The organism is Brevundimonas sp. (assembly GCF_041648055.1).
Lineage (GTDB): Bacteria > Pseudomonadota > Alphaproteobacteria > Caulobacterales > Caulobacteraceae > Brevundimonas.
The window spans coordinates 109452-165508 of sequence record NZ_JBAZPS010000005.1 but is presented as its reverse complement, the minus strand read 5'-3'; the positions used below and the strand labels follow the sequence as shown (position 1 = coordinate 165508).

The following is a 56057-nucleotide window of genomic DNA, read 5'->3' as shown; positions in this document are numbered from 1 at the left end:
GTGCCGACATAGGTCATGTTCTCGACATTGGCCGACAGGCGATAGCGGTCGAGGTTGGTCTGGACCAGTTCGGTGCCTTCGCCCGCCTGTTCCACAATGGTGTCGCCGACGGCCTCGACGACATAGGTGTCGTCACCCAGACCGCCGTACATCTCGTTGGCCGCACCGGTGCCGCCGTGGATCACATCGTTCCCGGCCAGGCCGATCAGCACATCGTAACCGGCTTCGCCGCGCAGGACATTGCCCCCGCCGTCGCCCAGCAGCACGTCGTTGAACGCCGAACCGGTCAGGTTCTCGATCCCGCTGAAGGTATCGGTCCCGCCGTCACCGTCGTTGCTGGCCGAACCAATGTTCAGCTGCGCCGTCACGCCAGCCGCCGCCGACGAATAGTCCGCCGTGTCGATCCCGGCTCCGCCGTTCAGCGTATCATTGCCCGCCCCGCCGATCAGACGGTCGTCACCGTCGTTGCCTGACAAGATGTCCGAACCAGCTCCGCCATCAAGGACGTCGCTCTCTATCGTACCGTCCAGGATATCGCCGGTTGCCGTGCCATTGATGATGTTGGGGCCCAGGGGGGCACCAGCTATATCGAATAAGCCATCATTGAACCGCAGCCGTTCGATGTTTGTAAGTGTGTCTGTCCCGTCTGGGCCCGTCACCGTTGTGACGCCATCGACGGTGGATAGGGTATATGCTGATCTCGGGCCATTGAAGACGGCGACATCAGCACTGCCAGTACCGCCGTCTAGCCGATCGTTGCCTGCCCCTCCGATCAGAATGTCATTGGCCGCGCCGCCGTTAAGCACATTTGCTGCATTATTGCCTGTCAAGTGATCCGCAAAAGACGAGCCGGTCAGGTTCTCGATATCGAAAAAGACGTCCGTGCCACCGTCCCCATCATCGGTTGCACGGTTACTGGTCAGGCTGGCCGTCACGCCGGCATAGGCCAGTGCGTAGTCGGCGGTATCGGAACCAAGACCGCCTTCCAGCCTGTCGTTTCCGACACCCCCAACCAGCACATCGTTTGCGCGCCCGCCGATCAGAACATCATCACCGCCAAAGCCTTCGAACTTTGCGCCCGCGCCTCCGTCGTCACCCGCGCCCACGGAGATGCGGTTCGCGCCGTTGTCGCCCTGAATGAACCGCTGGCCGGCCCCCGTGATCTCGATGACTACGTCTTCGACGGTGCGTACCGCGATTTGTGTGTCCGAGACATAGCCGAAACTGGTCGACAATCGCAGCATGACCCGGCTTCCGGACAGCACGAGGCTGTCGTGGCCCGCATCACCATCGACGATGATGTTATTGTTGCTGTAGACGGAGCTAGGCAAGCCGGCCGCGACAATCATCCGGTCGTCGCCGTTTCCGCCAGACAGTCGATCGCCACGCCAGCCGTAAAGCTGATCCGAACCGTCGCCGCCCTGCAGAAAATCAGTCCCCGTGCCGCCGCGCAAGAAGTCGTTACCGGAACCCCCGCTTATCTCGGTCGCCAGTTCCATCGCCGACAAGTCGATGCGATCGTTTCCAGAACCCGAGATGACGCCATAAATGTTCTTAAAGGTGTCCTGTCCGATCGTGAATCGGCTCCTCAGCACGGTGCCATCAATAGTCAGATCGACAGTCGCTGCGCTGTAGTCGAGAGTGTCGAACCCCAAATAGCCGTCGTAAATGGAGCCCGTGGTGCCAATCTCGGCACTGCCGATGAATGTATCGTCTCCCAGACCTCCGAAGACCGTGACCCGCCCGCTCCCGGCGCTGATCCAGTCGTCACCGCCGCCAGCATAGATGGTATCGCCACCACCCATCCCGTAAATCACGTCTGCGCCATCGCCGCCTCGCAGAATTTCGCGCGCTGCCGTTCCGACGAGAACGTCAACCACCGGAGTGCCCTCCAAACTGGAGGGCAGCGGGACGCCATCGATGCCCGTGATCATGTCGGCGAACCGAAGATGCTCGATACCAGTCAGTGTATCCACACCGTCCGGCCCGGTTACCGTGGTTACGCCCGCGGCGTTTGTCACGATCGTGTACGCCGAGCGGGCGGCGGAAAAAACAGCCGTGTCGGTGTCGTAATCGCCGTTCAAGCGGTCGTTCCCAGCCCCGCCGATCAGGATGTCGTCGCCGCCGGAACCCCAGAGCTCGTCGTTGCCTTCGCCCCCGTCGAAGCGGTCGTCATATTGATCCCTACCTGAAATGTAGTCGTCGCCACCCAGGCCAAAAATTACGCCGGATGCAGGCGGGGACAACTGATCACGTCCTTCAGTCGCGTAGACGATGATGCTTCCGTTCATGTCTCGCCCAATCAGCAAGTCGAGGAAGAGGCTGACAGATTGTTGAGACGATCCGGTGTAGTTATAGAAAAAGAAGCCATCCGAAGTCGGACTGTAGCCTGTAACTCCACGCACGACGATCGTATCGCCTTCGGCCGGGTTGAAGTCGAAGATGCGATCATAGGTGACGCTGGACACATCGATTTCGAAACGATCAGCGCCGGCTCCGCCGACCATGTAGTCGTCACCGGCCCCTCCGCTCAGAATGTCATTACCGGACCCACCATGAAGCTGGTCATCACCTGCATCGCCATTCAGACGGTCTGATTCCGCACCACCTTCCAGAATGTCGTTGCCGTCAGCGCCTGACAGGACGTCGGCACCGTCAAGGCCGCGCAGCATGTCGTTCAGTATTCCGCCTGTCAGGTTGTCGCTGCCTGCATTCCCGGACTGTATCAGGGGCGCAACCGGTGGCTGGCCAGACACGATCGGCGTGGCTGATGCTGTCGGTGCCTGCGAGCGTCCGGTGACCTCGCTCGGCAGGTTTGCTGAAAACTGCAGCACTCCCGGGTTGAGATTAGCAACCAGAGCATTAAGCACCAACAGGCTATCCGTAGCGGAGAAGACGATCAGGACGTCCGAGCCCTGCTGCTGGATCGACTGCCATGCGCTGTGGCCTGCAACCCGAATGCGGTCGCCCGCCGCGGCGCTGAAATCGGTGATGACGTCCGCCCCGGACCCGGCGTAAAAGATGTCGGCACCCGCGCCGCCCGTCAGAGTATCATTATCTGCTCCGCCGCTGAGGTGATCCGCGCCTGCGCCACCGCTGATGACGTCGGCACCCCGGCCTGTGTAGATGCGATCATCCCCGTCTCCTCCGTCTATCCCGCCGCTCTGAAGGCCGAGACGCCCCTCATAGACGTCGTCGGAGCCACCCAGATCGATGTGACCTGTGATAAGCCCGTCGTTGAACAGCGTGGATTGCTCTTCGCCCAGATCGACCAGGCCGCGAAGTTCACCCGTATTGACGATGATGGACTTCTGGTTCTCGGGCGTTGTCACCGCCGGTACGTTGCGCAACGCGTAGTCGGCTTGCACGATGCCGCTATTGAAAATTCTGCCGACGAACAGGGACCCAAAGGCCATGCCGATACTGTCCATCGCGGCGGTTGAGTCACTGACAATGATGCTGCCGCTGTTCACGAAGGCATTGGGTGAGGGGTGATCATCCAGTTTGACGCTTACGCCGATACTCGCCTGGCCACCCACCACGACGATTTCGCCGGAGTTCCAGACGTCCTGGCTTCCGATGCGGGCCTCAACACCTGTCGCGCTGAGGCCTGCGTTGATCTCTATACGTCCGGAGTTGCTGAACTGCTGCAAGGGCTGGATGCCCAGAACATGGCCTTGCCCGGTGACGCGGATTAGCCCTGCATTGAAGACCTCTTCGATCTGATAGATGCCGAAAACGTTCGTGCTACCACCTGCTGTAACCTCGAGCCTGCCGCCGGCCCGGTTCACAAAAGGATCAAACAGGACGTTCTCGTCGTTCCCTAAAATGCCATACAGATTAGCCTGGTCCGACAGCCCCTGAACCACGATATGGCCACTGTTGAACAGGGCCGGCTGGGGGCGGGCATCGACGGCTTCGAGCACGATGCCGGCGTCATAAAGGGTTGGCCGCGCGATGATGACGGTTTCGTCATCGCCGATCTCCAGTAGCTGATTGACGTTTAGAGTTGACGTGGGGGTTGGCGTTGGCTGTTGCGGCAGTGCGTCATTCGCAAAGACGATCGAGTCGTTCAGCGCGACCGCCGTCACATTGCGTACCAGGATGGAATCCGTAGCGGACAGGACGATCAGTACGTCTGCCCCGACCTGCTGGATCGACTGGGCGGCGGAATAACCATGAATCGACAACTGGTCACCCGAAGGACCTGTCTCGAAATCGGTAATGATGTCGCCGCCGTCATTGAGGTTGAACACAAAGGTGTCCCGACCGGTCCCGCCCGTCAGGACATCGTTGCCCTGGTCTCCGAACAGAATGTCGTCCCCCTTGCCGCCCGACAGGATGTCTGCACCGGAGTTGCCCTCCAGGACATTGTCGCCGGCGTCTCCTGTCAGGGTGTCGGCGAAGACGCTGCCTTGAACCGCCTCGAAGTTGCGAATGGCATCGTTGCCGGCGGATTGAGCCGTCCCGGCGGAAAGATCCGCGATTACGCCCGCGCTGGATGTCAGATACGACAACACATCGTGGCCTTCGCCACCGTCGAGGGCGTCGCTGCCGCGACCGCCGTCGATGAAATCGTCGCCCGCGCCACCAAAGATGGCGTCGGCCCCCTCTTCGCCGAACAGATAGTCGGACAGGTTTCCGCCGATCAACCGATCGTTGTCGTTGCCACCGAAAACGCCGCCGGTTGCGACACTGTTGCCGGTGCCGTCGTAGATGTCGGCGTCGGAGCCTAGGTCGACGTAGCCATCTATGGTGCCGCTGTTGCGCACCTCGTCGAGACCGGCACCCAGGATGATGCCCCCCCGTATGATGCCGGAGTTCAGCACGTGCTCGCGCGACAGCTGCATGGCCGTGTCGTCGATCAAGATGGCGATGTCGGCCTCGATCAGACCGCTATTGACATAGGTCTGGAGGCCATTGCCGCGCGCGAAAGGCGAAGCGGTGTTTACGGCGGTAAAGGCGATGCTCAGCGCCCCTTCACCTGTTGCGATCGCCCGGATTGTGCCGCTGTTCGTGAAGCTGCCGTTTGCATCCAGGACGACCCCGATAGCCCCCTGAGTCCCGCGTGCTTCGATCAGGCCGCTGTTCGCAAGGGTGGCATTCAGAGCGCTGTTGATGCCGAAAGCGAACGCGCCGTCGGCAAGGATTTCGCCGCTATTGGAAATCGTGACAGCGGCGCGTTGTGGAGCCGACGTCAAGATCGGAGTGTTTGCGACGTGTACGCCTTGCGCCAGATTGCCGGCAGTGACGCGGATCGTGCCCGAGTTGTCGAGATCCCAATTCGTGGATCGGGGAGCGGCACCAGTCGCGTCATACTCCGATGAAACGTCAATCAGCCCCTGGTTCGTCAGATCGGCGCTGCCTCGCGTTCCGATCGCGCCTGCAGCACCGTCATTGATGACCCGCAACACCCCTGTGCTACCGTTGAGGAAGCGACCATATTCCTGAAACACGCCGAAGTTCAGTGCGCTGTCATCCGGCGGGCCCTGAACGATGAGGGTCCCGAAGTTCGACAGGCCGCCGTTTGTCCCACCGATGGAATAGGCGGCGTCCTGAGTAAACACGTGGGTGGTTCCAGCCTCAACCAGGAACGGACCCAATCCAACCACTGGCCCGCCCGCTGGAACAGGCGCTGGCGTTGGAGCGGGTCCCGGCATCAGGCGGATGGCCTGCGGGAAGGCCGCCACGGTCGCAGTGTCCAGGTATTCGAGAATGATTTCTGACCCGTCGGGGAAGACCAGCGTCGCCCAACCCTGAGCACCGACATCGAGGCGGGGCATGGTCGTGAAGCCATACAGTTCAATCACATCACCTGCGGCGGGATTGAAGTCGGAGATACGATCCGGATTTCCACCTATCCCGCCCGTTTGGGGTGCCACCGTATCGCCGGGTGTGAAGATGAATCGGTCTGCCCCACCGCCGCTGCGGATATAGTCTGCGCCCGTTCCGCCCCATATGATGTCGTTCCCGGCGCCCCCATCCAGGAAATCGTCTCCGCCTCCCCCTTCGAGCCATGCGCCCAAGGGATCGGCAATGAGCCGGTCGTTACCATTCAGGCCAAAGACCGCGCCTCCGTTGAGGCTGTACAAGGTTTCAGAGCGCCAGCTCCCTCTCGTGACGGTGCGATCGCCCGGCGATGGCGGCACGTACATTGGGTCCGCGAATGGTTCGGTGGACAGCGTCTGACGCCACGACAGTGTCGTTTCCACGGATCGAAACGCCGAAGGTGAAGCCTCCGGCAACAGCCGATCAACCAGACCCAGATAGCGCATTTCAGCCCCCAAATCGCAGGCCTGTTGGATACCGTGGTTCCGCTAGGCTTTGCAATCAGAAGGAAAGTCTTACCGCCCGAACTTCTGGAACTTGATCCGGTGCGGGATCAGGCTTTCGACGCCCAGGCGACGCTTCTTGTCTTCCTCATAGGCTTCGAAGTTGCCCTCGAACCATTCGACGTGGCTGTCGCCCTCGAAGGCCAGGATGTGGGTGGCCAGGCGGTCCAGGAACCAGCGGTCGTGGGAGATGACCACGGCGCAGCCGGCGAAGCCTTCGAGGGCTTCTTCGAGGTTCTGGAGCGTCTCGATGTCCAGGTCGTTGGTCGGTTCGTCGAGCAGCAGCAGGTTGCCGCCGGTGGCCAGGGTCTTGGCCAGGTGCACGCGGTTGCGCTCACCGCCCGACAGTTGGCCGACCTTCTTCTGCTGGTCGCCGCCCTTGAAGTTGAAGCTACCGACATAGGCGCGGGTGTTGATCTCGCGCTTGCCGACCATCATCACGTCGGTGCCGCCGCTGATCGCCTGCCAGATGGTCTCGTCCGGCTTCAGGTCGTCGCGCGACTGGTCGACATAGGCCAGCTTGACCGTCTCGCCGACCTTGATGGAGCCGGCGTCGGGCTGTTCCTGGCCCGTGATCAGGCGGAACAGGGTCGACTTACCCGCACCGTTGGGGCCGATGACGCCGACGATGCCGTTGGGCGGAAGCTTGAACGACAGGTCTTTGAACAGCAGCTTGTCGCCATAGGATTTCTGCAGGCCCTCAGCCTCCAGCACCACATTGCCCAGGCGCGGGCCGGGCGGGATCTGGATGACGGCGTGGGTCTGGGCCCCGCGCATGCTTTCCTGCTCGTCCACCATCCGTTCATAGGCGGCCAGACGGGCCTTGGACTTGGCCTGACGGGCCTTGGCACCGGAGCGGACCCACTCCAGTTCGCGGGTCAGGGCGCGCTGGCGGGCTTCGGATTCCGACTGCTCCTGCACGACGCGCTTGGTCTTGGCTTCCAGCCAGCTAGAGTAGTTGCCCTCGTGCGGGTGGCCCTTGCCGCGGTCCAGCTCCAGCGTCCACTTGGTCACCAGGTCCAGGAAGTAGCGATCGTGGGTCACCAGGATCACGCAGCCGGGGAAGGCCTCCAGGTGATGCTGCAGCCAGGCGACGCTTTCGGCGTCGAGGTGGTTGGTCGGTTCATCCAGCAGCAGCATGTCGGGCTTGCTGAGCAGCAGGCGGGCGAGCGCGACGCGACGCTTCTCACCCCCGGACAGATTGGTCACCGCCCAGTCGTCGGGCGGGCATCGCAGGGCGTCCATGGCCATTTCGATGCGGCTGTCGATGTCCCAGACATCGCCGGCGTCGATCTTTTCCTGAAGGGCGGTCATCTCCTCCATCAGCTCGTCGGAATAGTTCTCGGCCATTTCCATGGCGATGGCGTTGAAGCGGTTGACCCACTGCTTCTCTTCACACCAGGCCTCGACGTTCTCGCGGACGTTCAGGCTGTCGTCGAGCTGGGGTTCCTGCTCCAGATAGCCGCGCTTGATCCCGTCGGCGGCACGGGCCTCGCCGTTGAACTCGGTGTCCAGGCCGGCCATGATCTTCAGCAAGGTGGACTTGCCCGAGCCGTTGACGCCGACCACGCCGATCTTGGCGTCGTTGTAGAAGCTCAGCCAGATGTTCTCGAAGATCTTCTTGCCGCCGGGAAAGGTCTTGGTCAGACCCTGCATCTGGAAAATATATTGCTGCGCCATGAGGTGCGTCGCGCCCTGTCGTTCGATCGGATGGGGAGATAGGCGCGGGATGTAGCGACCCCAGCGCCGGGTGGCAAACGTCTAGCGGCCGGGCAGGGCGGTTTGAAGGCGCGATCGCCTACCAGCGAAAGACCAGTTTGCCGATCAAGGCTCCGATGGCCACGGCGATCGCCATGCCCAGAGTGTACCAGACCGCTACAAAGGACGCCGTATGCTCCGGGCAATGCAGGCCGTACAGCGTCGTGGCTAGCGCGGCAGTCAGCAACCCTGCGGCAGCCCCGGCCAGCATGGGCCGGGTCGGAGCGAATGCGCGCGCGGCCCAGAAGACGAAGGGGGCCGCGATCAGGCTGAGCAGGACGATGTTTGGAGCACAGACGCGGGCGCTGTCACCCATGACGGCGGGCATACGATCCGGCATGGGCATAGCGACCAGCTCATAGGCGGCCAGTCCCAGAACACCGGCCAGGATCAGGCCTAGCACGAGAAGAGGCGCTCGCGCACTGACGCCGGGGCGACCGAGACGGTCCAGCAGCCAGAATCCAGCTATGGCCAAGGCGATTGTGTAGGCCGCCTTGGCCCAGAAGGTCGGTCCCCGCATAGCCAGCATCAGGTCGGCGCGAAAGCCTAGCCACAGTCCCACGGCGATCAGAACAAGCACGGCGGCGGGAACCAGCCACAGCAGCAGACGGCGCTCCGGCCGTCGCGCAGGGGGCAGGTCGGCCGACAGGGCGGTGATCAGGTCGTCAGTCTTCATCGGAAATCCCTTCGCTCACTGCAGAGGGCGCAAATCGGGCGGTGAGGGTCTTCAGGCTGCGGTGCACGCTGACCTTGGCGGCCGCAATAGAATAGCCGTGGCGTTCTGCGGCCTCGGCAACCGACAGGCCCTGAATGCGGATGTCCTCGATCAGGTGCCGCTGGCGCACCGGCAGCAGAGCCAATACCCGGGTCAAATCGTGTCTTGCAGCGCCATCCTCGACGGTGTGATCGGCGAACAGGTCGCCTGCGTCGTCCAGCGGTGCGGTCGGACGGCGTCCCTGGCGTCGCAGGTGATCGATCAGCTTGTGGCGGGCGATCGAGAAGGCCCAGGCAGTAAAGGGCTGGCTCGTATCCCAGGTCGCACGCTTGGCGTGGATGGCGATCAATGTCTCCTGCACCAGGTCCTCGGCGTCAGCCGCTCCGTCGTAAAGGCGTCGTGTGAAGAACGGCCTCAGATGGCCGCCCATATCCGTCAACAGCACGCGCCAGGCCCCCGCGTCACCCGCAAGGCCACGCAGCATCAAGGCTTTCAAATGGGTTTCGCGATCTGTCACGTCTTGGGGTCCATACGCGCGCGATAAGCAAAGGGTTACAGCCTGTTTGTCGAAAAGCCGACGCGATTTTTTCCAGCGTGGCTGTAACCGCCCGGTGAGCTCAGGCGAATGGGGAGGTGTGACCGGACGACCGGCCACCACCCTTTCAATGGAGCCTTCTGATGAATGCCAAGACCCTGACCTCCACCGGCCTGGTCGCCGTCGCCCTGGCCGCCGGTGCCAGCGCCGCCTACGCCCAGTCGACCCAGAACAACAACCGCCAGGCCCCGGCCCCGGCCGTCGAGAAATGCTATGGCGTCGCCATGGCGGGCAAGAACGACTGTGCCGCCGGCCCCGGCACGACCTGCGCCGGCACCTCGGTGCGCAACTATCAGGGCAACGCCTGGAAGAACGTCCCGCGCGGCACCTGCACCTCCATCCGCACGCCGGCGGGCAATGGTTCGCTGACCCCGATCAACCGCTGATCGGATCAGGCGAATGACCCACAGGCCGGCTGCGGTTCCCCCTTCTGCCCCCACGGCGGGGCTTGGGCTGAAATCCGTGCATTACGAAGAAGCCCTGGCCGCGTCGGCGGCCGGTCTGTGGTTCGAGGTCCATGCGGAAAACTATATGGTCGACGGCGGGCCCCGGCTCGCCTGGCTGAATGCCATCCGTCAGGACAAGCCGCTGTCCCTGCACGGGGTCGGCCTGTCGCTGGCGGGCGACCAGCCGCCGGATGAGGATCATCTGGCGCGGTTGAAGGCCCTGACCGACCGATTCGAGCCGTTCGTCGTGTCCGAACATCTGGCCTGGTCGCGGCGGGGCGAGGTCTATCATCCCGATCTGCTGCCCTTCGTGCGCAGTCGCGCCATGCTGGACCAGATCTGCGCCAACGTCTCGCGCACCCAGGACGTGCTGGGGCGGCAGATTCTGATCGAAAATCCCTCCCACTATCTGGACCTGCTCGGCCACGAGATGTCGGAGCCGGAGCTGCTGGGCGAGATGGTCCGGCGCACGGGCTGCGGCCTGTTGCTGGACATCAACAACGTTCATGTCAGCGCCAACAATCTGGGCACCTCGGCCCTCGACTATCTGAATGCCCTGCCGGTCGAGGCGATCGGCGAAATCCATCTGGCCGGTCATGACCCCGACCCGGAGCACGGCGAGCGACTGCTGATCGACAGCCATGCCGCCCCGGTCTCCCAGCCGGTCTGGGCGCTCTATGCCCGCACCATCGCCCGTATCGGGCCGCGGCCGACGCTGATCGAGCGCGACGACAACCTTCCCGCCTTTGGCGATCTCATGATCGAGCGGGACCGCGCCGATGCCGTGCTGGTCGCCGTTGAGGAGGCGCTGCGTGCCTGAGGATTTCCACCGCGCGCTTGACGCCGCGATTATCGGATCGGATCAAACGCTTATGCCCTGGCTGGCAGGCGAGGATGCCGGATTGGCCATCTATCGCAACACGGTCGCCAAGGGGCGAGCCGATGCCCTGGCAGGTCTGTTCCCCACGGTCCAGCGGCTGGTCGGGGAGGACTGGTTTCGTGACGCCGCCCTGATGTTCGCCGCCGAACATCCACCGACCAGCCCAGTTCTGGACGACTATGGGCAGGCGTTTCCGGCCTGGCTGACCCGGTTTGAACCTGCGCAATCCCTGTCTTATTTGCCGCCTGTCGCGCGGATGGATCTGGCCTGGAGCCGGGCCCATCGGTCAGCCGATGCGCCTGTAGCGACAGCCGAAGGCTTGGCCGGGCGCGATCTGTTTGGCTCCCGCGCAACGCTGCATCCCTCGGTCCAGCTGTTCTGGTTCGACTGGACCGCACCGTCGATCTGGCTCGCCAATCGACCGGATGCGAACCCGGATGATGTCGTCGACTGGACAGACAGCCCAGAAGGCCTGGTCATCCATCGCCCCGATCTGACGGTGCTTCATCGCCGGCTATCGCGCGCGGAATGGCTGTTCCTCGACGGCTGCCGCCGCGACCTGCCGCTGGGCCGGGTGGCTCTGGAGGTCCAGGGGCAGGCCCTCGACACCGACATCGCCCGCCTTTTCTCCGGCCTGCTGAGCGCAGGCCTGTTCACCCACCTGATCTGAAAGTCCGCCCATGACCGACACCGCCGCCCATACTGCCGTGCGTCCCCAACTGGCCTTCGTTCCCGACCTGATCACGCGCCTGCTTCCGGCCTCCGTCATCAGCCTGATCATCCGGGTCGCCATCGCCGCGGTCTTCTTCCTGTCCGGCCGCACCAAGGTCGAGGGGCTGCTCGATATCACCGACGGCACCTACAGCCTGTTCGCCACCGAGTATCAGCTGCCGCTGATCCCGAGCGACATCGCCGCGCATCTGGCCACCTATTCGGAGCATCTTTTTCCCATCCTGATCGTGCTGGGACTGATGACGCGGTTTTCGGCCCTGGCCCTGCTGGGCATGACGCTGGTGATCCAGGTCTTCGTCTATCCGCTCGGCTGGCCGACCCACCTGCTGTGGGGCGCGCTGCTGCTCTATCTGGTCCGTTTCGGCGCGGGCCCGCTCAGCTTGGACCGGGTACTGAAATGGCCTTGAAATTGGGTAGCTGGCGCAATCAGATTGCCTGCGCGGCTAAGGCCTGGCCGGAAGGACCGCCTTCAGCGCTCGGGTGAAGCCGCTCGGCGCGACGGTCAGGTGGTCTTCGTCGTCCAGCACTTCGCTGGTCAAGGTCAGGCTCCGGTAATTGCGCGACCGGAGGCGCTGCTCGAAACGCACATTGTCTCCGACCATGTCGTAGCGCGTGTTAAGGCGACCCGATCCCGGAAACTCGTGCTCGCCGATATACATGTGGACCCGCGCCGGAAGGTCCGTGTGGGCGCGGGCATATTCAGTTTCAGTCCGCATCATCGCGTAGTCGCCGAACCAGAAGGACGGACTGCCCAGAATGTAGCCATCGAACAGCTCCGGCTCGCTGAACAGGATCTGCGCCCCCAGCAGCCCGCCATAGGAGTGGCCCAAGAGGATGCGGCGCGCTGGGTCCGCCCGGAAGCGGTCCTCAATGAAGGGGAGGGCCTGAGTTTTCAGATAGGCCTGATAGGCCACGCCGCCGCCCGTGCGGTCGTTGATACGGACGGGCGTGTAGTCGCGAGTGCGGCTGCTCATGCCGCTTTCGCCCGCAGCGTAGGACAGGCCGACCAGGATGAACTCCTCGATCACCGGTCCATCCAGATTCACCCGTCGGGCGATCTGGCGGATGATGGGGAAGGCATAGTCGGCGTCGGTGACATAGAGGACCGGATAACGGCGATTGGGCTCGGTGTCATAACTGGCGGGCAGGCTGACGAAGACCTCATAGTCGCGGCCCGAGACAGGGTCGGGCACCGACCAGACCTGGGTGCCCTTCAGCACATAGGGCGCGCCCCCGGCGGCGGATTCGGCGGTGGTTTGGGCGTCCGCACGCTGGCCGCAGCCCGCTGCGAGGCTCGCAGCCAACAAAATCGCTAGCAGTGTCAATCCCCGCATGGAGGCCCCCTTAAGCTTCACCAGAAGGGCAGACTTCAGGGCGAATGCGGCGCTGACAGGGCGATCAGGCGTAGTTGAAGCTGATCGAGATGCGCTCGCTCTTTGCCGCATTGACCGGCACCTCATGCCTCAGCCAGCTTTCCCACATCAGGACCGTGCCTGCGCGGGGGGCTAGGTATACGAAGGGGCGCTCCGCCTCGGGGGCGTCGGCGTGGACGCCCGGACGGGCCATCATCATGGGCAGGCGGGGGTCTTCCAGCTTCAGGGCCGAGGCTCCGTCCGGAACTTCGACATAGATGGTGCCGCTCAGGAAGGCGTGGGGGTGGATGTGGCCGGTATGGCTGCCGCCGGGCCTCAGGATATTGACCCACAGGCTGTCCAGCCTGGGCTTGCGGGCCAGGTCGAAGCTCAGGGCCCTGGCATAGGCAACGGCGTGGCGATCCAGATGCCGCTTCAGGTCGGCGAACTCCGGCAGGCGCTGGGGCAGGTCGGTCAGGGAGCCGTAGGAGGTATAGCCGCGGTAACCGTGCGCCTTGCACCAGGCCCGGCCGGCGTGATCTTCGACCGCCAGCACGCGGCAGGCTTCGGTCAGTTCGGCGTTGAAGACGTCGAAGCCGGGCGTGTCGGCCAGACTGGCCTCGTAAACCTGGGTGACGAAGAGGGGGCGCAGGGACATAGCACCGCTTTAGACGAAGCGGTCACCTATCAGAAGGCCTAGGCTAGAAGGGGAGGGTGGCTTCGCCACGCAGGATCGCCTCGGCCTCGGGCGTATGCTTGGCCCCGCTCCGGTCGTGCAGGATCAGGGGCGGCAATAGACGCAAGGGCGCGCGACCGGTCTTGATCGCCTGGACCAACACACGTTTGGCGGGCTCGTCCGCATGCGGGTGGATGCCCCTGACCGCGAACGAGCCGGCCTTTTCGCCGAGAAGTGCCAGCAGGTCCGCCAGCCGATCCGCCCGGTGGATGACGACGATCCGTCCACCCTCGCGCACGGCCTTCAGCAGGAAATGCGTCCAGGCCCGCAGACCGTCGTCGGCCATCCAGGCGTCGCGCTTGCCCGGTGCCGGAGCACGCAGGGCGGCGGGATCGTCGAAGAAGGGCGGATTGCTGATGGCCCAGTCGAACGGTGGGAGGTCCAGCGCGCGAAAGCCTGTGGCGACATCGCCCGTGACAATGTGTGCCGGGGCGCTGTTCAGGCTCGCGTTCTCGCGCGCGAGTTCCACCATCGTGGTATCCCGTTCAAGCCCGACCAGCGTCATCTCAGGCTGACGCGCGGCAATCTGCATCAGTGCGCCGCCAGCCCCGCAGCCGGCCTCGATCAGGCGTTCGCCGGGCCTGCCCGCAACGGCGGCGGCCAACAGGGCGGCGTCCATGCCCGCGCGATAACCCCTGGCCGGCTGGCGCAGCCGCACCCGCCCGCCCAGCAGGGCGTTCTCGACGATCTCGGCCGTCAGGTGTGGCGGTGGTGCGACGGTCACGCGGCTTGACCCTTTCTTGGCCGATCACCATTGTGCGGTGCGTCGTCGTCAGGCAAGGCGGCGTCAGGATTTTCCGGCGCGATCCACTATCGCGCCATGCCGCACGAGTAAGCAGTTGGACGTTGTCACCCTGGCAGACCCCCACGTGAAGGGTGACGTCGAGCCCCTGGTTCGGCTGGCGCACGCCGACATGGCGGCGGTCGATCGGCTGATCGTGGCCCGCATGCAGTCGCAGGTGCCGGTCATTCCCCTGCTGGCCGAGCACATCGTGGCGGCGGGTGGCAAGCGTCTGCGTCCTCTGCTGACCGTGGCGGCCGCTCGGGCGGCAGGGGCGGCGGGCGACATTGAGGCCCCCGTCAAGCTGGCGGCAGCGGTCGAGTTCATCCACACGGCGACCCTTCTGCATGACGACGTGGTCGATGCGTCCCAGCTGCGGCGCGGCAAGGTCGCGGCGCATCTGATCTGGGGGGCACCGTCCAGCGTTCTGGTCGGCGACTTTCTGTTCGCGCGCGCCTTCGAACTGATGGTCGAAACGGGCCAGATGCGGGCGCTCGGCATTCTGGCGCGGGCCTCCAGCGTGATCGCCGAGGGCGAGGTGCTGCAACTGACCCGGGCGCACGACCTGAACCTGGATCAGGAAACCTATCTGCGCATCATCTCGGCCAAGACCGCCGAACTGTTCGCCGCTGCCGCAGAGGCCGGGGCGGTGGGTGCAGGGGCGGGCGACAAGACGGTCGAGGCGCTGCGGTCCTATGGGCTGAACCTCGGGCTTGCCTTCCAGCTGGCAGACGATGCTCTCGACTACGGTGGTTCGTCCGACGTGCTGGGCAAGAATGCGGGCGACGATTTCCACGAGGGCAAGGTGACCATGCCGCTCTTGCTGGCTGCGGCTCGCACGCGCGGTCGTGAGGACGCCTTTTGGGAGCGGACCATCAACAAGGGCGAGCGGACCGAGGACGACTTCCGGCGTGCGCGCGAGCTGATCATCGGCACGGGGTCCGTTACGACGACGCTCGACACGGCCTATGCCTATGCCGACGCGGCCAAGATCGCGCTGAAAGTCCTGCCGCAGGGCGAATGGCGCACAGCCCTGGAACAATTGGCGGATTTTGCGGTCAGCCGCGCCGCCTGATCGCGGTCAGGCGATGATATCGGGCAGGATCAGGTTTTCGATCCGTACGATCTCGTCCTTCAGCGTCAGCTTCTTGCGCTTCAGCCGGGCGATCATCAGCTGATCGGGAATGGGCATGTGTCCCAGCGCGTCGATCGAGGCCCCCAGATCGGCATGCTCCTGCTGAAGTATCTTCAGCCGGGCGGCCAGCGCCTGGTCTTCTTCGCTCAGAAACGGTTCGTCGTCGTTCATGGTGTTCCCCGGACGGGCGCTTATATCGTGCGACCGCTCAGGCCGGAAGACATTGGGCGAGACGGGTCAGTCCGGGGCGCGGAATTGACGACGACCAGCTTCTGGCGACAGCAACCAGGGCGTCGATGGGCGGACGGGCGGGGCCTGAAGGCGTGGGGCTGAGCGCTTCAAGCGCCAGCAGCAAACGGCGCTCCGCATCCAGTTCGGCGGCCTTGACCTGCCTACGGATCGCCTCCCGATCGTCGTCGTCCATATCGACGGCCTTGATCTTCAAGGCGCGGCGGACCGCTCGCAGGGGCGCGATGGCGGTTTCTTCCCAGACGCGGGCCGTATCGCAGGCCGCCTCGCGGGCATCTTGGTCCAAGGCGCGCCCTGTGGCGGCCGCCCAGGCCGTCCAAAGCAGCAGGGGCACATTCTGTCCGGCGGTGTCTTGAAGCTCCAGACAGGCGGTGGCCACGCCCGGTGCCGCATAGGCGGCCAGCACCCAGGGCCACAGGTCGGCACTTGTCTCGCTCATGCCGGGGTCGAACCCTTCAGCCCGTCCCAGCGCCGCACGGCGGACCAATCCAGCCCGAACAGGTCTAGCGCCCGCCCGACCGACTGATCGACGATGTCTTCGATGGACTTGGGCCGTGCATAGAAGGCGGGCAGGGGGGGCGCGATGATGGCCCCCATCTCGGTCAAAGCCGTCATGGTCCGCAGATGGCCCAGATGAAACGGCGTTTCGCGCACCATCAGCACCAGCGGCCGCCGCTCCTTCAGCACCACGTCGGCCGCTCGGGTCAGCAGGTTGGAGGTGACGCCCGTGGCGATTTCGCTCATCGTCCGCACCGAACAGGGGGCCACGATCATGCCCAGAGTGCGGAACGAGCCCGAGGCGATGGTTGCCCCCACATCCGCCAGTTTGTGCACCACATCGGCCCTGCCCGTCAGGTCGTCGGGCGTCAGATCGGTTTCCTGCGACAGTGTCAGCAGGGCCGCGCGGGTCACGACCAGATGGCTCTCGACCCCCAGCTCGCGCAGTGCCTCCAGAACCCGGATCCCGTAAGTCACGCCGGATGCACCGGAAATCCCGACCACCAGTCGCTGCGGTGGGTTCCGTATGGCTGTGTTCACAACTTCGGCCAATTCGGGCTCCAGGCTTCTGTCTGTCCAGTCGGTTCGGCGATCACCGGAATGTGATTCTACAGCCGGTCAAGCTGGGCGCTCACTAGTGGCGATACCGGGCCCGATGCGCAAGCGAGTGGATCGGTGCAAGGTGTCGCTATCGGTCCTTAGACATGGAGGCGAAAGCCATGACCATCGAAGCCCGTATCCGCGAACTGGGAAACCGTCACCGCAATCTGGATGAGACCATCCGGCGCGAGATCACCCACCCGGCCACGGATTCGCTTCGTGTACGTGAGCTGAAGCAACAGAAGCTCCGGCTCAAGGAACAGATTACCAGTCTGGAGGCGCGCGCCGGATAGCGGCGTCTCCGAAGTCCGAAATTGAAGACGGCCCCGGAGATCGCTCTCCGGGGCCGTTTTTCGTTTGGCGCTAGCTTCAGTCCTTGGAGCCGAATACCGATTCCGCCGTGGGCTCGGCACCGCGACGCTCGCGGGCTTCGGGCACGAACTCGTCCTCGACCGGCTCGGCCGGGGCTGCAGGTTGCAGGGTCGCGCCGCCCTTCTTGGCGTCATCCTTGGCCTTCTTGTCGGCGGCCTTCTTGACCAGTTCATCCAGGACGATCTGGCCGACCAGGCCCAGGGTCACCGGATCGACCGGCTTGATATTGGCGCTGTTCCAGTGGGTCCGGTTCCGCACGCTCTCGATGGTGGACTTGGTGGTCCCCAACAGCTTGGAGATTTGGGCGTCGGTCACCTCGGGGTGGTTGCGCACGAACCAGGCGATGGCGTCAGGGCGATCCTGGCGGCGCGAAACGGGCGTATATTTCGGCGCAGGCTTGGCGGCCTTCATCATCTCGGCGTGGCGGCTGACCACGGCCTGCATGTGATAGGTCTCGTCGTTCTGGGCCTTGTCCAGCTCTTCGCGTGTCAGTTGGCCATTGACCAGCGGATCGGCACTCCGAATGTCGCGGGCCACGTCGCCGTCGGCGATGCCGCGCACTTCCAGCGGGTGCAGACCACAGAATTGCGCGATCTGTTCGAACGTCAGGGAGGTATTGTCGACCAGCCAGACCGCAGTGGCCTTGGGCATCAGGATGTCGGTCATACGGGTATTCCGGTTCTAGGACGGGGCCAGAAAGTCGGGCTCCGGATACGACGGCGCCCGGCCTTTCGACCGGGCGTTGATGGTCTGGATATAATCGCATTCTCTGGAAAAGAAAACGAAAGCCTGCAATCTCGTACAGCCAAGGTTCATGGAGGGTATTGAACATTGCGCGCAACGGCGCGTTGGGCGTCTGTGGGTTCTGAATTTGGGAGGGTACCATGTTGCTTGAGACACTGGCCGCCATGACGATGATGTCCGGCGCTGAAATGCCGACGCAGGAGCGCGGCGCACCGCGCGGCGACTACCGCGACAGCTGTAGTGGCGAGTATGTCAATCGCGGTCGTCTGTACGCCGATTGCCGCACACGTCGGAACGATATCCGTGCCACGTCGATCGAACTGGCCCGTTGTTCTAGCTACGAGATTCGCAACACCGACGGCATTCTGACCTGCGGCCCGTATCGCGGCGACGACGAAGGCCGGCCCGGTAGTGGCGGTGGCTATCCCGGCGGTCCAGGCGGGGGATGGAACCCGGGTGGACCCGGCGGCGGCTATCCCGGTGGGCCCGGCGGCGGCTGGAATGGTGGTCGCCAGAGCATCACGGTTTACCGCGACGCCAACTATCGCGGTCAGGCGATGCAGTTCAACGGCGAGGTCTCAAACCTGCGCAATACAGGCATGAACGACGCCATCAGTTCGTTCCGCCTGCGTGGTACCTGGGAACTGTGCACCGACGCCAATTTCGGCGGGCGCTGCACAGTGTTCGATGGCGACGAAACCAATCTGGCGCGCTGGCAGCTGAACGACAGCATTTCGTCGCTTCGCCCCGCACGTCGTGGCGGCGGCGGTCGCTGGTAGACATCAGACGATCAGGACAATCTTGCCGACGTGGCCGCCCGCCTCAAGCCTGAGGTGGGCGGCTGCAGCCTCTGCCAGATCAAATGTTGCCTCGACCGGGGGGCGAACCTGTCCCGAAGCGATCCACGGCCAGGCCTTGGCCTGGATGGCTGCAATAAGTCTCGCTTTCTCGTCAGCTGGTCGCGCCCTCAGCGTCGACCCGGTCAGCACGACTCGCTTCATCATCACCGACGCCAGATCAATCTCGGCCCTGGCTCCGGTCAGGGTGGCGATAACCACCCACCGCCCGAAACGCTTGAGAACCGCCTGGTTCAAAGCCGCATAGTCCGCCCCGACCATATCCAGCACCACGTCGACGCCGCCGAAAGTGTTGATGGCGCCTTCCAGGTCATCTGCAGTCGCATCCAGGCTAAGGTCCGCACCCAGCGCCTGCGCGGCCGCTGCCTTAGCGGCTCCGCGAGACGTGGCGATTACCTTGGCACCTGCTGCCTTGGCCATCTGGATAGCGGTGACACCGATGCCGCTGGTCGCGCCGTGGATCAGCAGGGTCTCGCCCGCTTGCAGATCACCCGCCTCGAACACATTGGCGAAGACGGTGCAGACGGTCTCGGGCAGGGCGGCTGCCTGAATGAAGTCCATGCCCACCGGCATCGGCAAGGCATGGCGTGCATCGACCACTGCCATCTCGGCATAGCCCCCGCCGCCCAGAAGAGCGTAGACCCGGTCGCCGACCGACCAGCGTGTCACGCCATCACCGACCTCATCGACTTCGCCTGCAACCTCCAGTCCCAGTCCGGCTGGTGCGCCCGGTGGGGAAGGGTAGAGCCCCCGCCTTTGCAGGATATCGGGTCGGTTGACGCCCGCCGCCCGAACCCGGATGCGGATTTCGCCCGGTCCCGCCACCGGATCGGGTCGTTCGACCAGCCTCAAGGCTTCGGCTGGTCCGGAGCCGCCGTCGATGTCGATCGCCTTCATCCTGCCTGTCGTCCTTGCAAATATCCGTGTCCCGGCGTTTCCTAGTCGGTTCTGACGGCCCTGGCCAAGGAGGAGGTGAGCATGTTCGAAGACAACGAACCCCGTCCCGCACGCGGCGCATCCCTGATTGCCGTGATCCGCGAAGACCTGGATCCCTATTCGGTCGAAGACCTGCAGACGCGGATCGAGACGCTGGAAGCCGAGGTGCAGCGCTGTCGCGCCGCCATCGACGGTAAATCCAGTCAGCGCAATGCTGCGGACGCCCTGTTCAACTTTGGCCGATGACGGACCGTTTGTGGCATGGCGGTTGCAGACCATTCTCTCGCCGCGCGAAACCGTGCCGGTCGTGATACGAGTGCGCCTGTTCCATGAGTCTGACTGAAGTCATGCCGACCGACGATCCCGCCGTCTCCTCGTCCATCGCCGCGACCGGCCGCACGCGCGCCGCCGTCGTGGACGATTTCGCGCGCTCGGAGCTGTTCGACCGCACCTTCCGCGAAGGTATGGAGCTGGTTGAAGACACCGCTGCCTATCTAGATGGCGATGGGCGGCGCGAGTCGCGTCTGCTGTCACGCGCTACGGCCCTGGCCTATGCGGGCGAAAGCATGACCCTGACCACGCGTCTGATGCAGATCGCATCCTGGTTGCTGGTGCAGCGGGCTGTGCGTGAGGGAGACATGAGTGCGCTGGCCGCGTGCGATGCCCGCTACCGTCTGGCCGACCGCAAGTCGTCAGCCGAACCCAGCGATCCCGAACTACCCATCGCCCTGATCGAATACCTGGTTCAGGCTGAAAGGCTATATGATCGGGTTCTGCATCTGGACCGCCGCATGTACAGGGACGCACCCGACGAAGCGCCGGTCAATCCTGTGCAGAGCCAGATGGACCGCCTGACGGCGGCTTTCGGGCGTTAGGTCTTACGGCCCGACATCGTTGGCGTCCTTCCGCCCATCGGCCACCACGCGCGGCAGGCTTACGGCGATGCCGAGCGCTTCAGCAAGCTTGGCATCGCGGCTGTAGACGTCCTCTCGGAACGCGACCCGACCCTGACCATCGACGAAGGCTGTCCAGTACAGCAGACGTACACCGATCTCGCGGCCGGTCTGGATGCGTTTCGTTTCCCGCGTGTCCTGAGCCGTGTCGAACTCGCTCAGCAGGGCAGGGTCTGGAGCCAGCAGGATACGGGCGAACTCGACCGCACCCTGAACCCGCACACAGCCATGTGAGCGCTGGCGCATAGACAGGTTGAAGGCGGCCTTGGTCGGTGTGTCGTGCAGGAAGATGGCGTAGCTGTCGCGCAGTTCGAACTTCACATAGCCCAGGGCCGCCGTCGGCCCCGCGCGCTGGATGACATTGCCCTGGGGCGTCACATACATGTTCTGGCTGGCCAGATAGCCGGGACCACGCGGCAGGATCTCGCGCCGGGCGATGCCTGCGGGCACATACCAGGGCGGATTGGCCACGACGGATGCGAAGGGCTTCTCCAGGCTGGGTGTTTCGTTCTCCGGGCTACCAACCACGACCCGGTTGGAGTGAACGGGGCGCCCGTCCTTCCAGTAGACCATGATGGCGGCGGCCGTATTGACCTCGATCCGCTCGGGATTGACGTCGCGCTTCAGCCAGCGGCGACGTTCCAGGTTCAAGGCGATCTGGCGGGCGCGATCCTCAACCGAGGCCCCCAACGAGCGCTGCGTACCCGCACCGATGCGGCCGTCTGCGCCCAGACCATGCCGCGTCTGGAAGTTGCGCACGCCGGCCTCAATCTCGGAACTGTAGACATTGCCCGCCGACGCCAGACGCGCCCCGGCCTCCTCGCTCAGGTCGCCCTCGGCAACCAGACGCTTGATCAGAGGCTGAATACGGGCATCGCTGGTCCCCGGTTCGATCGTGCCGCCCTGACGGAAGGTGGGCCAGCCACCCGACGCGCTCAAGCGGCGATAGCGGACGTAACCTGCCGACAGGTTGGTGTAGCCGATGTCGGTCGGGGCCAGACCTTCGAACCAGTCCAGCAAGCGGTTCTGGGCCAGGGCGTCATTCAGCCCGGTGGACAGGTCGACGCGGTTTTTCTGCATCTCCCATAGATCTTCGACGTCTTCGGGACGGACGCGGCCTTCCGCCAGCACGCGGCCATAGGTCAAGGCGGCGGCGGTCGTGCGAATCTCGGCTGCGCTGCGGTCGGCGGCCAGGGCGTCGAAGTCGAAATAGTCGATGGGCGACAAACCATGGCGCTCAGCCCGCAGCGAGGCGGCCTGAAGTCCACGCAGACGATCCGCCGTCCAGACGGGACGCCAGCCGTTCAATTCATAGAAGGCACGCACGTCAGGCTGGATGGTCGCGGGCAGCCGCGCCAGTTGGTCGTTGAAGCCATTGTAGAAGGCGACGGTGGCCGGATCGCGGGTCTGTGCCTGTGCGGCCAGTCCCGTCGCCGATGCCATGGCTGTCACGGCCGCGCCCAGACCCAGTTGCCGTCGGTTCATCTCAGTCGCATCTTTCGGCCGTCGATGCGGACACAGCGTCCGCGCCACTCGACGGTCAACGCGATCATATTACTGGCGTTCCGGCCAAACAGAAAGGCGCTGGGCCGGGGCCCAACGCCTTCGTGATCTGCAGACCTCAGGGTGTGGCTTTGGCGCACACACCGGCGGGTAGGGCCTACTTCTTGATGAAGCCGGCGAACTTGTTGTTGAAGCGCGACACGCGGCCACCACGGTCCAGCATCTGCTGGTTTCCGCCCGTCCAGGCCGGGTGCGTCAGCGGATCGATGTCCAGGTTCAGGACAGCGCCTTCCTTCTGATAGGTCGAGCGCGTCTGATAGGTCGTACCATCCGTCATGGTGACGGTGATGAAATGGTAGTCGGGGTGGGTATCGGCCTTCATGGTCGTCGTCCGTTGTCTCTGGCGCGGTGACGATGCCGACCGTCGGTGCGCGAAAATGAGAAACCCGCCGTGCCTGTGACAACAGAACCCGGCGGGAATGAGCGGCGGCGTTTACACCGGGGGGCGTTCCGGGGCAAGAGGCGCGCACAATGACCGAAACCTTTGCCGCTCCGACCGATACCGCCGACCTTCGGGCGCGTCCCGGGGCGGGGGCGCAACTCAGCGAACAGATCACCGAGGCGGCAGGGCGACGGGCCCGCTCTCGCAACGTCCGCCCCCTGCTGAGGCTGCTGCCCTATGCCATGCGGCACAAGGGGCATCTGGTTGTCGCCAGCCTGTGGCTGCTGGTTTCCACGGCGGCGTCGCTGGGGCTGACGGCGACGGCGCGCGGGGCCATCGACAACGGCTTCCGGGACGGCGGCACCCAGCTCAATTTCTGGTTTCTGGTCCTCGGGGCAAATGCGTTTTTGCTCGGTCTGGCTACGGCGGCCCGTTATTTCTACGTCACCAAGACGGGCGAGCGGGTCATTGCGGACCTGCGCAAGGGCTTGTTCGAACGGATACTGACGCTTGACCCATCCTTCTATGCGAAGATGCGGACCGGCGAGGTGCTGTCGCGCCTGACCACCGACATCGCCCTGATCGAAACCCTGATGACGACATCGGTCTCCTACGCGCTGCGCAACGCGTTGACGCTGGTCGGCGGGACCGTGCTGCTGTTCATCGTCAGCCCCAAGCTGACCGGCTTCGTGCTGCTGATCGTGCCGCTGTTGATCGTGCCGCTGTTCGTGTTCGGCCGACGGGTTCGCAAGCTGACGGTCCAGTCCCAGGACCGGTTTGCCAATGCCGTGGGCTTTGCCGGCGAAAGCGTCGATGCCATCGAGACCGTCCAGGCCTTTGGCCGTGAAGCCTCGTCGATCTCCCGCTTCGGCCAGGCTGTGGAGGACGCATTCGGCGTCTCCCTTGTCCGCATGCGGGCACGCGCCTTGATGACAGCCCTGATCATCATCGTGATGTTTGGCGGCGTGACCCTGGTCCTCTGGCTGGGGGCCCAGGACGTGATCGCAGGCCGGATGAGCACAGGCGCGCTGCTGCAGTTCGTTCTGCTGTCGGTCTTCACTGCGGCGGCGGTCGGCGCACTGGGGGAGAGCTGGGGTGATGTCCAGAAGGCCGCCGGAGCCATGGAGCGGATCGACGAACTCATGCGTGCTCAAGCCGCTATCGAGGCACCGGCCGTTCCGAAAGTGCTGCCGAGCCCGGCCATCGGCGAGGTGTCGATGACCGATGTCGGCTTCAGCTACCCCGGACGCCCCGATTTGCCCGCCCTGCGCGGTTTCACGCTGAATGTCCGGGCCGGCGAAACGGTCGCGTTGGTGGGACCGTCGGGGGCGGGCAAGAGCACCGTGTTCCGGCTCCTGCTCCGCTTCTATGATCCCCAGTCCGGCGTGGTCAGCGTCGATGGTGTCGATGTCCGTGATGCCGATCCCGTCGCCGTGCGCAGTCGCTTCGCCTGGGTGTCGCAGGAGGCACCTTTGTTCTCCGGCTCTGCCAATGAAAACATCCGCTTCGGGCGTGAAACTGCGACATCGGATGATGTCGTTTCTGCCGCCCGTGAAGCTCAGGCACTGACATTTGTGGAGGCTCTGCCAGAAGGCTTCGACACGCCGCTGGGCGAGCGAGGCAAGAGCCTGTCGGGCGGCCAGCGCCAGCGCATGGCCATCGCGCGTGCCCTCGTCCGTGACGCCCCGATACTGCTGCTGGATGAGGCGACATCGGCCCTGGATGCCGAGAGCGAGCAACTGGTCCAGATAGCTCTGGATCAAGCCATGGAAGCCCGCACCACCATCGTCATTGCCCACCGTCTGGCTACGGTTCTTCGGGCCGACCGGATCGCTGTCATGGAAAACGGCCGCGTGGTGGAAGAGGGCAGCCATGCGGACCTGATCGCGCAGGGCGGGCTTTACGCCAGACTGGCAAAACTGCAGTTCCGCGATACCTGAGGTTCAGGCCGAAAGCGCCGGGTCTAGATATTTCAGGTTGGCCTCGCGGATCGCTGCCGCCGCTTCGTCATACAGAAAAGGCAGGAAGGCGAATCGCTCGCCTCGTGTCACCGGGGTCGCCTCGTGCAGCATAGAGCATGAGAAGACGCAGGCTCCGCCAGGCGGTGGTCGATAAGTTCGGTCTCCAAACTCAGGAAAGCGCAGATCGCCGCCGTCGTACTCGGCGTTCAGGTTGATCGAGACCGCGAAGCGACGGTGCGCAGTACCCTTCGTGGTATTGTCGCGATGCGGGCGGAAAAAGCCGCCGGTCTCGGCATCGTAGCGCGCCACCAGATAGCGTTCGATGCGGGTGGGCTGAAAGTTGAAGGCCTTGGTAATCTGCGGGACCAGACGCTGTCTCAGCCGGGCCATGATCTGTTTCTGCACTTGAGCGTCATCCACCATCACATCCGTGCGGCGCTTGTGATTTTCATCCATCATCAGGGTGGTCACGCCATCGATCTCCCGCATGAACCCTGACGCCTCGCCACCCTTTTCGCGGTAGAGGCCGATCAGCGCCTCGCAAAAGGCGGGTTCAAAGATGCGCGGCGTCAGCAGGACGGGAGCTGCGCCGGCCGCGCCGGAGTGTCGGCCAGGCGGCGGCAACTGAGTCAACCGCTCTATCATCCGACTGGCCTGATCTGCGGGCCCGGCGGCCAGCACATGAAGAGCGGGATCGATCAAAAACCAGCGATCTGTATCGGCGGCACCGTAACGCGCCGCGATTGCGCCGTCGGTATCGAACAGGAAGCGCAGGCCCGGCAAGCCATCCTGGCGGGTCTGCCGCTGCGCGTCGTCGCCGACGATCAGCACGAAGGCGCTGGCGTGGAGGTCGTCGAACGTCTTTCGCCGCTGCTCCAGTGTACGCACAGCCGCCTCGACACCCGGCCCGGCATGGACGATGGCCAGAAGCAGGTACCGCCCCGCCGCCGTGTCGAAGACATAGCGCGGATTGGTGACCCCCGGCGTGGCAAAGCCAGGCGCTGGCTCTCCTAAACCCGGCCCTGTGATCCGACTCACCCCGCAGGCTCCAGTTCCGCAGCGATCCGCTCTGCCAACGCCTTGAGAACTGCGGGCTCGGCCATTGGTGCATGGCCATGACCTTTCATCGAGCGGTCGGACCAGCGCGGGATGATGTGGAAATGCAGGTGGAAGACCGTCTGGCCGCCCGCCTCCCCATTCAACTGCATGATCTGAAAGCCCTCGGGCTTCAGCGCCTTCTCCAACGCCCGCGCCGTGCGCTGGGTGGCTGCCACAACGCGATTAAGCACCTCCGGCTCGATCTCCAGCAGATTACGGGCCGTTGAGGTCTTGGCTATCACCAGCACATGTCCCTCAGACTGAGGGAACACGTCCATGAAGACCAGGACGTGATCGTCCTCCCACACCTTCACCGCCGGTATCTCTCCGCGCAGAATCCTGGCGAAGATGTTGTCGGCGTCGTAGGGCGCGTGAAGGGTCATCGAAATCTCCTGAGCCCATCGTTGCGAAAGAGGGGAGCCGGATCAAGCCGTTCGCGTTATGGTCAAGGTTCTGACCGGAGACTTTCCCATGCTGCGTTTCATCATCCAGTTCGCCGTCACGGCCCTCGCCCTGTGGCTTGCGGCACAGATCGTGCCGGGCGTGGCGGTCGCATCGACGACGACGCTGCTGATCGCGGCCCTGCTGCTGGGCATCGCCAACGCCGTGGCGCGGCCGATCCTGACCATCCTGACGTTTCCTCTGACCGTCATCACCTTCGGCCTTTTCCTGTTGGTGGTGAACGCGGCCATGATCGGTCTGGTCGCCATGTTCCTGGAGGGGTTCGTCGTCGATGGGCTATGGGCTGGCATTGGTGCCGCCATCGTCACGGGCGTCGTCAGCTGGATCGCGGGCTGGTTCATCGGCGGTGACGACCGCCGCCGCAGCAACTGACATTCAGCTCTTTCGGAACGGCGACAGTTCCTGCGCCATCACAGCGATCTCGGCCTCCACGGCCGGGCGCTCGCCGTCCAGATAGCGGGCGACTGGCTCCCGCAGGGCCGGATCGGCGATCCAGTGGGCTGAATAAACGGGGGAGGGCAGGTAGCCGCGCGCGATCTTGTGCTCGCCTTGCGCCCCCGCCTCGACCCGCGACAGGCCCCGCGCGATGGCGAACTCTATGGCCTGATAATAGCAGAGCTCGAAATGCAGGAAGGGGACCTCGTCCAGCGCCCCCCATTGCCGCCCGTACAGGGCCTCGTCACCGATGAAGTTCAGGGCTCCGGCGATCGGCGCGCCGTCACGGAACGCCATGACCAGGGCGATGCGGTCGGCCATGGTCGCGCCGATCCGGTCGAAGAAGTCGCGCGTCAGATAGGGGCGTCCCCACTTCCGTTCGCCCGTGTCCATGTAGAAGGCGAAGAAGGCGTCCCAGTGCGCGGGCTCGATATCGCGCCCGGTCAGCACACGGATATCCAGCCCCGCCTGGGCATCGCGCCGCTCGCGCCGAATGGTCTTGCGCCGGCTAGACGACAGGGCCGCCAGAAAGTCGTCGAATGTGCCATAGCCGTCGTTGCGCCAGACGTATTGCATGTCTTCGCGCAGCAGTAGGCCGGCCTCGCCCATGGTCCGCCAGTCGCCCTGGGTCGGGAAGTTCACATGCAATGATGACACGCCCAGTCGCTCGACCAGGGCCGTCGCGCCCTGCAGCAGGGCGAGGCGCACCGTGGTCTCGTCTGCGAACGGATGGGCCAGGAAGCGCGGCCCGGTCACGGGCGTGAAGGGCACGGCCCCCAGAAGCTTGGGGTAATACTGGCCGCCCGCCCGTTCATAGGCGTCGGCCCAGCTGTGGTCGAAGACGTATTCGCCCTGGCTGTGGCCCTTGAGCCAGAGAGGCATGACGCCGGTCACACGCCGCTGGTCGTCGCGCACACACAGGTGTCGCCCGGCCCAGCCCTGACGCGGCACCGCACTGCCCGAGGCCTCGCAGGCGTCGAGAAAATCGAAGGACAGGAAGGGGTCGCCGCTGGGCCCGGCACAGCCGTCCCATTCGGCCTTGCCGATGTCCGCGACCCGATCGTGAACCGTGATGTGGAAGGTCACTGCACCTCGATGATGGCATCGACCTCGACGGCGAAGCCGAGGGGCAGGCGATAGACGCCGACGGCGGCACGGGCGTGACGGCCCTTGTCGCCGAAGACCTCGACCATCAGGTCCGAACAGCCGTTGATCACGGCCGGAATGGCGGTGAAGTCACCGGCGGCCTGGACGAAGCCGCTCAGTTTCACGACCCGCACGACCCGCTCCAGATCGCCGTCAAGGGCGTCGCTGAGTTGCGCCAGCAGGTTGATGCCGCACAGGCGGGCAGCGGCCAAGGCCTGATCCGGGCTGACGTCGTCGCCGACCGTGCCCTTGATGCCGCCCGAGGCGTCGTTCGACAGCTGGCCCGAGATGTGGACCAGATTGCCCGTGCGGACCCAGCCGACATAGTTGGCCACGGCCTTGGCGGGCTCGGGCAGGGTGATGTTCAGTTCGGCCAAGCGGGCGGCGACGGTCATGGGGCGGGGCTCCTTGAGGACTATGCGGGCGGTTTAGCGTGCGGGCGTCTTGCCGGGAAGGGCGCGGCCCGCGATCACGGCGCCCTGGCCGAATTTGGCGCGCAGGACGTCGATGGCGGTCTCTGTCTTCAGCGCGCGCGTCTCGGAGGTTTCGAACAGCACGGGCGTATCGACGGCATCCACGACCTCCGCCATGCCGATGCCGATCAGGCGATAGGGGCGACCGAGTTCAGGTGCCATCAGCTCACGCGCCGCGGCGAACAGCGCCCGCGCGGTCTGAACGGGTTCGGGCAGGCTGATGCGCCGCGTCACGATCTTGAAATCCGTCCGCCGCAGCTTCAGCACGATCACCCGGCTGGCCACGCCGTCGCGCCGCGCTTTGGACGCCAGTTTTTCGCACAGCGGCCACAGCTCGGCCTCCAGATCGGCGGCGCTGGTCAGGTCCTCGTTGAAGGTCGTTTCCGTACTCATCCCCTTGCGGTCGCGTTCAGGATTGACCGTACGCGCATCGCGGCCATGGGACAGTTCGTGAAGACGAAAACCCGTCTCACCATAGCGTTTGATCAGATCGCGCGGATCGGCGGCGGCCAGATCCCCGACAGTGGCATAGCCGTCGCTCTGCAGGGTCTTCAGGAACACCGGCCCCACGCCCGGCAGGACTTTCACCGACTTGGGGGCCAGCAGGGCCTGGGCGTCCGACCCGATCACCGAAAGCCCGCGCGGCTTGTCCAACTCGGACGCGATCTTCGCCAGGAAACGGTTTGGGGCCAGGCCGATGGAGACGGTCAGGCCGGTCTCTCGCTCGATCTCGTTCTGTGCCCGCACCAGCTGCCATACAGGCGGTCCACCGTTCAGCCGCTCCGTCCCCGACAGATCGACCCAGGCCTCGTCCAGCGACAGCGTTTGAATCAGGGGTGTCAGACGGGCCAGTGTTCCCAGAATGCGCTCGCTCTCGTGCACATATTTGCGAAAGTCAGGTTTGATGACCACCGCCTCGGGACAGGCCTTCAAGGCCTTGAACATCGGCATGGCACTACCGACGCCATACTGGCGTGCAACATAGCAGGCGGTGGAGACGACGCCTCGCTTGCCGCCTCCGACGATGACCGGTTTGTCGCGCAGTTCGGGCCGATCTCGCTTTTCCACCGAGGCATAGAAGGCATCGCAGTCCAGATGCGCGATGGTCAGCTGGTCCAGTTCCTCATGCGCAATCAGCCGACGTGACAGGCAGGCCTCGCACCGCGTGACAATCTCGGCAGAACTCCACAGGCAGTCGCGGCAGAGGGACTTCATGCGCGACGTGCCTCCTTTCGCAAAACAGGGTTGGCGTGGCTTCACCCCAACTTAAGACCCGGCAAGGCATAGTGCATCCGTAGACGCGTGAAAAAAGCCCGGGCCGCAAAGTTTGCGAACCCGGGGCGAAAGACCGGGTGCCGATGTCCAAGACCGTCCTCATTGTCGAGGATAACGAGCTGAACATGAAGCTCTTTCATGATCTCCTCGACTCGCAGGGCTATCAGACGCTGCAGACCCGCGAAGGCCTGCAGGCGCTTGCGCTTGCGCGTGAACATCGCCCCGACCTGATCCTGATGGACATCCAGCTGCCCGAGATCAGTGGCCTTGAAGTCACCAAATGGCTCAAGGACGACGAGGAACTGAGCCACATCCCCGTCATCGCCGTCACCGCCTTCGCCATGAAGGGCGACGAGGAGCGAATCCGTCAGGGCGGCTGCGAGGCCTATATCTCGAAGCCGATCTCGGTGATGCATTTCCTTGACGTCGTCCGAAAACATCTGGGCTAAGGGCGATGACTGCACGAATCCTCGTCGTCGATGATCTGGAGACCAACGTCAGGCTTCTCGAGGCCAAGCTGACGCTGGAATACTATGAGGTGCTGACCGCCATGGATGGCGCGACAGCCCTTCAGATTGCGGGCGAGGAGCGCCCTGACATCATCCTGCTGGACGTGATGATGCCTGGCATGGACGGGTTCGAGACCTGCCGACGTCTGAAGGCCGATCCCGTCACCCGGCACATCCCGGTCGTTCTGGTCACTGCGCTGGATGGGCGCGAAGACAAGATCAAGGGTCTGGAGGCCGGGGCCGACGACTTTGTTACCAAGCCGATCGACGACGTCATCCTGTTTGCCCGGGTGAAATCCCTTGTCCGCCTCAAGTCTGTAATGGACGAACTGCGCGAGCGTGAGGAGAGCGGGCGGCGGATGGGTGTCGACACCGGCGGGGCCGGGCGTCTCAGAGGTTCAGGCGGGCGCATCCTGATTGTCGACGACAGCACCGTTCAGGCCGAGCGGATGGTCGAACAGTTGTCGCAGGAACATCGCCCGGTAGTTGAGCCTGACACGGCCGCTGCCCTGATCGCGGCACGCGGTCCCATCGATCTGATGATCGTCAATGTCTCGTCTGCAGAGTTCGACGGCCTGCGTTTCGTGGCGCAGGTGCGCTCGACCGAGGCGTCGCGGCGGGTGCCAGTCCTGGCCGTCGTCGATCCCGCCGACCGGCCGCGCCTGCTTAAGGCGCTGGAGCTTGGTGTTAATGACATTCTGCCCAAGCCTGTGGACCCTGAGGAACTGTCGGCCCGCACCCGCACCCAGGTGCGGCGCAAACGCTATACGGACTTCCTGAAGGAAAAGCTGGACTATAGCCTGGAGATGGCTGTCACCGACGCCCTGACCGGCCTGCACAACCGCCGTTACATGGCAGGCCAGCTGGACACCATGATGATCCGGTCGGCGCAAGGAGGTGAAGGCTTCGCTGTTTTGATGATGGACATCGACCACTTCAAGGTCGTCAACGACAGCTTTGGTCACGACGCGGGCGACGAGGTGCTCCAGGAGTTTGCTGTCAGGCTGGCGACCAACGTTCGCGCCATCGATCTGCCGTGTCGGATGGGTGGCGAGGAGTTCGTCGTCATCATGCCCGGTGCGTCGCTGGAAGCCGCGACCCGCGTCGCTGATCGCATCCGACGCGACGTGGCGGCTCAACCCTTTCCGATAATGGGGGGAGCCGAGTCCCTGACCGTCACTGTCTCAATCGGCGTCTCTGCCAGCGGCGGTATCGGCGACACCCCGGACGCTCTTCTGAAACGTGCCGACGAAGGCGTCTACGAAGCCAAGGCTAAGGGTCGCGATCAGGTCATCGCGCGGGCTGCCTAGCGGCTCATCCAGGGCTTGGATTTGCCCGAGGCGATGCGCGCAGCTTGCTCACGCTGAAACTTGCCACCCTTGGGCGGTGTCGGACGTGCGTCGATCGTCGCCTTCTTCAGACGCAGCGCCTTCTGGATCGGGGTTTCCCCCGCAGGCTCATTGGCAGCCACGGTCGGGTCATTATCAGCGTCGCTCATGACGGCACCCTAGCACGCTGCGGCAATGTCCAGCCCAAAGAAAAACGCCCGGCCTTTCGACCGGGCGCCTCAAAAGATCGGTGCGATCAAGTCCTTACTTGATCTTGCCTTCCTTGAAATCGACGTGCTTGCGAACGACCGGGTCGTACTTCTTGACGACCATTTTCTCGGTCATGGTGCGGGCATTCTTCTTGGTGACATAGAAGAAGCCGGTGTCGGCGGTCGAGTTCAGGCGGATCTTGATCGAAGCTGGCTTAGCCATCGGAATTACCTCTGCGACGGCGAAAGCCGCTAAAATATGAGGCGCGGAACATACTCAGGGACGCCCGGAAGTCAACGCGGTTTGCGCAGCATCTTGAACTTGACTCGATTAGGCGGATTGAGACCTTCCGATTAGGCTGCCCCACATGAAACAGATCATCCTTGCCACTGCCGCCCTGATGGCCCTGTCTGCCTGCGCCACGACGCCGATGCCCGCGCCTCAGCAGAGCGCCTTCATGGCCAATCTCAATGCCCTGTGTGGCCAGCGATTCGTCGGCAGAGTGGTCACGACCGATGCGGCTGATGCCAACTTCGCCAGCCAGCGCCTGTTGATGCACGTGCGCGACTGTTCCGACGAGGAAGTCCGCATTCCTTTCTGGGTCGGCGAAGACCGCTCGCGCACCTGGGTCGTCAGCCGCAACGATGAGGGTGGCCTGACGCTGAAGCATGATCACCGCGACCCGGAAGGCAACCCGGACGGCCTGCACTGGTATGGCGGCGACACGACCAGTACCGGGACAGAAAATCGTCAGGAATTTCCTGTCGATGATTTCTCGGTCGAACTGTTCAACGCGGGCAATGCAGCCGTATCGACCAACAATGTCTGGGCGGTCGAGGTCCATCCTGGGCGAATCTATGCCTATGAGTTGCGCCGGGCCAACCGTCACTTCCGCGTGGAATTCGACCTGACCCGTCCCGTCAGCGAGTGACGGGACGGTCTGAGCGAGTTCCTAGCCGCCGCTGACGATACCGCAGGCGACGCGCGCACCCGATCCGCCGATGGGCTGGCTGACATAGTCGTCGGCCTGAGCGTGGATCATGATGCTGGAGCCGTCGGCGTCGAGCAGGTGCTGGCCCGGTCCGCCTTCGACCAGAGCTGCCGTCGTGGTGAAGACTTCGGCCATGCCGCGTCCGTCAGTCCCGACATACAGATTGGGCAGATCGCCCGCGTCATCGCCGTCCTGGTTCAGCAGGCCATGCGGCTTGGCCTCGGCGCTGTGCTGGACGTGGCCCCCGGCGGACTGGAAGCCCGGGCCCTCGCACTGACCCACTGCATGGAGGTGCAGCCCGTGCCAGCCGGGCGTCAGGCCGCTGGCCTCGACCCGGATCAGCACGCCGGTAGGGCCTTGGCGGAAGGTGGCGCTGCCCGCCGAAGCACCTTGGGCATTCATCAGCGGAGCCTGAGCCGTCGCGCCCACGGTCGCCCGCGTCGTGCCGTGGTTCATCCCGTGACCGGCATGCTGGGCCATGTCTTGCGATTGGGCACAGGCGATCATGGGAAGGCTCATCAGTCCGGCGGCGATCAGGGGCAGGCGCATGGCGAAAAATCCTTGTGCATTGGAACGAATGCCCGGTCGCGGCGACTTTGCCTTGCGCGGGCCAGACTGCTAGAAAACGCGGTAGCGGATCACGTTCCGATTCCGGCCATTTAAAGCCCGATTTCCTTGACCGACGACACCTATACCAATGCCGCACCCCCATCGGGCGGCAGTTACATTTCGACCATCACGATCGAGGACGAGCTCAGGCGCTCCTACCTCGATTATGCCATGAGCGTGATCGTGTCCCGGGCCCTTCCGGATGCGCGCGACGGGCTGAAGCCCGTGCACCGCCGCATCCTGTATTCGATGCACGATCTGAAGATGTCTCCGGACCGCGCCTATTCGAAATGCGCGCGTGTGGTCGGTGACGTGCTGGGTCGGTTCCACCCGCACGGCGACGCCTCAGTCTATATGGCCCTGGTTCGCATGGCCCAGCCCTTCTCCATGGGTCTGATGCTGGTCGACGGTCAGGGCAATTTCGGCTCGGTCGACGGCGATATGCCGGCCTCCATGCGTTACACCGAGGCCCGGATGGCCCCGGCGGCGGCGGCCCTGCTGACCGACATCGACAAGGACACCGTCGATTTCCAGCCCAACTACGACGAAAAGGAGTTGGAGCCCGTCGTCCTGCCGGCGCGGATTCCCAACCTGCTCGTCAACGGCGCGGGCGGCATCGCCGTCGGCATGGCGACCAATATCCCTCCGCATAATCTGGGCGAGATCATCGACGCCTGTGTCGCCTTGCTGGACAATCCGAACCTCGGCGAAGAGGCCTTGCTGGACATCGTGCCCGGCCCCGACTTCCCCACCGGCGGCGAGATCATGGGCCGCACGGCCCCCCGCAACGCCCTGCGCGAGGGCCGCGGCTCCGTCATCGTGCGGGGCAAGGCCTCCATCGAGACCATCCGCAAGGACCGCGAGGCCATCGTGGTCACCGAACTGCCGTTCCAGGTCAACAAACAGACCCTGATCGAACGCATCGTCGAAATGGTCCGCGAAAAGCGGATCGAGGGCATCAGCGACGTCCGCGACGAATCCGACCGCGACGGCATGCGTATGGTCATCGAGCTTAAGCGTGACGCCTCGGGCGATGTGGTCCTGAACCAGCTTTGGCGCTTCACCTCCATGCAGTCGTCGTTCGGCGTCAACATGTTGGCCCTGAACCACGGACGGCCCGAGCAGATGGGCCTGCGCAAGATGCTGGACGTCTTCCTGGATTTCCGGGAAGAGGTGGTCATCCGCCGGGTCAAGTTTGAGCTGGCCAAGGCCCGCGACCGCGGCCACGTCCTGGTCGGCCTGGCCGTCGCCGTCGCCAATATCGACGAGGTCATCCACATCATCCGCTCCTCCGCCGATCCGGCCGAGGCCCGCGAGCGTTTGCAGGCCAAATCCTGGCCGGTCGGCGACATGATCGCCCTGATCGAACTGATCGCCGACCCGCGCTCGATGCTGATCGACGGCGACAAGCTGAACCTGACCGACGAACAGGCCCGCGCCATCCTGGGCCTGACCCTCAGCCGCCTGACCGGCCTGGGCCGCGATGACATCTTCGGCGAGGCGAGGGGACTGGCCGACACCATCCAGGGTCACCTGACCATCCTGTCGGACCGCGCCAATGTGCTGGCCATTATCCGCGAGGACCTGCTGCTGGTGAAGTCCGAGTTCGCCGTGCCGCGTCGGACGATGATCGGCGACGGCGACTTCGAGCTGGAAGACGAGGACCTGATCCCGCGCGAGGACATGGTCGTCACCGTCACCCACGGCGGCTACGTCAAGCGCGTCGCCCTGAACGCCTATCGGACCCAGCATCGCGGGGGCAAGGGCAAGTCCGGCATGACGATGAAGGACGAGGACGCCATCACCGGCGTCTTCTCCGCCTCGACCCACACGCCGGTGCTGTTCTTCGCCACCAACGGCAAGGCCTACAAGCTCAAGACTTGGCGCCTGCCGCTGGGCAATCCGACCTCGCGCGGCAAGGCCTTCGTCAACCTGCTGCCCATCGAGCCGGGCGACAGCATTATGAATGTCCTGCCTCTGCCCGAAGACGAGCATGACTGGGATAACTACGACATCATGTTCGCCACTCGCTCCGGCGACGTGCGCCGCAACAAGCTGTCGGATTTCGCCACCGTCAACCGGGCCGGCAAGATCGCCATGAAGCTGGAAGACGGCGACCGCATGGTTGGCGTGGCCCTGTGCACCGCCGACGACGACGTCATGCTGACCACCGCCCTGGGCCGTGCCATCCGCTTCAAGGCGGACGATGTGCGGGTCTTCAAGGGCCGCGATTCGACCGGTGTGCGCGGCGTTCGCCTGCAGGAGGGCGACGAGGTCATCTCCATGGCTGTTCTCGGCCGCGTCGATGCCACGCCTGAAGAGCGCACGGCCTATGTCAAACACGCGAACGCCATGCGCCGCGCCACCGACGGCGAGGATGACACGGCGGTCGTCGAAGTCGACGACGAGGCGGAAGGTGCGGGCGAGGCAGCCCTGTCGGTCGAGCGTATCGCCGAACTGGGGGCCGCCGAACAGTTCATTCTGACTGTGACCGAAACCGGCTTCGGCAAGCGCTCTTCGGCCTATGAATACCGCCGCACGGGTCGTGGCGGGCAGGGGCTGACCGCCCACGGCCTGGGCGGACGCGCAGGCACACGCCTGGCCGCCGCCTTCCCGGTTCAGGAAGGCGATGACCTGCTGCTGGTCACCTCCGGTGGTCAGATGATCCGCACACCCATGGCCCAGGTCCGCATCGTCGGCCGCTCCAGCCAGGGTGTCACCATCTTCAAGACCGCACAGGGCGAAAAGGTCGTCTCGGTCGAGCGCCTCCCGGATAGTGGCGGGGATGATGAAGGTGCGGTCGAGAACAGCGGCGACGCCGAGGCCTAGATCCTTCCCCGTCGGAGGAGGAATAAAGTGACGACCGACCTCTTCATCGACGGTGCCCCCGCTACGTTAGAAGACCTGGCTCATCAGGCGTTGGTCAACTACGGGGCCTACACCTCGTTCCTGGTCGAGGACGGCGGCGTGCGCGGTCTGGACTTGCACCTGGCCCGGCTGGAGGCCTCTGCCGTCGAACTCTTCGGCCAGACCTTCGGGATGGATCACCTCCGCGCCCTGATGCGCTCGGCCCTCGGCACGCGCCAGAATGCCTGGCTGCGCATCAGCCTGTTCTCGAACGCCATCTCCAATCGCGATCCGACGGCCCGGGGTGACCCGCGCGTCATGATCGGTGTCTTCGACCCGCCTTCACCGCTGGCCGACACCACGCGGCTGCAACTCCAGACCTATGAACGCGAGGCTCCGCACCTGAAGCACGTCGCCACCTTCGGCCTGCTGCGTGCGCGTCGGGCAGCCAGGGCGGCGGGATTCGACGATGCCCTGTTCATGGATCGTGACGGTCGGATTTCCGAAGGCTCTCTCTGGAATATCGGCTTCCTGTCCGGCGACACCGTCGTCTGGCCTGACGCACCCATGTTGGCCGGCGTGACCCAGGCACTGCTTTATAGGGGCTTGCAAGCGCAGGATATAAGCCAGACGACTCAGCCCGTCACTGCCGCAGACCTTTCGCATTTCGAAGCGGCCTTTATCTGCAACAGCGCCACACCGGCCGCATCGGTCACAGCCATCGATGACCACGTCTTTCAAGTGCGGCCCGATCTGATCGCCCGACTGAAGGATGCTTGGTCGTCACAGCCGCATCAGACGATCTAGGCCAGAACTGTCTCACCTGCTAAACCTCAGGAAAGGCAGGGGGAACGCCATGCACATCGGACTGTATCCGGGCACCTTCGATCCGGTCACCAACGGCCATATGGACATCATCGGCCGGGCCGTGAAGCTGGTCGATAAGCTGGTCATCGGCGTGGCCCAGAACGACGACAAGGGCCCGCTGTTCACGACCGCAGAGAGGGTCGAGATGGTCCGGCGCGAGGTCGCTCAGTTCGGCGACCGGATCGAGGTACGCCCTTTCTCCAGCCTGCTGATGCATTTCGCCGAAGAACTGAACGCCAGCATCATCGTGCGTGGCCTGCGGGCCGTGGCCGACTTCGAATACGAGTTCCAGATGACGGCGATGAACCAGCGCCTCAATGCCGACATTGAAACCGTCTTCTTGATGGCTGACCCTCGGCATCAGGCCATCGCCTCGCGCCTGGTCAAGGAAATCGCCCGTCTGGATGGCGCGATCGACAGTTTCGTCAGCCCCACGGTCGCCGAGGCCGTCCGGGCCAAGGTCATGAACCGAGTATGAGAGACTTTATGAGTGTGAACTGCCATCTGGTTTTGGGCTTGTGCGTCGCGGCCCTGACGGCCGGATCGGCGGTGGCCCAGAGCGTGTCACAGACCGCAGCAACACCGGCCCCGGCGATCGCTGCGACGCCGATACCTGCCGACGCATCCTGGACCGTCGCGCCAGAGAATTTGCTGGTCATCGACACCAACAAGGGTCGCATCCTGGTCGGGCTGGACCCGCGTCTGGCTCCGCAATCCGTCGAGCGTATCCGCACGCTGGCTGATCGTGGCTTCTACGACGGTCTGGCGTGGCACCGTGTCATGGCGGGCTTCATGGCCCAGACCGGCGATCCCTTGGGCACCGGCGCGGGCAGCAGCGACTTGCCTGACGTGCCTGGCGAGTTTCAGTTCCGGCGAGGGCGCGACGCAAGGTTCGCCACCGTAGCGGAAAGCGGGGCGGGGACGCGCGGCATCATGGGTTTTATGCCGCTTCAGACCCAGCCGGATGCCCAGATGATGTTCAACGCTGACGGCCGCACCGACGCCTTTGGTTTGTTCTGCACCGGCATTGCCGGCATGGCACGCAACACCGACCCGAACAGTGCCAATAGCCAGTTCTTCCTGACCCTGGCCGAAAGCGCCAATCTGAACGGTACCTACACCCCGTTCGGGCGTGTCCTTGTGGGGCAAGAGGTCGTGGCTGCTTTGAAAGTGGGGCCAGAAGCTGCAAATGGCCGCGTCACCGACCCCGACGTGATGACGCGCGTTCGTACCGCTGCCGCCATGCCGGAGGCAGAGCGTCCGTCTGTTCGCGTCATGGACGTGGCCAATCCCGCCTATGTGGCGGTGCTGGCCGAACGCCGCGCCGCGCGGGGGACCCGATTCACAATCTGTGACGCCCTGCCGCCTGCGGAAATGGTCAGCGGCTAAGCGCAATACGAAGGGGAGGGGACACCATGCGTAATCTTTCAGGACTGATCGCCGCCGGGACGTTGGCCCTAGCGCAGTCTGTAGCGGCCCAGGACGTCGGCGGTCCACCACCCCCACCGCCCACGCCGACGCTTGAAACGACGATGGTTGCGCCCGAATGGCGCTCGGTCGCGGCCGAGAACCTGCTGGTCATCGACACCACCAAGGGCCGGGTCCTGGTTGAACTGATGCCTCAGGTTGCGCCGCTGCATGTCGAGCGCATCCGCCTGCTGTCGCGCAACGGCTTCTATGACAATCTGGCCTGGCATCGGGTCATCGACTGGTTCATGGCCCAGACGGGTGACCCGCTCGGAAATGGCGAAGGCCAGAGCCCATATCCGGATTTGAAAGGCGAGTTCACTTTCCGCCGCGACCCCTCTATGCCCTTCACGCCCGTGGCGGCCCCCTCCGGAGCGTTGGTGGGCTTTCTGGGCTCTTTGCCGGTCCAGACCCAGCCTGATTCCGCATTTGCCCTGACCGGCGATGCCAAGGTGCATGGCTGGGGCCTTTACTGCCCCGGCGTGGCAGGCATGGCCCGCGACGAGGGCAATGACACGGCCAACAGTCAGTTCTTCCTGATGCGCCAGTCCTATCCGGCTCTGGACAAGCGCTATTCCGTCTGGGGCATGACGGTGTCGGGTCTGGATGTGGTCCGCGCGATCAAGGTCGGCGATGGCGACAACGGCATGGTCGGCTCGGAACCTGATCGGATGACCCGCGTCCGCATAGCCTCCGACCTGCCAGAGGTGGAACGGCCTTCGGTTCGGGTGCTGGACACCGCCTCGCCACGCTTTCAGGCCTTGGTGGCAGAGACGAGAACGTCACGCGGTGCAGACTTCTCGGTCTGCGACATCACTCTGCCGGTTCAGGTCGCCGGGCCAGCCGCCTGACCTGAGCGTTTGCGCCGCCGGCGTCTGCGGGCCGGGCGGTGATCCTCGCGCATCCGCTGCAACAGCAAACCCTCGCGCAGGCCGCGGTCGGCGACCCGGACCCGCTCCGACGGCCAGGCCCGCTGGATCGCCTCCATGATGGCTGCTCCGGCCAGAACCAGATCGGCCCGATCCGGCCCGATGCAGGCCTCGGCCGCGCGGCCCTCCGGACCCAGATCCTTCAACATCTGCGCAGCCTTCTCGCAGTCGGCCCGCGTCATCCAGAGCCCGTCGACGAGGCTCCGCTGGTACCGCTTCAAGCCCAGATGTATGCCCGCCAGACTGGTAATGGCCCCCGAAGTGCCCACCAGATGCGCGCGGCCACTGGCAAAAAGCTCGCGCAAGGACGGATCCACCGGGGCGGAGGCGATGGCTTGTCCCATATCGGCGACCATGGCTTCGTACCAGTCGTCCAGCGCTCGAGTCGGCGATGCCGCTGGCTCCGGATGCCGTTCCGCCAAGGTGACCACGCCGACAGGGGCCGACATCCAGCCCAGCAGCTCAAACCTCGACCCGGTCTTCTTGAGCCAACTCAGCTCCGTCGACCCCCCTCCGACATCGACGACCAGAATGGCCTCGGCCGTAGGGTCGAACAGGTTGAGGCAGCCTTCAACGGCCAGCCGCGCCTCCTCAACCGGATCGATAATGCGCAGCTTCAGTCCTGTCCCCAGCCGGACGCGCTCTATGAAGGCTGCGCCATTCTCGGCCTGACGGCAGGCCTGGGTGGCGACAGCCATCAAACGGCTGGGGTCTATGTCCTTGCGGACCACTCTTTCGGCACAGAGGTCCAGTGCATCGTAGGCCCGATCCATCGCGGCCTCATCCAGGCGCCCTGTACGACCCAGGCCCTCGCCCAGGCGCACGATCCGGCTGAAGCTGTCGACCACGCGAAAGCCTTCGCGGCTTGGCCGCGCAATCAGCAGCCGGCAGTTGTTGGTCCCCAGGTCCAGCGCCCCATACAGAGGTGCTTCACGACCCATTGCCCGCGCTCCTCGAGCGTCGTCGCCATCCCGGGCGCGCGATCCGCTGGAGCGACCGGACTGGGACCGCTCGTCACGCTTCCGCGCGTCGTCGGTCTCCGGCATGGCCGAATCTTTCAAGGTGGGCGGTCCATTGCGGTGCCCGTCAGCATCACTCTAGGCCGCGCGTATGCTTCGCGCCAAGCGATCCTGTCATGAAAATGAACGGCGAGGCCGGGCAGCGCTCAGAACCGCTATGGCAAAGCTGTCCTCATGGAGCGCCAGACCACAGCCAGATTCAGCCTCGGCGATGTTGTTCAGCGCCGCGACGCCAGCTTTCGCGGGGTTGTGATCGATATCGACCCGTCCTTCGACGATCGGGTGGCTGAGGCAGGCCAGCCCTTCTATCGTATCCTGGCGGTAGGCCCCGATGGCGGGTTCACGGCCTATACTCGCGAGGATGATCTCATCCCCGACTCCAACTAGGGCGTCCTCCATCCCGATGACGCTGATCGACTTTTCACTTTGCATCCCGAAGGGCGCTTCACACCGGTCGATCACGCTCTTCACTGATGGCCCATTGGCTAGGTTCTGCGGCGAGCCTAGATTGCACTGATAGAGCCCTGAAGGCCGAGTGTGCGAGGAGCCCGTCGATGTCCGATTTTGCCCATGTCTTTGAAACGCCGCCAGAGGGCGCGGCCGCCGACTGGACGATCCCCCAGGACTGGTCTGCCTACACGCCGGTCGAGCACCAGACCTGGGACACCCTTTATGCCCGGCAGATGAAAATCCTGCCGGGCAGGGCGGCCGAAGTCTTCATGAAGGGGCTGAACGCGCTGGATCTCAATACGGGCGGCATTCCCGACTTCGCGGTCATGAATCCCAAGCTGCAGGCATTGACGGGCTGGACGGTAGTCTGTGTGCCCGGTCTCGTGCCTGATGACGTTTTTTTCGACCACCTGGCCAACCGTCGTTTCCCTTCGGGCCAGTTCATCCGCACACCCGATCAGCTGGATTATTTGCAGGAGCCGGACATCTTCCACGACGTTTTCGGCCATGTTCCGATGCTGACGGACCCCGATTTCGCCGATTATATGGAGGCCTATGGGAAAGGCGGCCAACGCGCGGCCTCACTGGGCATGCTGCCCAACTTGGCACGCCTTTACTGGTACACTGTCGAGTTTGGCTTGATGCGAGAGGAAGGCCAGCTCCGAATCTATGGGGCCGGCATCGTCTCTTCAGCGACAGAGAGTGTGTTCGCGGTCGAGGATGCCTCGCCTAATCGGATCGGCTTCGATCTGGAGCGGGTGATGAAGACCCTTTATCGGATCGACGATTTCCAGCAGGTCTATTTCGTTATCGACAGCATCGATGCGCTGAAAGCTGTGACACTTCAGGATTTCGGTCCGGTCTATGAGCGGCTCCAAGGGGCAGAAACCATTGCTATAGACGCCATATTGCCGAGTGATGACGTCATCACGCGAGGCAACCAAGCCTATGCGATTGAAGGCGGACGCTTCGCAGCCTGACTAGCATCAGCCGCAGAAACGCCCGCCAGCGGCTGCTGGCGGGCGTTATTTTAGCAGGTCTAGAAGCGGAAGCTGGCCCGCAGGAACAGCATGTAGCGGACGTAGTCTTCTATAAGCTCGGCGTCGGCGCTGATCGACAGCATGCCCAGTTCGTTACCCACATTCATGCGGAAGCCCAGGATTGGTCCACCGCCTTCGACGGTGGCCGGATCCAGTCGGAAGTCGGGCCCGCCAGAGGTGAACCGACCGATAGTGTCGCCCGGATCCACCGAGATATTCTGACGCCAGCCGAGACGAACCTCTGGTCGCAACCAGCTGTTTTCGCCCATACCCATTCCGATGTTGATGGCAGCGGTCGCCGAGAAAAGGTGGCCTTCGCGGTCGTCGATCTCCAGATCGAACCCGTCGCCGCCGCCTTCTTCGGTATAACCATCCTCGCTCAGCGAGAAATACTCGGCATAAACCTCAGGACGGAAGCTGAACCGGCCAAAGTTGCGCTCATACGAAGCGCCACCGGCAGCGGCGAGTGTCACGCCGTTCCAGCTGGCCTCATTACGCAGGTTCAGACCTGCGCCGACCAGACGGCGCTCCGATTCGAACGAAGCATAGCCGGCTGCCGCTCGAGCCCAAGTCGTCCAATACTGGCCCTGTGCACGCCAGTAGAGGCCCAACTCCAAGAGGTTGGCAGACAGGACTTCTTCGGCCTCGGCCTCGGGGTCTTCTAGATCGGATGAGGTGAAGGCAACTGACAAACCAACAGCGCCCAGACCCGTCCCGCGTTCGACGCCACCCGCGACGCCAAAGCCCTCTGAGCGGAAACCATATGTGTCGGTGCGATCCTTGTCGGCGTAGAAATTGATCTCTTGAACCCAGGCGCTGGTTTCGCCTGGGGCGGCGGAGGCATTGCGTCCCGTCAGGGCGCGGGTGACGGCGTCTACGCCCGATGCCAGCGACAGGAGTGGGCCTCCGGAATGTTCCGGCAGCAACTGCTCATACAGATTGAAGAAGTTGTCGCGGCCCGTCTGCGTCAGGAAGGCGTTCCTGACATCTTCATCACGGCTTAAAGCGCTGTAGAAAGCATCATAGATGCCGCTTTCGGCACCGATCATTCCAGCTTCGGCAGTTGTGCGCTGACGCACGTCGGCAAACACTATTCCATTTGCCTGGTCTGTTCCTGCCTCGACCACGTACAAATACGGTGAGTTGTCGCCGATCGTGCTCAGATCGACATCTCCAAGGTTCAGTGTCCCGGCGTCGATCAGATCGAAGCGACGTGGAGCTGTCAAAAGAGAGTTGAAGCGCACACCCAGTTCAGCACCTGTTGCCAAGGTGGCTGCGCCAGACACAACGAAAGTGCCTCCGGTGCTATTCTCCGGGTCCAGGCTAATCAGCAACCTACCGTCGGCCCCAATATCCAGTGTCGTGAGATTGAGCGCCGTCGTTCTTAGCGAATCCAGCGTTCCATTGGCGATGTTGATGCTCAGAGCGCCGTCTGTGTCGGTAATCTCGCTGCGAACAACGCTGTCGCCGCTGATCGCCAGATTGTCAGCGCCATCTCCAAAGGAAATATCACCTTCCACCAAGCCATTTTCGATGCTGACGGTGTCAGCTCCGGTACCCAGCCTGATGGCCCCGAAAATTACTGGTTCCTCGGAGTCGAGGACGCCGTCACCGTCCGAGTCCGGGCTGGTCGCGGTCGGGGTACCGACAACGCCGCGTTGCGTTATGGTCACGCCCGTGGTGTTGGAGCTCACGTCGATTGCCGTGCTTGAACCGGTGATCGGATCACCCGCTTCGTTCGGCCCTATCGCAGCCTGAATCGAACGGAGGTTTGTAATCGATGTGAGCGTGCCGCTTTGGTCATTAATGCCGACGACATCGGCGACGCCGCCGCCGGTGCTGGCAAGGATGCTGCCACTGTTTGTCAGGCTTTGAACGACGGCACCTGCGTCGATCTGAACTGCGGTCGCAGTGGCCGCCACGTCGCTTGCTACGCCCGCGGTGATCGCGCCGGAATTCGATACGGCTGGAGCAATGCTTCCTGCACCGAAGCGCACCGCAGTAGCATCAGCATCGTTTGCGAGCGTGGCGACCGTGCCCTGGTTCAGAAAACCACCGGTCAGATCCACTGTTTGACCTGCCACCCCGCCGAAAACGAGGCCGTTGGCGTCAATAAGATCATAAACGCCCTGCGCGTTGATCGTGCCGCGATTTATGAAACCGTAGGCGTTATCTCCGGTGCCGATGTTACCCAGCGTAATCGATTGGCTAGAAGAACTTACCAGGACAGCTGGTGCCTGGCCGAAGCTGTTAATCACACCCGTGCCTTCAGTGGCATCGGGAATTCCATCACCATCAACGTCAGTATTTGTTGTGCTGGTTGTCGGGGGGCGATCCACCACGACGCCACCTGCAACATTGCCGGCAATCACTACCGCGGGTCCGCCCTGCAACTTATCGTCAGGATCTAGCTTGGATTCAAAATCGTCGTTTCCACGCGATGTGTAGCGATACCCGCTCGCGCTGATTTCGCCTTGGAGCGTAAGCCTCCCGCTGATGTCGCCCTGCGTCGATACGGCTGAAGAGTTCTCGCCCCTGGCTATGACCTGGCCCAGCAGGGTAACGTTGCCTGTGACATCACCGGTAGTCTGTAGGGCGACCGAATTGTCCCCCACGACCCGAAGTGTGCCCAAGCTCTCGAAGTTTCCGATTAGTCCGGACTCAATGGAGACAGCAAACGAGTTGTTGCCCTCGACATTGATGATGCCGGTGCCAGCGATGATGTCGATGTCCCCGGTGACCGGAGCGCCGGCGGCGAGTCTGATGCCATATCGCCCGGAACCAGTGGCCCAGGGCCCGTCCAGATCACCGTCATTATCCGTGTCAGGATATTCTGCGATCGAATCCGTTATGGAAATGCCGCCATCGAATATCAGAGTTGTTGTCACACCCGGATTGACCAAAACAGCGGTCGCACCATCAGAAGCATTGAGCATGTTGATGGCACCGTTTCCGCCGATGCCAAATGTATTGTTCGAGTCGACGGTCACGGCGGTACCGCTCGAGACGCTAATCAGCCCGCCCGTTGTAATTCTTACGTTGTCAGGACCACTGCCAGTGGCGTTGCCTGTCGTGATGGGCGTAGTCCTCGTCGTCGAGATCACGACTTCGGCCATTGCACCGGTTGCGGCCATCAAGGGAGCGATCGCAACTGCGGTCGCAAGTAGAATACGCATTCGAAGAAAACCCCGTGGACGAGACACGCAGAGACGCCGACAATCCTCTATCAGGGACCGGTTCAGCATGCCTCAAGTTTCTCGAATTTGAGGCGAATGCAAGGCCGAAGGCGGATGGAAATGTCCGGGGACGAGCGTGGCCGGAGCGATGGACGGCCCGAATTACCGGTTGTCGGGCCTTCGTTGGCTGACCATGAGCCTTGGTGTGACCTCGAGGTCTCAGCACGTGGATTTGTCAGATAGCGGATGACGCTTGAGATTGCCTGCGGGCGGCGCTACGGCCCGGGTATGGTGAAGTCTCACATGTCCCGGGTTCGCAAGGCCCGCCGTATCCAGAAACGGGCTCGCCGCAGTGGCGCTATCAGTCCGCAGGAAGCGGAGTTGATGAGCCTGGCGGGACTGGAGGTCGAAGAAGGCGAACTGCGCCTGATACCAGGATGGGATGAAGAAGTTTCAAATACGCTGGCGGCCTTGAAGGCGGCGGCAGAGGATGAGCGTGCCCGCCTGGTTGATACCACTATGCTGTACGCGCCGAAATCCGGAGGGGTTAAGCGCTATCTCCAGTCCAAGAAGAGCTGGCTTGAAACCAATCGGCCCGGCGTGGCTCACTCGCTGGTCGTGCCGGGCGCGCATCACCGGGCCGGTGACGATGGCGTGGTGCAGTTGCATGCTACAAAGCTCCCGTTTGGTGACGGCTACCGATGGCCCACCTCTGTGCGTCGTTGGGGGGCATGGGTAGCAGCCCTGCATCCGACCGTGATCGAGGCTGGCGATCCCTATACGCCAGGGCAGGGGGCGCTGGAGGCTGGGCAAAGGGCGGGTTGCCCCGTAATCGGCTTTTGCCACTCCGATCCCGCTGGTTTGGCCGCGCTTCATTTTGGAGAATGGGCCAAGAAACCGGTTGAGAAACGCTGGGCGCGTCTATTCGGCCAGTTCGACAAGGTCGTGTCGCCCAGTCGCTACATCGCGCGGCGACTGGAAGAGGCAGGTGTTGGAAATATCGTGATCCGGCCATTAGGTGTGGAAATCGACACCTTTCGGCCCGACCGTCGTGACCGCGAGTGGCTGCTGACCAAACTGGGTCTGCCATCCTCGGCCAGACTGCTGTGCTTCGCTGGCAGGCCGGCGCGAGAGAAAAACATCGATGTCCTCATTGAAGCTGTGCAGCGGCTTGGCGAGCCCTATCATCTGGTGCTGGTCGGGGCTGGTGCAGGGATGCCGGCCGAAGAGCGGGTGATTTCGCTTCCCTACGAAGCCAACCCGAAAGCCGTGGCCAAGATCATCGCCTCCTGCGATGCCTTTGTGCACGCCAACGACAAGGAGCCGTTCGGCCTGATCGTTCTCGAGGCCATGGCCTGCGGTCGGCCCGTCGTGGGCGTAAACTCCGGCGGTGTGGCGGAGACTGTTGACGACAGTGTCGGACAACTGGCCGCCAGTGCCGATCCCGCAGTCTATGCCGCCGCGATCGAGGCGCTGTTCGAGCGCGATATCGAGGCCATTGGCGATTCGGCCCGCGCCCGCATGGTCGAGCGCTTCTCCTGGAATCGCGTGTTCGAGGATTTGAGCGACGTCTATGCTGAAGTCAGCGGGGCGGACGCCTTTCGCCGGACTACGGTCCGTGACACGGTCGAGGCATGACCCGCATCGTCGCTATTCTGACCTCCATCTTTCTCGCGTTCGCCTTGGGCACCCCTGTCGTGGCCCAGACCGTGATTCTGGTCCGGCATGCCGAGAAGGCCGACCAAAGCGCCGATCCTGTTCTGTCTGGGGAGGGAGAGGCGAGGGCACAGGCCTTGGCTGACCGATTGAGGGCGTCTTCGATCGATCTGATCCTGACCAGCTCGCTACAGCGTACCCGTCTCACGGCGGCTGCTACGGCTGAGGCCTATGGTATCGAACCCGTGGCCATAGCTTTGGATACCAGCACAGAAGCTCATGTCGCGGACTTGGTCGCCCGCGTCAGGGCTGCGCCCGAGACTTCTACCATCCTGATCGTCGGTCACAGTAACACAGTCCCAATGATCGCTCGCGCTCTGGGCCAGAACACGCCCGACATGCCGGACTGCGAATATGATCGCTTGCTGACTTTGAAGCTTCAGGGCGAGAGCGTCTTTGGCGTGACAGGCCGCTATGGCGCTCGGTCAGAGTGCTGATCTAGACGTCTAGATCGGCCACCGCGAACTTCGCGTTTTCCTGAATGAACTGGTAGCGGGCGTCGGCCTTCTTGCCCATCAGGCGCTCGACCAGATCCTCGATCTCGTCTTCGGACGCAGGCAGGGTGACGCGGGCCAGGGTGCGCTTCTTCGGATCCATGGTGGTTTCCTTGAGCTGGGAGGCCATCATCTCGCCCAGGCCCTTGAACCGTCCGATCTCGGTCTTCTTGCCCTTGAAGACAGTGGCGAGAAGTTCGTCGCGATGGGCGTCGTCGCGCGCGTACTCCGACAACGGACCGGCCTGAATGCGGTACAGCGGCGGCAGTGCCATATAGACGCGGCCCTGCCGCACGGCCTCGGGCATCGAGCGATAGAAGAAGGTGATCAGCAGCGCCGCGATATGGGCCCCGTCCACGTCGGCGTCGGTCATGATGACGATCCGCTCATAGCGCAGGTCGTCGATGTTGAAGCGGTTGCCCGGCTGGACGCCCAGCGCCAGGGCCAGGTCCGACAGTTCGATATTGGCCCGCAGCTTGTCCGCCGTCGCCGAGGCGACGTTCAGGATCTTGCCGCGCAGCGGCAGAATGGCCTGGGTGGTCCGGTCCCGCGCCTGTTTGGCCGAGCCGCCGGCCGAATCGCCCTCGACGATGAACAGCTCGGTGCCGTTGGCCGACTGGCGCGAACAGTCCGACAGCTTGCCGGGCAGGCGCAGCTTGCGCGTCGCCTGGGCGCGCTGGACCTCCTTGTCCTTGCGACGGCGCAGACGGTCTTCCGCCCGGTCGATGACAAAGCCCAGCAGGACATTGGCCTGTTTGGGGCTTTCGGTCAGCCAGTGGTCCAGCGGATCGCGCAGCAACTGTTCGACCAGCCGCTGGCCCTCGGGCGAGGACAGCCGATCTTTGGTCTGGCCCTGGAATTCGGGGTTGCGGATGAAGACGCTGATTAGCGCCCCGGCATTGGCGATGACGTCCTCGGCCGTGATCTGGACCGCGCGCTTCTCGTTGGTCAGTTCGCCGTAAGCCTTCAGCCCCTTGACCAGGGCGGCGCGGAAGCCCGCCTCGTGGGTGCCGCCGTCGGGCGTCGAGACGGTGTTGCAATAGGACTGGACGAAGCCGTCGGCCTCTCCGAAGCCGATCGGCGACCAGGTCACGGCCCATTCGATGGCCCCGGTCTCGCCCTTGCGCTCGACCCGTCCGGCAAAGGCGGGGGTGACGGTTTCCAGCTCGCCGATCCGCTCAGTCAGGGCGTCGGCCAGACCGCCGGGAAAGTGCAGTGTGGCCTCGGCGGGCGTGGCGTCCGTGATTCGCTCCGGTGCGCAGGTCCATTTGATCTCGACGCCCCGGAACAGATAGGCCTTGGACCGGGTCATGCGGAACAGACGCGCAGGCTTGAAGGCCGCGCCGACACCGAAGATTTCCTCGTCCGGGTGGAAGCGGATCAGGGTGCCGCGCTTCTTGGATGGACCGATCTGCTGGATCGGCCCTTGTGGCAGGCCGCGGCTGAACGACTGCTTCCACTCAGAACCGTCGCGCCAGACGGTGACGTCCAGCCGGTCGCTCAGGGCGTTGACGACCGAGACGCCGACGCCGTGCAGGCCGCCGGAGGTCTCATAGGCCTTGCCCGAGAATTTGCCGCCCGAGTGCAGCACGGTCATCACGACTTCCAGCGCCGACTTGCCGGGGTGTTTCGGGTGCGGATCGACCGGGATTCCACGTCCGTCATCGCGGACGGACAGGACACCGTCTGCGTCCAGATCGACGGTGATCAGCTTGGCATGGCGGGCCACGGCCTCGTCCATGGCGTTGTCCAGGACCTCGGCGAACAGGTGGTGCAGGGCGCGTTCGTCGGTGCCGCCGATATACATGCCGGGGCGTTTGCGGACCGGCTCCAGCCCCTCGAGCACTTCGATGGAGCTGGCGGAATAGCTGCCGGGCACGGGCGGGGCCGAGGGTTCCGGCCTGGGTGCAGCGGCAGGCACCGGTTCCGGACGCGGCGCGGCGGCCTGGGGCGACAGGGCGGGTTCTGGCTGCGGGGCAGGGGGTGTCGCCGGGCCTTTCGGCTCGGGGATGTCGTCAAACAGGGAAGGAAGGTTGCTGGACTGGCCCATCTGCATACTGTGCGGCGATTCGGGGACGGGTCTGGTAGGCCCGGCGACGCTTTACGGCAAGCGGCACGGTCGCAGCTGTGGACGACGGCAGCATGGACCGTGTCATCACCGCCATGAACAGCACCCATGGCAGATTCTGGTGGGTCAGCAGGATGCTCTCGGACAGGCTCAGCACGACAAAGGCCGCCATGAAGCCCAGGCCCCACCAGCCCTCGCGCAGGCCCGACGCGCCGGAGCGGAAGATCAGGATGACGGTCGTCAGCGCCAGGCTGAAGCCCACCAGAACGGCCCCGGGCCAGCCCAACTGGACCAGCAGATCGATCCAGCCATTGTGCGCCGAGGGCACCAGCCAGCCGGTCTCCTGACGCACCCAGTCGGCGGGCGGCGATTCGCCGATGCGCCCCCAGAAGGCGCCATAGCCGTAGCCCGTCATCGGCCGCTCGGCGACGCGGCGCATCAGGCTGGCCCAGATATCGGTGCGCCCGGTCAGGGACGGGTCCTTGCCCAGCGCCTCCAGCACCTCGACGGAGTGGGTGTCCCAGATCCACAGGCCCAGGCCGCTCAGGACGACGGCCATCCAGACGGCAAAGACGGCGAACGCAGGTCCACCCCTGCGCATCGCCCAGAAGCCCCCGACCAGACCGACCCCGACGACCAGGCACAGCAGCGAGGTCTTGGACTGGGTCGCCAGCACCAGGGCCGAAGACAGGATCAGGGCGGCGAGCGGCAGCAGCTTGCGCGGATCGGGCGAGGCCAGACAGGCGGCCGAGGCCGTGGCCCCGATCACCATGACGGCTCCCATCTGGTTCTTCTCGTACCAGAGGCCGCGCCACAGGCCGGCGTTCTCGAGCTGGTGCACGCCGATGGCGGGGAAGGCGAAGATCATCACCAGACTGCCCGCCGCCATGACCAGCGTCGTGTACATCAGCAGGCGCGGCAGATGCGGCCCCCGGAACGCCGCTCCCAGATACAGGGCGAACACGCCGCTGATGGCCAGGGCGATCACCCGGCGGTCGGTCGTGTGATAGTCGATCGACCAGTATTTGGAGGCGAAACACAGTCCGACGATGGCCCCGACCAGGATCGCCGCCGGCCAGGCCCGCCACACCCGATCCAGCCGATACAGAGCCAGCACGGCAATCGCCGCATAGGCCGGTAGCCAGACCAGCCGCAGCACCGGCGTCTCTTCCTGAAGGGGCGCAAAGACGGGGCCGATCAGGGCCCCGGTCAGCATGGCGATGATCAGGCCGCACGTCAGATATTCCCACCAGGCGGGGGAGGGTTCGGTCAGGCCATGATCTGGACGGGGCGGGCGCACAGATGCAGGGTCGTCGAACGGGCTTAACGAACGGTTGGTGAGGGATTGACCCTCGATCTCAGGGAGACAGCTAGTGCTTTCAACTTTATTTGGCGCGCGTAGCTTTCTCGATCGAGACATTGAGGCATGGCACTTCGATGTGTGGGCCACGCTGATCGAACGGTACGGTGATAATGTAGCGGTGGCCGACACAGCGCTTGCGCTACCGACTAGACAATACTTCCCTCCTACCGACGCTACCGGTCATGCCAAGGCCGAGCATGTCTTCGATTGCGTGAAGACCATTATGGGTGTTGCAGACTGGCCTTGCAGACTGGAACCGCAAGGGCATCGAAGGACGGGTCAGCAAGTTTCAGAATTTGTTCACATCAGCGGCGATGAGGCACCGAACGGCACATTTCGCGTCGAACCGAGCGGCGATGTAGTTATCTCGTATGCGCCGGAACTTTTGGACGATCCGACCGGTCTGGTGGCGACTTTCGCCCACGAACTGGCACACTATCTGCTGGCTTCGGAAGCTGACCTTGTTGAGGATGAAACCCACGAGCTCATGACCGACCTGACAGTAGCCTTTGTCGGTCTTGGCGTATTCGGTGCCAACTCGTGCTTTAGCTTCGAGCAACATGGCGACGCTTTTGGCCAGGGCTGGCGCAGCCGATCATCGGGTTATCTCTCACCCCGAAGCTGGGCTTTTGCCTTGGCTGTTTTTTGCGAACTGCGTGGCGACGAAGGCGAAGTCGGGAAGTATCTGAAGCCGGAAATTGAAGGATTGCGACGACAAGCGGTCAAATATCTCAGAAGAAACCCAACGCTATTGCAGGGGCTTCGCGCGGCCGCCTGATCAAGCCTTCTCCACGAACGTATCGATCACCTTCTTTTCCCCTGCCTTCTCAAACGCCACGACCAGTTTGTTGCCTTCGATGGCGCGGACGGAGCCGTAGCCGAACTTCTGGTGGAAGACGCGCTGGCCGCGGGTCCAGCCGGAGGCGGCCTTGGGGTCGGCGGTGGCGACAAGGCGGCCTTCGCCCTCGATGACGGTGTGGCGGGCAGGGCGGGCGGCCGGAGTCTGGGCGGCAGTGAAAGACTGGGCGCGCTTCCAGCCAGGGGAGGAATAGCCGCTGCCGAAACTGGGCATTTCGTCCCAGCGGGACTTGGCGTCCTTCATGCCGGGCGTGGTGCCATAGTAGCCGGTGTCGCTCTCGGCCTCGACGTGGTCGATGGGCAGTTCGTCGACGAAGCGGCTGGCCAGTTGCGAGGTCCAGCGGCCGTAGACCAGCCGGTTCGCCGCGAAGGAAATGCGCGCGTCCGACTTGGCGCGGGTGACGCCGACGTAAGCCAGGCGGCGTTCCTCCTCCAGACCCTTTTCCCCTTTTTCATCGATGCTGCGCTGGCTGGGGAAGACGCCTTCCTCCCAGCCCGGCAGAAAGACCAGCGGGAACTCCAGCCCCTTGGCTCCGTGCAGGGTCATGATCTGGACCGCGCCCGAACCGTCGGCGTCCGCATCGCCGCGATCCAGATCCATGACGAGAGAGACATGCTCCAGATAGGCCTGCAGCGTCTCGAACTGCTGCATCGACTGCGTCAGCTCCTTCAGGTTGTCGAGCCGCGTCTGGCCGGTCGCGCGGTCGGCCTTCTGCATGTCGGTATAGCCGCTCTCTTCCAGCAGGGTCTCGGTCAGTTCCCAGTGCGGCAGGGTCTGGGCGAAGCCGCGCCAGCGGTCGATGTCGCGCACAAAGTTGGACAGGGCGGTGCGGGTCCGCGCCTGAAGCTCGTCCGATCCGATCAGGTCGCGCACTGCAGCCATGGCCGAAACGCCGGACAGGCGGGCGATCTGCAGGATTTTCTGCACGCTGGTGTCGCCTATGCCGCGCTTGGGCACATTGACGATCCGCTCGAAGGCCAGGTCGTCGTCTTCGCTGACGATCAGCCGCAGATAGGCATGGGCGTCGCGGATCTCGGCCCGCTCGAAGAAGCGCGGTCCGCCGATCACCTGATAGGGCACGGCCAGCAGGACGAACCGCTCTTCAAATGCCCGCATCTGGAAGGAGGCCCGGACCAGCACGGCCATGTCCTTGTAGGCTACGCCGGCGCGCCGGGCCGTTTCGATCTCGTCGGCGATCAGCCGGGCCTCGGCCTCGCCGTCCCAGACGCCGCGCACGCGCACCTTGTCGCCGCCCTCGTCCTCGGTCCACAGGGTCTTGCCCAGACGGTCGCGGTTGCCCGCGATCAGGCCTGAGGCTGCGCCCAGAATATGCTTTGTCGAGCGATAGTTACGCTCCAGTCTTACGACCTTGGCTCCGGGAAAGTCGCGCTCGAACCGCAGGATGTTGTCCACCTCGGCCCCGCGCCAGCCATAGATGGACTGGTCGTCGTCGCCGACGCAGCAGACGTTGCCGGTGGAGGAGGTCAGCAGCCGCAGCCACAGATACTGGGCGACATTGGTGTCCTGATACTCATCGACGAGGATGTAGCGGAACCGACGACGATATTCCTCAGCGATATCCGCATGTTTGGACAGAATCGTCAGGTTGTGAAGCAACAGGTCGCCGAAGTCGCAGGCATTCAGGCTGATTAGCCGGGCCTGATAGGCGGCATACAGGGACTGGCCCTTGCCGTTGGCGAAATCCTCGGACGGTGGCAGCTTGTCGGGCGTCCAGCCGCGGTTCTTCCAGTGGTCGATCAGGCCGGACAGGGACTTGGGCGTCCAGCGTTTGGTGTCCAGCCCTTCGGCCTCCAGCACCTGTTTGCAGACCCGCTCCTGATCGTCGGTGTCCAGGATGGTGAAGCTGGATTTCAGTCCGACCAGTTCGGCATGCCGTCTCAGGATCTGGGCCGCCACGCTGTGGAAGGTGCCGAGCCAGCGCAGGCCCTCGGACGACGGGCCGATCAGATGGGCGATCCGCTCGCGCATCTCGCGCGCCGCCTTGTTAGTGAAGGTGACGACTAGCAGCTCCCACGGCCGCGCCCGGCCGGTCGCCAGGATGTGCGCCAGCCGCGTCGTCAGCACCCGCGTCTTGCCGGTACCCGCGCCGGCCAGCACCAGTACGGGCCCATCGACGGTCAGTACGGCATCGCGCTGTTCGGGGTTCAGACCCTTCAGATAATCGACGGCGGGTGCCTCGACGCCGCCCGGCCCTCGCGAACGGGCCAGGTCTGAGATGCGTGGGGCAGGGATATCGGGGAGACTCATCAGGGGAACATAAGGGGCACGAGGCCACATGTCAGCGCCGGTGTTTCATCCGCATCCGGAACCGCCAAGCCTGACCGTCGTTTCGGCAGCATCTGCAATAGGGAAGGGACACTACACATGGCCGAGAATACGAGTGGCGGCGGCGGCAACGCCGGTCTGGCCTTCATCGTTGGGGGGCTTCTGGTCGTCGTGGCGATCGTCGCCTGGTTCGTCTTCGGACGGGGCGGCGGCATGGGCGGCGAGACCAAGGACGTCAATGTCGACGTGAACCTGCCGGAAGTTTCGGCACCCGCAACACCCGGGAACTGAGCCATGACTGATCCTAATCGTCCGATCGATCCGCAGGACCGGCCCGAAGTGGTTCACCACACCACCGTGAATACGGCCCCGGCACCCGAGCGTCGCAGTGGCGGCGGCGGCGTGCTGGCCTTCATCGTCGGCGGACTGGTCGTCGCGGCTCTGGTCATCGGCTTCATCGTCTATTCGAACGGCGGCTTCGGCGGTCAGGCCGAGGACACCAATGTCGATGTAGACGTGAACCTGCCGGAGCTTCCGGCGGCTCCGGAGATGCCGGAACTGCCGAACATCGAACCGCCCTCGGTGCCTCAGCCGAACCCGGCACCGTCTAACTAAGCGCCTACGTCCGGTCGTTTCGCGTCAGTGGAACGATCGGTCACCGCTGGCCCAGGCTAGGGCCAGCAGGCGACAGGCCGAGGCCAGTGGGGTTCGCCCCCGCGTCTCATCGATCCGTTTCATCAGGCCGGCGTGCGACAGGCCCAGAGCCTTGGCGATTTCGTCGAGCACGGTCCAGAAGGCCGGCTCCAGCGCGACGGAGGTGGCGTGTCCGGACAGGGACACCGACCGCTTGGTCAATCCGCTCACTATCCAGGCCTCACCTGACCCCGACCAGAACGATGTCAGCGCGGGACGCGGCACCCTGGGTCAGGACGGTGTGGCGCGTGTCGGTCGTGAACCTCAGGGCTCCCGCGGGATCTCGGATTTCAGCGCGCACCGCATAGGTGTGGCGCGGGTCGATGTCTGCCTCCTGCACGGACAAGGTGACGGCATAAGGCGGGCCGCGGCCATCGAGGTCTTGCGCCGCCTCTGCCATCACCCGCGAAGGGGCATCGGCCAGGCTGACGTCTTCCAGACGCACTCTCAGACGATGGCCCGGCGGCAGCAGGATCCGCTCGCGATAGGTAACGGACACGGCGACCGGGACCATGCCGATGCCGGCGTCAGCTCCGGCCTCCGGCAAGGTCGAACAGCCTGCCAGCACGGCGGCCAGGGGCAGAGCGGTCAGGATATGGCGCATGTCGGTCTCCTTGCGGCTGTCATGAGTGTAGCAGATCGCGCCGACTGGCCCCACCGTCATCATATGATCGGCGTTCACCCCTTGGGACTTTCGCGCTAGAGTGCCGGTGCTTCGTCACAGGACCGCCCATGACCGCGACCGCCGACTTCGACACCTACACACGCCTTCAACCCCAGCGGATCGAGCCGCTCACGGCGTTGCGCGCCTTTCGCAAACTAGTCGCCGACAAGGAGGACACCGCCCAGGTGTTCGAGATCATGCGCGCCCTGTCAGGCCGGTCGCTGGCGCGGGGCTACAACCATATGCTCAAGACGCAGGAGGGGGGGCGGCAGGCCTATCTGGCCGAGGAACTGGCGCACAAGCTGGATGACCCGGTCTGGCTGGCCCGGTTCGAGCCCGGCACGGTCGGAGCCAGCTACCGCGCCTTCCGCGAAGTGCGCGGCTTCACCGCCGAGGGGTTGGCCGACGAGGCTCGCAAGATCGGGCCGCAGATCGATGCCCAGCATCCGGTCGTCTGGTACTCGCGCCGCATCCGCGACGTGCACGACATCTGGCACGTGCTGACGGGCTATGAGACCGACGCCCTGGGCGAGGCCTGTGTGGTCGCGTTCTCTTATGCCCAGACGCGAAATCTGGGCTTTGCCTTCATCGGCTGGGGCGCGGCGCGGGAAATCCAGCGCGAGGTGAAGTCGGTGCCCGCCCGCCGCGCGGTCTGGCAGGCCTATCGCAACGGCAAGGCGGCGCACTGGCTGCCGGGCCTGGACTATGAGGCCCTATTTGCGCAGCCGCTTGAGGTCGCACGCGCGCGCCTGAACATCCGGCCCGCCAGCGTCTATCACGCGGTGCCTGCCGAGGTGCGGGCCAGCCTGAAGCTGCGCTCCTGATCGCGGCATTCGGCGGTCATAAGGTTGGCTTGTAACGCAAGGTGCCGAACCCGCTTGCGTCCTGACCGGCAACCGTTCAATCGGGCCCGGTGCAAAGCCCTGAACCGTCTCCCGCAGCCGTGACACGCCGCATCCTGTCGCCCGCCGTGCTGGCGGTCGGCGGAGTAGCGATCTGTGCCCTC

Annotated in this window: 56 protein-coding genes and 1 pseudogene (2 of these 57 cut by a window edge); 28 read left to right on the top strand and 29 right to left on the bottom strand. The window is 64.1% G+C overall.

Features of this window, described 5'->3' with window-relative positions:
- The 4 genes and pseudogenes from WC585_RS11890 to WC585_RS11875 form a co-directional block, all read right to left on the bottom strand.
- Window positions 1–6092: pseudogene (locus WC585_RS11890) on the bottom strand (hypothetical protein) (its annotated part extends 512 nt beyond the left edge of the window); the annotation flags it as partial.
- A gap of 252 nt (window positions 6093–6344) precedes the next feature.
- Window positions 6345–8012, bottom strand: a complete 1668-nt coding sequence (ettA, locus tag WC585_RS11885; protein WP_292169593.1) for an energy-dependent translational throttle protein EttA — start codon at window positions 8010–8012, stop codon at window positions 6345–6347.
- Window positions 8013–8130: 118 nt separating this feature from the next.
- A complete protein-coding gene (locus tag WC585_RS11880; protein WP_373258182.1) occupies window positions 8131–8766 on the bottom strand; it encodes an NrsF family protein in 636 nt (211 codons plus the stop codon).
- Window positions 8756–9322: a sigma-70 family RNA polymerase sigma factor gene (locus WC585_RS11875; RefSeq protein ID WP_373258181.1), complete on the bottom strand. Its 567-nt coding sequence runs from the start codon at window positions 9320–9322 to the stop codon at window positions 8756–8758. Before WC585_RS11875 ends, WC585_RS11880 begins: the two co-directional genes overlap by 11 nt.
- Before the next feature lie 161 nt (window positions 9323–9483).
- Here WC585_RS11875 and WC585_RS11870 point away from each other — a divergent pair, with 161 nt between their 5' ends.
- The 4 genes from WC585_RS11870 to WC585_RS11855 are packed head-to-tail and all read left to right on the top strand — an operon-like array spanning window position 9484 to window position 11865.
- Window positions 9484–9786: a DUF2282 domain-containing protein gene (locus WC585_RS11870; RefSeq protein ID WP_373258180.1), complete on the top strand. Its 303-nt coding sequence runs from the start codon at window positions 9484–9486 to the stop codon at window positions 9784–9786.
- Window positions 9787–9799: 13 nt separating this feature from the next.
- Window positions 9800–10666, top strand: coding sequence for a DUF692 domain-containing protein (locus WC585_RS11865; RefSeq protein WP_373258179.1), 867 nt, complete (start codon window positions 9800–9802; stop codon window positions 10664–10666).
- Window positions 10626–11396, top strand: coding sequence for a putative DNA-binding domain-containing protein (locus WC585_RS11860; RefSeq protein WP_373258178.1), 771 nt, complete (start codon window positions 10626–10628; stop codon window positions 11394–11396). Before WC585_RS11865 ends, WC585_RS11860 begins: the two co-directional genes overlap by 41 nt.
- A gap of 10 nt (window positions 11397–11406) precedes the next feature.
- The gene (locus WC585_RS11855; protein WP_373258177.1) at window positions 11407–11865 is read left to right on the top strand and encodes a DoxX family protein; all 459 of its coding nucleotides are present in this window, start codon (window positions 11407–11409) and stop codon (window positions 11863–11865) included.
- Between the two features lie 36 nt (window positions 11866–11901).
- Here the strand turns inward: WC585_RS11855 and WC585_RS11850 are convergent, their stop codons facing one another.
- From WC585_RS11850 to WC585_RS11840, 3 genes are all read right to left on the bottom strand, one after another.
- Window positions 11902–12762, bottom strand: coding sequence for an alpha/beta hydrolase (locus tag WC585_RS11850; protein ID WP_373258176.1), 861 nt, complete (start codon window positions 12760–12762; stop codon window positions 11902–11904).
- Window positions 12763–12856: 94 nt separating this feature from the next.
- On the bottom strand, window positions 12857–13468 hold the full coding sequence (locus WC585_RS11845) for a TIGR02466 family protein (RefSeq protein ID WP_373258175.1): 612 nt from the start codon (window positions 13466–13468) through the stop codon (window positions 12857–12859).
- Window positions 13469–13511: 43 nt separating this feature from the next.
- Complete coding sequence (locus WC585_RS11840) at window positions 13512–14270, bottom strand: tRNA1(Val) (adenine(37)-N6)-methyltransferase (protein WP_373258174.1); 759 nt, start codon at window positions 14268–14270, stop codon at window positions 13512–13514.
- A 190-nt stretch (window positions 14271–14460) separates the two neighbouring features.
- Here WC585_RS11840 and WC585_RS11835 point away from each other — a divergent pair, with 190 nt between their 5' ends.
- Window positions 14461–15402 carry a polyprenyl synthetase family protein gene (locus WC585_RS11835; protein ID WP_373258190.1) on the top strand — a complete coding sequence of 314 codons (942 nt, stop codon included), beginning with the start codon at window positions 14461–14463 and terminating at the stop codon, window positions 15400–15402.
- A gap of 6 nt (window positions 15403–15408) precedes the next feature.
- Here the strand turns inward: WC585_RS11835 and WC585_RS11830 are convergent, their stop codons facing one another.
- Genes WC585_RS11830 through WC585_RS11820 form a run of 3 tightly spaced genes read right to left on the bottom strand, consistent with a single transcriptional unit; the run spans window position 15409 to window position 16749 of the window.
- Complete coding sequence (locus tag WC585_RS11830; protein ID WP_373258173.1) at window positions 15409–15633, bottom strand: YdcH family protein; 225 nt, start codon at window positions 15631–15633, stop codon at window positions 15409–15411.
- Between the two features lie 37 nt (window positions 15634–15670).
- Window positions 15671–16150, bottom strand: coding sequence for a TIGR02444 family protein (locus tag WC585_RS11825; RefSeq protein ID WP_373258172.1), 480 nt, complete (start codon window positions 16148–16150; stop codon window positions 15671–15673).
- Entirely contained in the window at window positions 16147–16749 is a 603-nt protein-coding gene (locus tag WC585_RS11820; protein WP_373258189.1) for a UbiX family flavin prenyltransferase, read from the bottom strand. The genes WC585_RS11825 and WC585_RS11820 overlap by 4 nt, the downstream gene beginning before the upstream one ends.
- Window positions 16750–16928: 179 nt before the next feature.
- Between WC585_RS11820 and WC585_RS11815 the strand changes: the two genes are divergently transcribed.
- Entirely contained in the window at window positions 16929–17102 is a 174-nt protein-coding gene (locus tag WC585_RS11815; protein ID WP_292169571.1) for a YdcH family protein, read from the top strand.
- 76 nt (window positions 17103–17178) lie between these two features.
- Here WC585_RS11815 and WC585_RS11810 read toward each other — a convergent pair whose 3' ends face one another.
- Entirely contained in the window at window positions 17179–17847 is a 669-nt protein-coding gene (locus WC585_RS11810) for a DUF1013 domain-containing protein (RefSeq protein WP_373258171.1), read from the bottom strand.
- Between the two features lie 218 nt (window positions 17848–18065).
- Here WC585_RS11810 and WC585_RS11805 point away from each other — a divergent pair, with 218 nt between their 5' ends.
- A complete protein-coding gene (locus tag WC585_RS11805) occupies window positions 18066–18704 on the top strand; it encodes a beta/gamma crystallin-related protein (protein ID WP_373258170.1) in 639 nt (212 codons plus the stop codon).
- 3 nt (window positions 18705–18707) lie between these two features.
- Here WC585_RS11805 and WC585_RS11800 read toward each other — a convergent pair whose 3' ends face one another.
- The gene (locus WC585_RS11800) at window positions 18708–19679 is read right to left on the bottom strand and encodes an NAD(P)H-quinone oxidoreductase (protein ID WP_373258169.1); all 972 of its coding nucleotides are present in this window, start codon (window positions 19677–19679) and stop codon (window positions 18708–18710) included.
- Between the two features lie 81 nt (window positions 19680–19760).
- Here WC585_RS11800 and WC585_RS11795 point away from each other — a divergent pair, with 81 nt between their 5' ends.
- Entirely contained in the window at window positions 19761–19964 is a 204-nt protein-coding gene (locus WC585_RS11795) for a DUF1192 domain-containing protein (RefSeq protein ID WP_373258168.1), read from the top strand.
- Between the two features lie 101 nt (window positions 19965–20065).
- Complete coding sequence (locus WC585_RS11790; RefSeq protein WP_373258188.1) at window positions 20066–20593, top strand: DUF1465 family protein; 528 nt, start codon at window positions 20066–20068, stop codon at window positions 20591–20593.
- Window positions 20594–20596: 3 nt separating this feature from the next.
- Here WC585_RS11790 and WC585_RS11785 read toward each other — a convergent pair whose 3' ends face one another.
- A complete protein-coding gene (locus tag WC585_RS11785; protein ID WP_373258167.1) occupies window positions 20597–22156 on the bottom strand; it encodes a murein L,D-transpeptidase in 1560 nt (519 codons plus the stop codon).
- 175 nt (window positions 22157–22331) lie between these two features.
- Window positions 22332–22556: a 50S ribosomal protein L31 gene (gene rpmE / locus WC585_RS11780; protein WP_373258166.1), complete on the bottom strand. Its 225-nt coding sequence runs from the start codon at window positions 22554–22556 to the stop codon at window positions 22332–22334.
- Window positions 22557–22705: 149 nt separating this feature from the next.
- Here rpmE and WC585_RS11775 point away from each other — a divergent pair, with 149 nt between their 5' ends.
- Entirely contained in the window at window positions 22706–24556 is a 1851-nt protein-coding gene (locus WC585_RS11775; RefSeq protein WP_373258165.1) for an ABC transporter transmembrane domain-containing protein, read from the top strand.
- Window positions 24557–24559: 3 nt separating this feature from the next.
- Here WC585_RS11775 and WC585_RS11770 read toward each other — a convergent pair whose 3' ends face one another.
- Together WC585_RS11770 and WC585_RS11765 are read right to left on the bottom strand one after the other, a co-directional pair.
- Window positions 24560–25615 carry a 2OG-Fe(II) oxygenase gene (locus WC585_RS11770; protein ID WP_373258164.1) on the bottom strand — a complete coding sequence of 352 codons (1056 nt, stop codon included), beginning with the start codon at window positions 25613–25615 and terminating at the stop codon, window positions 24560–24562.
- A complete protein-coding gene (locus tag WC585_RS11765) occupies window positions 25612–26058 on the bottom strand; it encodes an HIT family protein (protein WP_373258163.1) in 447 nt (148 codons plus the stop codon). Before WC585_RS11765 ends, WC585_RS11770 begins: the two co-directional genes overlap by 4 nt.
- Window positions 26059–26146: 88 nt before the next feature.
- On the opposite strand from WC585_RS11765, the gene WC585_RS11760 reads away from it, so the two are divergent.
- A complete protein-coding gene (locus WC585_RS11760; RefSeq protein WP_373258162.1) occupies window positions 26147–26509 on the top strand; it encodes a phage holin family protein in 363 nt (120 codons plus the stop codon).
- A 3-nt stretch (window positions 26510–26512) separates the two neighbouring features.
- Here WC585_RS11760 and WC585_RS11755 read toward each other — a convergent pair whose 3' ends face one another.
- From WC585_RS11755 to WC585_RS11745, 3 genes are read right to left on the bottom strand one after another with little or no spacing between them, the layout of a single operon-like run.
- Window positions 26513–27658, bottom strand: coding sequence for a GNAT family N-acetyltransferase (locus WC585_RS11755; RefSeq protein ID WP_373258161.1), 1146 nt, complete (start codon window positions 27656–27658; stop codon window positions 26513–26515).
- A complete protein-coding gene (locus tag WC585_RS11750; protein WP_373258160.1) occupies window positions 27655–28113 on the bottom strand; it encodes a RidA family protein in 459 nt (152 codons plus the stop codon). The genes WC585_RS11755 and WC585_RS11750 overlap by 4 nt, the downstream gene beginning before the upstream one ends.
- 33 nt (window positions 28114–28146) lie before the next feature.
- The gene (locus tag WC585_RS11745) at window positions 28147–29406 is read right to left on the bottom strand and encodes a DNA polymerase IV (protein WP_373258159.1); all 1260 of its coding nucleotides are present in this window, start codon (window positions 29404–29406) and stop codon (window positions 28147–28149) included.
- A gap of 143 nt (window positions 29407–29549) precedes the next feature.
- Between WC585_RS11745 and WC585_RS11740 the strand changes: the two genes are divergently transcribed.
- Window positions 29550–29915, top strand: coding sequence for a response regulator (locus WC585_RS11740; protein ID WP_292172379.1), 366 nt, complete (start codon window positions 29550–29552; stop codon window positions 29913–29915).
- 5 nt (window positions 29916–29920) lie between these two features.
- A complete protein-coding gene (locus tag WC585_RS11735; RefSeq protein ID WP_373258158.1) occupies window positions 29921–31285 on the top strand; it encodes a PleD family two-component system response regulator in 1365 nt (454 codons plus the stop codon).
- Here the strand turns inward: WC585_RS11735 and WC585_RS11730 are convergent.
- Together WC585_RS11730 and rpmG are read right to left on the bottom strand one after the other, a co-directional pair.
- Window positions 31282–31473: a hypothetical protein gene (locus WC585_RS11730; RefSeq protein WP_373258157.1), complete on the bottom strand. Its 192-nt coding sequence runs from the start codon at window positions 31471–31473 to the stop codon at window positions 31282–31284. The two genes, WC585_RS11735 and WC585_RS11730, sit on opposite strands and share 4 nt — an antisense overlap.
- A gap of 94 nt (window positions 31474–31567) precedes the next feature.
- Window positions 31568–31735, bottom strand: coding sequence for a 50S ribosomal protein L33 (gene rpmG, locus WC585_RS11725; RefSeq protein WP_008262536.1), 168 nt, complete (start codon window positions 31733–31735; stop codon window positions 31568–31570).
- A gap of 145 nt (window positions 31736–31880) precedes the next feature.
- On the opposite strand from rpmG, the gene WC585_RS11720 reads away from it, so the two are divergent.
- Window positions 31881–32444 (top strand): hypothetical protein, encoded by a 564-nt coding sequence (locus tag WC585_RS11720; protein WP_373258156.1) that lies wholly within the window; start codon window positions 31881–31883, stop codon window positions 32442–32444.
- A 21-nt stretch (window positions 32445–32465) separates the two neighbouring features.
- On the opposite strand, the gene WC585_RS11715 is transcribed toward WC585_RS11720, so the two are convergent.
- Window positions 32466–33053 (bottom strand): superoxide dismutase family protein, encoded by a 588-nt coding sequence (locus WC585_RS11715; protein WP_373258155.1) that lies wholly within the window; start codon window positions 33051–33053, stop codon window positions 32466–32468.
- Between the two features lie 126 nt (window positions 33054–33179).
- On the opposite strand from WC585_RS11715, the gene gyrA reads away from it, so the two are divergent.
- Genes gyrA through WC585_RS11690 form a run of 5 tightly spaced genes read left to right on the top strand, consistent with a single transcriptional unit; the run spans window position 33180 to window position 39145 of the window.
- The gene (gene gyrA, locus WC585_RS11710) at window positions 33180–35942 is read left to right on the top strand and encodes a DNA gyrase subunit A (RefSeq protein ID WP_373258154.1); all 2763 of its coding nucleotides are present in this window, start codon (window positions 33180–33182) and stop codon (window positions 35940–35942) included.
- A 27-nt stretch (window positions 35943–35969) separates the two neighbouring features.
- Complete coding sequence (locus WC585_RS11705) at window positions 35970–36767, top strand: aminotransferase class IV (RefSeq protein ID WP_373258153.1); 798 nt, start codon at window positions 35970–35972, stop codon at window positions 36765–36767.
- Window positions 36768–36816: 49 nt separating this feature from the next.
- Window positions 36817–37305, top strand: a complete 489-nt coding sequence (coaD, locus tag WC585_RS11700; RefSeq protein ID WP_373258152.1) for a pantetheine-phosphate adenylyltransferase — start codon at window positions 36817–36819, stop codon at window positions 37303–37305.
- The gene (locus WC585_RS11695; protein ID WP_373258151.1) at window positions 37302–38216 is read left to right on the top strand and encodes a peptidylprolyl isomerase; all 915 of its coding nucleotides are present in this window, start codon (window positions 37302–37304) and stop codon (window positions 38214–38216) included. The genes coaD and WC585_RS11695 overlap by 4 nt, the downstream gene beginning before the upstream one ends.
- Before the next feature lie 26 nt (window positions 38217–38242).
- Window positions 38243–39145, top strand: a complete 903-nt coding sequence (locus WC585_RS11690) for a peptidylprolyl isomerase (protein ID WP_373258150.1) — start codon at window positions 38243–38245, stop codon at window positions 39143–39145.
- Here WC585_RS11690 and WC585_RS11685 read toward each other — a convergent pair.
- Window positions 39121–40269, bottom strand: coding sequence for a Ppx/GppA phosphatase family protein (locus WC585_RS11685; protein ID WP_373258149.1), 1149 nt, complete (start codon window positions 40267–40269; stop codon window positions 39121–39123). The genes WC585_RS11690 and WC585_RS11685 overlap by 25 nt on opposite strands.
- Before the next feature lie 147 nt (window positions 40270–40416).
- Between WC585_RS11685 and WC585_RS11680 the strand changes: the two genes are divergently transcribed.
- Together WC585_RS11680 and phhA are read left to right on the top strand one after the other, a co-directional pair.
- On the top strand, window positions 40417–40629 hold the full coding sequence (locus WC585_RS11680) for a hemimethylated DNA-binding YccV-like domain-containing protein (RefSeq protein ID WP_373258148.1): 213 nt from the start codon (window positions 40417–40419) through the stop codon (window positions 40627–40629).
- A gap of 167 nt (window positions 40630–40796) precedes the next feature.
- Complete coding sequence (gene phhA, locus WC585_RS11675) at window positions 40797–41672, top strand: phenylalanine 4-monooxygenase (RefSeq protein ID WP_373258187.1); 876 nt, start codon at window positions 40797–40799, stop codon at window positions 41670–41672.
- A gap of 59 nt (window positions 41673–41731) precedes the next feature.
- Here phhA and WC585_RS11670 read toward each other — a convergent pair whose 3' ends face one another.
- Entirely contained in the window at window positions 41732–44908 is a 3177-nt protein-coding gene (locus WC585_RS11670) for an autotransporter domain-containing protein (RefSeq protein WP_373258147.1), read from the bottom strand.
- Window positions 44909–45211: 303 nt separating this feature from the next.
- Here WC585_RS11670 and WC585_RS11665 point away from each other — a divergent pair, with 303 nt between their 5' ends.
- A complete protein-coding gene (locus tag WC585_RS11665) occupies window positions 45212–46546 on the top strand; it encodes a glycosyltransferase (protein ID WP_373258146.1) in 1335 nt (444 codons plus the stop codon).
- On the top strand, window positions 46543–47061 hold the full coding sequence (locus tag WC585_RS11660; RefSeq protein ID WP_373258145.1) for a histidine phosphatase family protein: 519 nt from the start codon (window positions 46543–46545) through the stop codon (window positions 47059–47061). The genes WC585_RS11665 and WC585_RS11660 overlap by 4 nt, the downstream gene beginning before the upstream one ends.
- A 1-nt stretch (window position 47062) precedes the next feature.
- On the opposite strand, the gene parE is transcribed toward WC585_RS11660, so the two are convergent.
- Window positions 47063–49168, bottom strand: coding sequence for a DNA topoisomerase IV subunit B (gene parE / locus WC585_RS11655; protein ID WP_373258144.1), 2106 nt, complete (start codon window positions 49166–49168; stop codon window positions 47063–47065).
- A complete protein-coding gene (locus tag WC585_RS11650) occupies window positions 49134–50486 on the bottom strand; it encodes an O-antigen ligase family protein (RefSeq protein ID WP_373258143.1) in 1353 nt (450 codons plus the stop codon). The genes parE and WC585_RS11650 overlap by 35 nt, the downstream gene beginning before the upstream one ends.
- A gap of 73 nt (window positions 50487–50559) precedes the next feature.
- Here WC585_RS11650 and WC585_RS11645 point away from each other — a divergent pair, with 73 nt between their 5' ends.
- The gene (locus WC585_RS11645) at window positions 50560–51327 is read left to right on the top strand and encodes a hypothetical protein (protein WP_373258142.1); all 768 of its coding nucleotides are present in this window, start codon (window positions 50560–50562) and stop codon (window positions 51325–51327) included.
- On the opposite strand, the gene WC585_RS11640 is transcribed toward WC585_RS11645, so the two are convergent.
- On the bottom strand, window positions 51328–53706 hold the full coding sequence (locus WC585_RS11640) for an ATP-dependent helicase (RefSeq protein ID WP_373258141.1): 2379 nt from the start codon (window positions 53704–53706) through the stop codon (window positions 51328–51330).
- A gap of 87 nt (window positions 53707–53793) precedes the next feature.
- Between WC585_RS11640 and WC585_RS11635 the strand changes: the two genes are divergently transcribed.
- Both WC585_RS11635 and WC585_RS11630 read left to right on the top strand, forming a co-directional pair.
- Complete coding sequence (locus WC585_RS11635) at window positions 53794–53985, top strand: hypothetical protein (RefSeq protein ID WP_373258140.1); 192 nt, start codon at window positions 53794–53796, stop codon at window positions 53983–53985.
- A 3-nt stretch (window positions 53986–53988) separates the two neighbouring features.
- Complete coding sequence (locus WC585_RS11630; protein WP_373258139.1) at window positions 53989–54309, top strand: hypothetical protein; 321 nt, start codon at window positions 53989–53991, stop codon at window positions 54307–54309.
- A gap of 24 nt (window positions 54310–54333) precedes the next feature.
- On the opposite strand, the gene WC585_RS11625 is transcribed toward WC585_RS11630, so the two are convergent.
- Together WC585_RS11625 and WC585_RS11620 are read right to left on the bottom strand one after the other, a co-directional pair.
- Window positions 54334–54558, bottom strand: coding sequence for a ribbon-helix-helix domain-containing protein (locus WC585_RS11625; RefSeq protein WP_373258138.1), 225 nt, complete (start codon window positions 54556–54558; stop codon window positions 54334–54336).
- Between the two features lie 10 nt (window positions 54559–54568).
- On the bottom strand, window positions 54569–54991 hold the full coding sequence (locus tag WC585_RS11620; protein WP_373258137.1) for a YbaY family lipoprotein: 423 nt from the start codon (window positions 54989–54991) through the stop codon (window positions 54569–54571).
- Window positions 54992–55119: 128 nt separating this feature from the next.
- On the opposite strand from WC585_RS11620, the gene WC585_RS11615 reads away from it, so the two are divergent.
- The gene (locus WC585_RS11615) at window positions 55120–55875 is read left to right on the top strand and encodes a Coq4 family protein (protein WP_373258136.1); all 756 of its coding nucleotides are present in this window, start codon (window positions 55120–55122) and stop codon (window positions 55873–55875) included.
- A 119-nt stretch (window positions 55876–55994) separates the two neighbouring features.
- Window positions 55995–56057, top strand: partial view of a DMT family transporter gene (locus tag WC585_RS11610; protein ID WP_373258135.1) — the beginning only. Its footprint extends 849 nt past the window's final position; the window shows 63 of its 912 coding nt (coding positions 1–63); the start codon lies at window positions 55995–55997; its stop codon lies off the right edge, out of view.

Coding starts and splice junctions, on each gene's coding strand:
- ettA (WP_292169593.1), bottom strand. CDS start 8,012: ATGGCGCAGCAATATATTTTCCAGATGCAGGGTCTGACCAAGACCTTT.
- WC585_RS11880 (WP_373258182.1), bottom strand. CDS start 8,766: ATGAAGACTGACGACCTGATCACCGCCCTGTCGGCCGACCTGCCCCCT.
- WC585_RS11870 (WP_373258180.1), top strand. CDS start 9,484: ATGAATGCCAAGACCCTGACCTCCACCGGCCTGGTCGCCGTCGCCCTG.
- WC585_RS11865 (WP_373258179.1), top strand. CDS start 9,800: ATGACCCACAGGCCGGCTGCGGTTCCCCCTTCTGCCCCCACGGCGGGG.
- WC585_RS11860 (WP_373258178.1), top strand. CDS start 10,626: ATGCCGTGCTGGTCGCCGTTGAGGAGGCGCTGCGTGCCTGAGGATTTC.
- WC585_RS11855 (WP_373258177.1), top strand. CDS start 11,407: ATGACCGACACCGCCGCCCATACTGCCGTGCGTCCCCAACTGGCCTTC.
- WC585_RS11845 (WP_373258175.1), bottom strand. CDS start 13,468: ATGTCCCTGCGCCCCCTCTTCGTCACCCAGGTTTACGAGGCCAGTCTG.
- WC585_RS11835 (WP_373258190.1), top strand. CDS start 14,461: ATGGCGGCGGTCGATCGGCTGATCGTGGCCCGCATGCAGTCGCAGGTG.
- WC585_RS11830 (WP_373258173.1), bottom strand. CDS start 15,633: ATGAACGACGACGAACCGTTTCTGAGCGAAGAAGACCAGGCGCTGGCC.
- WC585_RS11825 (WP_373258172.1), bottom strand. CDS start 16,150: ATGAGCGAGACAAGTGCCGACCTGTGGCCCTGGGTGCTGGCCGCCTAT.
- WC585_RS11815 (WP_292169571.1), top strand. CDS start 16,929: ATGACCATCGAAGCCCGTATCCGCGAACTGGGAAACCGTCACCGCAAT.
- WC585_RS11810 (WP_373258171.1), bottom strand. CDS start 17,847: ATGACCGACATCCTGATGCCCAAGGCCACTGCGGTCTGGCTGGTCGAC.
- WC585_RS11805 (WP_373258170.1), top strand. CDS start 18,066: ATGTTGCTTGAGACACTGGCCGCCATGACGATGATGTCCGGCGCTGAA.
- WC585_RS11800 (WP_373258169.1), bottom strand. CDS start 19,679: ATGAAGGCGATCGACATCGACGGCGGCTCCGGACCAGCCGAAGCCTTG.
- WC585_RS11795 (WP_373258168.1), top strand. CDS start 19,761: ATGTTCGAAGACAACGAACCCCGTCCCGCACGCGGCGCATCCCTGATT.
- WC585_RS11790 (WP_373258188.1), top strand. CDS start 20,066: ATGCCGACCGACGATCCCGCCGTCTCCTCGTCCATCGCCGCGACCGGC.
- WC585_RS11785 (WP_373258167.1), bottom strand. CDS start 22,156: ATGAACCGACGGCAACTGGGTCTGGGCGCGGCCGTGACAGCCATGGCA.
- rpmE (WP_373258166.1), bottom strand. CDS start 22,556: ATGAAGGCCGATACCCACCCCGACTACCATTTCATCACCGTCACCATG.
- WC585_RS11775 (WP_373258165.1), top strand. CDS start 22,706: ATGACCGAAACCTTTGCCGCTCCGACCGATACCGCCGACCTTCGGGCG.
- WC585_RS11765 (WP_373258163.1), bottom strand. CDS start 26,058: ATGACCCTTCACGCGCCCTACGACGCCGACAACATCTTCGCCAGGATT.
- WC585_RS11760 (WP_373258162.1), top strand. CDS start 26,147: ATGCTGCGTTTCATCATCCAGTTCGCCGTCACGGCCCTCGCCCTGTGG.
- WC585_RS11750 (WP_373258160.1), bottom strand. CDS start 28,113: ATGACCGTCGCCGCCCGCTTGGCCGAACTGAACATCACCCTGCCCGAG.
- WC585_RS11745 (WP_373258159.1), bottom strand. CDS start 29,406: ATGAAGTCCCTCTGCCGCGACTGCCTGTGGAGTTCTGCCGAGATTGTC.
- WC585_RS11740 (WP_292172379.1), top strand. CDS start 29,550: ATGTCCAAGACCGTCCTCATTGTCGAGGATAACGAGCTGAACATGAAG.
- WC585_RS11735 (WP_373258158.1), top strand. CDS start 29,921: ATGACTGCACGAATCCTCGTCGTCGATGATCTGGAGACCAACGTCAGG.
- WC585_RS11730 (WP_373258157.1), bottom strand. CDS start 31,473: ATGAGCGACGCTGATAATGACCCGACCGTGGCTGCCAATGAGCCTGCG.
- rpmG (WP_008262536.1), bottom strand. CDS start 31,735: ATGGCTAAGCCAGCTTCGATCAAGATCCGCCTGAACTCGACCGCCGAC.
- WC585_RS11720 (WP_373258156.1), top strand. CDS start 31,881: ATGAAACAGATCATCCTTGCCACTGCCGCCCTGATGGCCCTGTCTGCC.
- WC585_RS11715 (WP_373258155.1), bottom strand. CDS start 33,053: ATGCGCCTGCCCCTGATCGCCGCCGGACTGATGAGCCTTCCCATGATC.
- coaD (WP_373258152.1), top strand. CDS start 36,817: ATGCACATCGGACTGTATCCGGGCACCTTCGATCCGGTCACCAACGGC.
- WC585_RS11695 (WP_373258151.1), top strand. CDS start 37,302: ATGAGAGACTTTATGAGTGTGAACTGCCATCTGGTTTTGGGCTTGTGC.
- WC585_RS11690 (WP_373258150.1), top strand. CDS start 38,243: ATGCGTAATCTTTCAGGACTGATCGCCGCCGGGACGTTGGCCCTAGCG.
- WC585_RS11685 (WP_373258149.1), bottom strand. CDS start 40,269: ATGCCGGAGACCGACGACGCGCGGAAGCGTGACGAGCGGTCCCAGTCC.
- WC585_RS11680 (WP_373258148.1), top strand. CDS start 40,417: ATGGAGCGCCAGACCACAGCCAGATTCAGCCTCGGCGATGTTGTTCAG.
- phhA (WP_373258187.1), top strand. CDS start 40,797: ATGTCCGATTTTGCCCATGTCTTTGAAACGCCGCCAGAGGGCGCGGCC.
- WC585_RS11670 (WP_373258147.1), bottom strand. CDS start 44,908: ATGCGTATTCTACTTGCGACCGCAGTTGCGATCGCTCCCTTGATGGCC.
- WC585_RS11665 (WP_373258146.1), top strand. CDS start 45,212: ATGTCCCGGGTTCGCAAGGCCCGCCGTATCCAGAAACGGGCTCGCCGC.
- WC585_RS11660 (WP_373258145.1), top strand. CDS start 46,543: ATGACCCGCATCGTCGCTATTCTGACCTCCATCTTTCTCGCGTTCGCC.
- parE (WP_373258144.1), bottom strand. CDS start 49,168: ATGGGCCAGTCCAGCAACCTTCCTTCCCTGTTTGACGACATCCCCGAG.
- WC585_RS11640 (WP_373258141.1), bottom strand. CDS start 53,706: ATGTGGCCTCGTGCCCCTTATGTTCCCCTGATGAGTCTCCCCGATATC.
- WC585_RS11635 (WP_373258140.1), top strand. CDS start 53,794: ATGGCCGAGAATACGAGTGGCGGCGGCGGCAACGCCGGTCTGGCCTTC.
- WC585_RS11630 (WP_373258139.1), top strand. CDS start 53,989: ATGACTGATCCTAATCGTCCGATCGATCCGCAGGACCGGCCCGAAGTG.
- WC585_RS11620 (WP_373258137.1), bottom strand. CDS start 54,991: ATGCGCCATATCCTGACCGCTCTGCCCCTGGCCGCCGTGCTGGCAGGC.
- WC585_RS11615 (WP_373258136.1), top strand. CDS start 55,120: ATGACCGCGACCGCCGACTTCGACACCTACACACGCCTTCAACCCCAG.